The sequence below is a fragment of the Shewanella schlegeliana genome (assembly GCF_016765635.1).
GTDB classification, from domain to species: Bacteria; Pseudomonadota; Gammaproteobacteria; order Enterobacterales; family Shewanellaceae; genus Shewanella; species Shewanella schlegeliana.
In genome coordinates, this window is the sequence record NZ_JAESVD010000014.1 from 1 (window position 1) to 56466 (window position 56466).

General features: G+C 47.1%; 58 protein-coding genes, 1 rRNA gene and 1 pseudogene (1 of these 60 only partly in view). 16 read left to right on the forward strand and 44 right to left on the reverse strand.

Annotated elements, in window-relative coordinates; genetic code table 11:
- Positions 1-16: 16 nt before the first annotated feature.
- Positions 17-132: ribosomal RNA gene (rrf, locus tag JMA39_RS19065) — 5S ribosomal RNA — on the forward strand.
- Between the two features lie 841 nt (positions 133-973).
- Here rrf and JMA39_RS19070 read toward each other — a convergent pair.
- From JMA39_RS19070 to JMA39_RS19120, 11 genes are all read right to left on the reverse strand, one after another.
- Positions 974-1258, reverse strand: a complete 285-nt coding sequence (locus tag JMA39_RS19070) for a hypothetical protein (protein ID WP_202723473.1) — start codon at positions 1256-1258, stop codon at positions 974-976.
- 45 nt (positions 1259-1303) lie between these two features.
- Positions 1304-1744, reverse strand: coding sequence for a hypothetical protein (locus JMA39_RS19075; protein WP_202723474.1), 441 nt, complete (start codon positions 1742-1744; stop codon positions 1304-1306).
- Entirely contained in the window at positions 1729-2742 is a 1014-nt protein-coding gene (locus JMA39_RS19080; protein WP_202723475.1) for a flagellar motor protein MotB, read from the reverse strand. The genes JMA39_RS19075 and JMA39_RS19080 overlap by 16 nt, the downstream gene beginning before the upstream one ends.
- Positions 2742-3599 (reverse strand): flagellar motor stator protein MotA, encoded by an 858-nt coding sequence (motA, locus tag JMA39_RS19085; protein WP_202723476.1) that lies wholly within the window; start codon positions 3597-3599, stop codon positions 2742-2744. Before motA ends, JMA39_RS19080 begins: the two co-directional genes overlap by 1 nt.
- Before the next feature lie 14 nt (positions 3600-3613).
- Positions 3614-4336 (reverse strand): RNA polymerase sigma factor FliA, encoded by a 723-nt coding sequence (locus tag JMA39_RS19090; RefSeq protein WP_202723477.1) that lies wholly within the window; start codon positions 4334-4336, stop codon positions 3614-3616.
- 11 nt (positions 4337-4347) lie between these two features.
- On the reverse strand, positions 4348-4803 hold the full coding sequence (locus tag JMA39_RS19095; protein ID WP_202723478.1) for a flagellar basal body-associated FliL family protein: 456 nt from the start codon (positions 4801-4803) through the stop codon (positions 4348-4350).
- Between the two features lie 14 nt (positions 4804-4817).
- Entirely contained in the window at positions 4818-5966 is a 1149-nt protein-coding gene (locus JMA39_RS19100; protein WP_202723479.1) for a flagellar hook-length control protein FliK, read from the reverse strand.
- Positions 5959-6285 (reverse strand): hypothetical protein, encoded by a 327-nt coding sequence (locus JMA39_RS19105; protein WP_202723480.1) that lies wholly within the window; start codon positions 6283-6285, stop codon positions 5959-5961. The genes JMA39_RS19100 and JMA39_RS19105 overlap by 8 nt, the downstream gene beginning before the upstream one ends.
- Positions 6254-6634: a flagellar export chaperone FliS gene (fliS, locus tag JMA39_RS19110; RefSeq protein WP_202723481.1), complete on the reverse strand. Its 381-nt coding sequence runs from the start codon at positions 6632-6634 to the stop codon at positions 6254-6256. The genes JMA39_RS19105 and fliS overlap by 32 nt, the downstream gene beginning before the upstream one ends.
- Before the next feature lie 15 nt (positions 6635-6649).
- Positions 6650-8032 carry a flagellar filament capping protein FliD gene (gene fliD, locus JMA39_RS19115; RefSeq protein ID WP_202723482.1) on the reverse strand — a complete coding sequence of 461 codons (1383 nt, stop codon included), beginning with the start codon at positions 8030-8032 and terminating at the stop codon, positions 6650-6652.
- A 292-nt stretch (positions 8033-8324) separates the two neighbouring features.
- Positions 8325-9134, reverse strand: coding sequence for a flagellin N-terminal helical domain-containing protein (locus JMA39_RS19120; protein ID WP_202723483.1), 810 nt, complete (start codon positions 9132-9134; stop codon positions 8325-8327).
- Between the two features lie 244 nt (positions 9135-9378).
- On the opposite strand from JMA39_RS19120, the gene fliB reads away from it, so the two are divergent.
- Positions 9379-10554 (forward strand): flagellin lysine-N-methylase, encoded by a 1176-nt coding sequence (gene fliB / locus JMA39_RS19125; RefSeq protein ID WP_202723484.1) that lies wholly within the window; start codon positions 9379-9381, stop codon positions 10552-10554.
- A 64-nt stretch (positions 10555-10618) separates the two neighbouring features.
- Here the strand turns inward: fliB and JMA39_RS19130 are convergent, their stop codons facing one another.
- From JMA39_RS19130 to JMA39_RS19185, 12 genes are all read right to left on the reverse strand, one after another.
- Positions 10619-11653, reverse strand: a complete 1035-nt coding sequence (locus JMA39_RS19130) for a hypothetical protein (RefSeq protein ID WP_202723485.1) — start codon at positions 11651-11653, stop codon at positions 10619-10621.
- 35 nt (positions 11654-11688) lie between these two features.
- On the reverse strand, positions 11689-12606 hold the full coding sequence (gene flgL, locus JMA39_RS19135; protein ID WP_202723486.1) for a flagellar hook-associated protein FlgL: 918 nt from the start codon (positions 12604-12606) through the stop codon (positions 11689-11691).
- A gap of 10 nt (positions 12607-12616) precedes the next feature.
- Positions 12617-13990, reverse strand: coding sequence for a flagellar hook-associated protein FlgK (flgK, locus tag JMA39_RS19140; protein WP_202723487.1), 1374 nt, complete (start codon positions 13988-13990; stop codon positions 12617-12619).
- A gap of 61 nt (positions 13991-14051) precedes the next feature.
- The gene (locus JMA39_RS19145) at positions 14052-14465 is read right to left on the reverse strand and encodes a rod-binding protein (RefSeq protein ID WP_202723488.1); all 414 of its coding nucleotides are present in this window, start codon (positions 14463-14465) and stop codon (positions 14052-14054) included.
- Positions 14465-15595: a flagellar basal body P-ring protein FlgI gene (locus tag JMA39_RS19150; protein ID WP_202723489.1), complete on the reverse strand. Its 1131-nt coding sequence runs from the start codon at positions 15593-15595 to the stop codon at positions 14465-14467. The genes JMA39_RS19145 and JMA39_RS19150 overlap by 1 nt, the downstream gene beginning before the upstream one ends.
- A gap of 37 nt (positions 15596-15632) precedes the next feature.
- Positions 15633-16307, reverse strand: a complete 675-nt coding sequence (gene flgH / locus JMA39_RS19155; RefSeq protein WP_202723490.1) for a flagellar basal body L-ring protein FlgH — start codon at positions 16305-16307, stop codon at positions 15633-15635.
- 65 nt (positions 16308-16372) lie between these two features.
- A complete protein-coding gene (flgG, locus tag JMA39_RS19160) occupies positions 16373-17158 on the reverse strand; it encodes a flagellar basal-body rod protein FlgG (RefSeq protein ID WP_202723491.1) in 786 nt (261 codons plus the stop codon).
- 38 nt (positions 17159-17196) lie between these two features.
- Entirely contained in the window at positions 17197-17931 is a 735-nt protein-coding gene (locus tag JMA39_RS19165; protein ID WP_202723492.1) for a flagellar basal body rod protein FlgF, read from the reverse strand.
- A gap of 9 nt (positions 17932-17940) precedes the next feature.
- Complete coding sequence (gene flgE, locus JMA39_RS19170) at positions 17941-19149, reverse strand: flagellar hook protein FlgE (protein WP_202723493.1); 1209 nt, start codon at positions 19147-19149, stop codon at positions 17941-17943.
- Positions 19150-19171: 22 nt separating this feature from the next.
- Entirely contained in the window at positions 19172-19834 is a 663-nt protein-coding gene (locus JMA39_RS19175) for a flagellar hook capping FlgD N-terminal domain-containing protein (RefSeq protein WP_202723494.1), read from the reverse strand.
- The gene (flgC, locus tag JMA39_RS19180) at positions 19834-20253 is read right to left on the reverse strand and encodes a flagellar basal body rod protein FlgC (protein ID WP_202723495.1); all 420 of its coding nucleotides are present in this window, start codon (positions 20251-20253) and stop codon (positions 19834-19836) included. Before flgC ends, JMA39_RS19175 begins: the two co-directional genes overlap by 1 nt.
- A gap of 5 nt (positions 20254-20258) precedes the next feature.
- Positions 20259-20609 carry a flagellar basal body rod protein FlgB gene (locus JMA39_RS19185; RefSeq protein ID WP_202723496.1) on the reverse strand — a complete coding sequence of 117 codons (351 nt, stop codon included), beginning with the start codon at positions 20607-20609 and terminating at the stop codon, positions 20259-20261.
- A gap of 84 nt (positions 20610-20693) precedes the next feature.
- Here JMA39_RS19185 and flgA point away from each other — a divergent pair, with 84 nt between their 5' ends.
- The 3 genes from flgA to flgN all read left to right on the forward strand — a co-directional run bounded on the left by flgA (position 20694) and on the right by flgN (position 22304).
- The gene (gene flgA, locus JMA39_RS19190; RefSeq protein WP_202723497.1) at positions 20694-21440 is read left to right on the forward strand and encodes a flagellar basal body P-ring formation chaperone FlgA; all 747 of its coding nucleotides are present in this window, start codon (positions 20694-20696) and stop codon (positions 21438-21440) included.
- 134 nt (positions 21441-21574) lie between these two features.
- Complete coding sequence (gene flgM / locus JMA39_RS19195) at positions 21575-21862, forward strand: flagellar biosynthesis anti-sigma factor FlgM (RefSeq protein WP_202723498.1); 288 nt, start codon at positions 21575-21577, stop codon at positions 21860-21862.
- A complete protein-coding gene (flgN, locus tag JMA39_RS19200; protein ID WP_202723499.1) occupies positions 21855-22304 on the forward strand; it encodes a flagellar protein FlgN in 450 nt (149 codons plus the stop codon). The genes flgM and flgN overlap by 8 nt, the downstream gene beginning before the upstream one ends.
- Here flgN and JMA39_RS19205 read toward each other — a convergent pair.
- From JMA39_RS19205 to JMA39_RS19240, 8 genes and pseudogenes are all read right to left on the reverse strand, one after another.
- Complete coding sequence (locus JMA39_RS19205; protein WP_202723500.1) at positions 22301-22723, reverse strand: hypothetical protein; 423 nt, start codon at positions 22721-22723, stop codon at positions 22301-22303. The two genes, flgN and JMA39_RS19205, sit on opposite strands and share 4 nt — an antisense overlap.
- A gap of 54 nt (positions 22724-22777) precedes the next feature.
- A complete protein-coding gene (locus JMA39_RS19210) occupies positions 22778-24112 on the reverse strand; it encodes a FliI/YscN family ATPase (protein WP_202723501.1) in 1335 nt (444 codons plus the stop codon).
- Complete coding sequence (gene fliH / locus JMA39_RS19215; RefSeq protein WP_202723502.1) at positions 24102-24854, reverse strand: flagellar assembly protein FliH; 753 nt, start codon at positions 24852-24854, stop codon at positions 24102-24104. The genes JMA39_RS19210 and fliH overlap by 11 nt, the downstream gene beginning before the upstream one ends.
- Positions 24854-25840, reverse strand: a complete 987-nt coding sequence (locus JMA39_RS19220; protein WP_237732937.1) for a flagellar motor switch protein FliG — start codon at positions 25838-25840, stop codon at positions 24854-24856. Before JMA39_RS19220 ends, fliH begins: the two co-directional genes overlap by 1 nt.
- Positions 25841-25912: 72 nt before the next feature.
- On the reverse strand, positions 25913-27628 hold the full coding sequence (gene fliF, locus JMA39_RS19225; RefSeq protein ID WP_202723504.1) for a flagellar basal-body MS-ring/collar protein FliF: 1716 nt from the start codon (positions 27626-27628) through the stop codon (positions 25913-25915).
- A gap of 77 nt (positions 27629-27705) precedes the next feature.
- Positions 27706-28041 (reverse strand): flagellar hook-basal body complex protein FliE, encoded by a 336-nt coding sequence (gene fliE, locus JMA39_RS19230; protein WP_202723505.1) that lies wholly within the window; start codon positions 28039-28041, stop codon positions 27706-27708.
- A gap of 29 nt (positions 28042-28070) precedes the next feature.
- A pseudogene (locus tag JMA39_RS19235) lies at positions 28071-29375 on the reverse strand (sigma-54 interaction domain-containing protein).
- Complete coding sequence (locus JMA39_RS19240; RefSeq protein ID WP_202723506.1) at positions 29372-30277, reverse strand: MotY family protein; 906 nt, start codon at positions 30275-30277, stop codon at positions 29372-29374. The pseudogene JMA39_RS19235 and the gene JMA39_RS19240 overlap by 4 nt, the downstream one beginning before the upstream one ends.
- A 540-nt stretch (positions 30278-30817) precedes the next feature.
- On the opposite strand from JMA39_RS19240, the gene JMA39_RS19245 reads away from it, so the two are divergent.
- From JMA39_RS19245 to flhA, 8 genes are read left to right on the forward strand one after another with little or no spacing between them, the layout of a single operon-like run.
- Positions 30818-31699: a FliM/FliN family flagellar motor switch protein gene (locus tag JMA39_RS19245; protein ID WP_202723507.1), complete on the forward strand. Its 882-nt coding sequence runs from the start codon at positions 30818-30820 to the stop codon at positions 31697-31699.
- Positions 31692-32048, forward strand: a complete 357-nt coding sequence (fliN, locus tag JMA39_RS19250) for a flagellar motor switch protein FliN (RefSeq protein ID WP_202723508.1) — start codon at positions 31692-31694, stop codon at positions 32046-32048. Before JMA39_RS19245 ends, fliN begins: the two co-directional genes overlap by 8 nt.
- 2 nt (positions 32049-32050) lie before the next feature.
- Positions 32051-32779 (forward strand): flagellar type III secretion system pore protein FliP, encoded by a 729-nt coding sequence (gene fliP / locus JMA39_RS19255; protein ID WP_202723509.1) that lies wholly within the window; start codon positions 32051-32053, stop codon positions 32777-32779.
- On the forward strand, positions 32772-32957 hold the full coding sequence (locus tag JMA39_RS19260; protein WP_202723510.1) for a hypothetical protein: 186 nt from the start codon (positions 32772-32774) through the stop codon (positions 32955-32957). The genes fliP and JMA39_RS19260 overlap by 8 nt, the downstream gene beginning before the upstream one ends.
- 3 nt (positions 32958-32960) lie before the next feature.
- A complete protein-coding gene (gene fliQ / locus JMA39_RS19265; protein ID WP_202723511.1) occupies positions 32961-33230 on the forward strand; it encodes a flagellar biosynthesis protein FliQ in 270 nt (89 codons plus the stop codon).
- Positions 33231-33241: 11 nt separating this feature from the next.
- Positions 33242-34021 carry a flagellar biosynthetic protein FliR gene (fliR, locus tag JMA39_RS19270; RefSeq protein WP_237732933.1) on the forward strand — a complete coding sequence of 260 codons (780 nt, stop codon included), beginning with the start codon at positions 33242-33244 and terminating at the stop codon, positions 34019-34021.
- On the forward strand, positions 34018-35151 hold the full coding sequence (gene flhB, locus JMA39_RS19275; RefSeq protein WP_202723512.1) for a flagellar biosynthesis protein FlhB: 1134 nt from the start codon (positions 34018-34020) through the stop codon (positions 35149-35151). The genes fliR and flhB overlap by 4 nt, the downstream gene beginning before the upstream one ends.
- A 15-nt stretch (positions 35152-35166) precedes the next feature.
- On the forward strand, positions 35167-37248 hold the full coding sequence (gene flhA, locus JMA39_RS19280) for a flagellar biosynthesis protein FlhA (RefSeq protein ID WP_202723514.1): 2082 nt from the start codon (positions 35167-35169) through the stop codon (positions 37246-37248).
- A gap of 53 nt (positions 37249-37301) precedes the next feature.
- Here the strand turns inward: flhA and JMA39_RS19285 are convergent, their stop codons facing one another.
- From JMA39_RS19285 to JMA39_RS19315, 7 genes are all read right to left on the reverse strand, one after another.
- The gene (locus JMA39_RS19285; RefSeq protein ID WP_202723515.1) at positions 37302-38273 is read right to left on the reverse strand and encodes an alpha/beta fold hydrolase; all 972 of its coding nucleotides are present in this window, start codon (positions 38271-38273) and stop codon (positions 37302-37304) included.
- Between the two features lie 143 nt (positions 38274-38416).
- Positions 38417-40204, reverse strand: a complete 1788-nt coding sequence (locus JMA39_RS19290; protein WP_202723516.1) for a DUF885 domain-containing protein — start codon at positions 40202-40204, stop codon at positions 38417-38419.
- Between the two features lie 187 nt (positions 40205-40391).
- Positions 40392-41768: an oxygen-independent coproporphyrinogen III oxidase gene (hemN, locus tag JMA39_RS19295; RefSeq protein ID WP_202723517.1), complete on the reverse strand. Its 1377-nt coding sequence runs from the start codon at positions 41766-41768 to the stop codon at positions 40392-40394.
- Between the two features lie 251 nt (positions 41769-42019).
- On the reverse strand, positions 42020-42487 hold the full coding sequence (locus tag JMA39_RS19300) for a DUF2489 domain-containing protein (protein WP_202723518.1): 468 nt from the start codon (positions 42485-42487) through the stop codon (positions 42020-42022).
- An 88-nt stretch (positions 42488-42575) separates the two neighbouring features.
- Positions 42576-43112: a Der GTPase-activating protein YihI gene (yihI, locus tag JMA39_RS19305; RefSeq protein WP_202723519.1), complete on the reverse strand. Its 537-nt coding sequence runs from the start codon at positions 43110-43112 to the stop codon at positions 42576-42578.
- A gap of 47 nt (positions 43113-43159) precedes the next feature.
- Entirely contained in the window at positions 43160-43834 is a 675-nt protein-coding gene (locus JMA39_RS19310) for a methyltransferase domain-containing protein (protein WP_202723520.1), read from the reverse strand.
- Positions 43835-44657: 823 nt separating this feature from the next.
- Positions 44658-45278: a c-type cytochrome gene (locus tag JMA39_RS19315; RefSeq protein ID WP_202723521.1), complete on the reverse strand. Its 621-nt coding sequence runs from the start codon at positions 45276-45278 to the stop codon at positions 44658-44660.
- Between the two features lie 169 nt (positions 45279-45447).
- On the opposite strand from JMA39_RS19315, the gene yihA reads away from it, so the two are divergent.
- Positions 45448-46125 carry a ribosome biogenesis GTP-binding protein YihA/YsxC gene (yihA, locus tag JMA39_RS19320; protein WP_202723522.1) on the forward strand — a complete coding sequence of 226 codons (678 nt, stop codon included), beginning with the start codon at positions 45448-45450 and terminating at the stop codon, positions 46123-46125.
- Positions 46126-46797: 672 nt separating this feature from the next.
- On the opposite strand, the gene polA is transcribed toward yihA, so the two are convergent.
- The gene (polA, locus tag JMA39_RS19325; protein WP_202723523.1) at positions 46798-49554 is read right to left on the reverse strand and encodes a DNA polymerase I; all 2757 of its coding nucleotides are present in this window, start codon (positions 49552-49554) and stop codon (positions 46798-46800) included.
- Between the two features lie 387 nt (positions 49555-49941).
- Between polA and elbB the strand changes: the two genes are divergently transcribed.
- Positions 49942-50595, forward strand: a complete 654-nt coding sequence (elbB, locus tag JMA39_RS19330; protein ID WP_202723524.1) for an isoprenoid biosynthesis glyoxalase ElbB — start codon at positions 49942-49944, stop codon at positions 50593-50595.
- 115 nt (positions 50596-50710) lie between these two features.
- Here elbB and glpG read toward each other — a convergent pair whose 3' ends face one another.
- The 5 genes from glpG to JMA39_RS19355 all read right to left on the reverse strand — a co-directional run bounded on the left by glpG (position 50711) and on the right by JMA39_RS19355 (position 55282).
- Positions 50711-51550, reverse strand: a complete 840-nt coding sequence (gene glpG / locus JMA39_RS19335) for a rhomboid family intramembrane serine protease GlpG (protein WP_202723525.1) — start codon at positions 51548-51550, stop codon at positions 50711-50713.
- Between the two features lie 102 nt (positions 51551-51652).
- The gene (gene glpE / locus JMA39_RS19340) at positions 51653-51961 is read right to left on the reverse strand and encodes a thiosulfate sulfurtransferase GlpE (protein ID WP_202723526.1); all 309 of its coding nucleotides are present in this window, start codon (positions 51959-51961) and stop codon (positions 51653-51655) included.
- Between the two features lie 125 nt (positions 51962-52086).
- The gene (gene tdh / locus JMA39_RS19345) at positions 52087-53112 is read right to left on the reverse strand and encodes an L-threonine 3-dehydrogenase (protein WP_202723527.1); all 1026 of its coding nucleotides are present in this window, start codon (positions 53110-53112) and stop codon (positions 52087-52089) included.
- Between the two features lie 85 nt (positions 53113-53197).
- The gene (locus JMA39_RS19350) at positions 53198-54394 is read right to left on the reverse strand and encodes a glycine C-acetyltransferase (RefSeq protein WP_202723528.1); all 1197 of its coding nucleotides are present in this window, start codon (positions 54392-54394) and stop codon (positions 53198-53200) included.
- Positions 54395-54640: 246 nt separating this feature from the next.
- Entirely contained in the window at positions 54641-55282 is a 642-nt protein-coding gene (locus JMA39_RS19355; protein ID WP_202723529.1) for a TetR/AcrR family transcriptional regulator, read from the reverse strand.
- A gap of 175 nt (positions 55283-55457) precedes the next feature.
- Between JMA39_RS19355 and waaA the strand changes: the two genes are divergently transcribed.
- On the forward strand, positions 55458-56466 hold the 5' portion of the coding sequence (gene waaA / locus JMA39_RS19360; RefSeq protein ID WP_202723530.1) for a lipid IV(A) 3-deoxy-D-manno-octulosonic acid transferase. The gene runs 257 nt beyond the window's last position; the window shows 1009 of its 1266 coding nt (coding positions 1-1009); its start codon is at positions 55458-55460; its stop codon lies beyond the right edge, outside the window.

Genomic DNA, 56466 nt, shown 5'->3' on the forward strand with positions numbered 1-56466 from the left:
AAATTTACCAAATTTGTCTGGAAACCATAGAGCTGTGGTCCCACCTGAATCCATTCCGAACTCAGAAGTGAAACACAGTATCGCCGATGGTAGTGTGGGGTCTCCCCATGTGAGAGTAGGTCATTTCCAGGCGCTAAATACACGAAAAAGCCCTAGCAGAAAACGCTAGGGCTTTTTTCGTATATGCGCTCCGCGAAAAGAACTACTCCCGACGTCGCCCCGCCGCTGAGCGGGGTCCCCAGCTTCGTAACGAGTTACTCGCGCTACAAAGCCCTTGAATGCGTTGCATCCAGAGCAGGGCTTCTTCGCCCCCATGTGTTCGCTGCGCGAACCGAGGGCGATTATAGCTCCAGCATAATCGACACATCCGCCATCTGATGTTTAGTATTAACAAATGCCTTTGTGACATGGTCAATGATGTTCCTGACATCATTATGACATTTACCATATCCCTATGGGGCAGATGCCGAGGAAAGGCCTCGGCGGTCGCCAGCCGCTGAGCATGGCCAGAAATTGCGTCTATGCATTTTTGGCATTCGCACTTTGATACCTCCTTGCACAAAAGCCAGCTCGACATCCTTGTCTCTCGTTTGAGAGCATATGGCTTTCGCCATTCTCAGCATCTATCTGCCTTGCTCTCCTGTCTCGTAACAAATTACTCGCGCTACAAAGCTCTTGAATGCATTGCATCCAAAGCAGGGCTTATTAGTCTTCATGTGTTCGTTGCGCGACACAAGGGCGACTCTCTAGAGCTAATCTTACTTTTGCAATCTGTCGCGTATAAGCAAGCTTGCGCATTCAATTAGAGCGTGGTTAATGTTGTTGGTTTTAACTCTGCATCGAAAGAGGGGGGATATTTAGGATAGTCGTTGCTTGAAATCAGTTGCTGAGATAAATGTAAGCTTTACATGGTGATCTATCGGTTGCTATAGCCCGTTATACAGGCAACGGGCTAGGCAATGACGGCGGGGCGCTAAAAGAAAAAGAAGTAGGCGATAAGAACAAATGACAATAAGGCCCCGATGATGACTGGATAGATCTGATATCCATCTTCTGCTCTTCGTGCGCGTCTAAAGCATAGGTTAACTAGGATTAGGTTAAATACAGCTACCATTACAGAAGTAATTGCTCCGTGCTGAAATGACATATTTTTGATCTCGACAATAAGGTAGATCAAAGCAATCCAGTCAAATATTATTAGGTATAGAAAGAGCTTTTGTAAGGCATCGGGCCCTTTTCGCTCGTATGAAGCAGGCATTGTGATCTCCTTGTTTGTCACTGAATACCTAGATTGTATAAACCACTAAACCTGTGGTGACCGACTCAAGTTGTAGATTTTATTGGTGATGTAACCTATCTGTCTTTCGTCTCGTTCTGTCCATCTTGCGCCGATAAAGTTAAGTTTGTGATTAATTTTCGCAACGCGCATAACCTGAATCTGAAAGTATTCTTCTCCTAAGCATATAAAGATGGTCTGCTTGGGTTGTAAGTTACAGCGGCTAATTAATCCTACCCCTCCCAAACCAATATCTTTAATGTTGGCTATGCCGATGTTTTTACTCATTAAACAGTATTTTTTTACTAGTGAAACGGTTACACCATCGCAGGCAAAACGAATATCTTGATGGTTGCTTTCCCTCAGGCTAAACCTTGTATGTTGCCGGCCTTCTTCCTGCTCTTTCTGAGTTTTAGGCTGTTTATCAGCAGGGATAAATTCAGCCTGGATTATTATTGGGTCGTCCATTGCTGTGGATATCTTGTTCGCGGTTGGTTTGCCTCGGCAACTCGCTTTGCCTGTTGTAGCTCATCACTTGGGGCGGGTTGCTCTGACGGCAGTCCCATCATTTGACGCAACTGTTCTTCAGCCTCTGACGTCATGACCAATACTTCTATGCGTCGGTTTGCCGCAGCAGCAGGGTCGTTAATGATATAAGGTGCTTGGTCAGCCATCCCTGTTACCTGAATAACTTGGCTGCGTCTAAGTCCGCCATACTCGAGTACTCTTCTGGCGAGCAGGGCGCGTTTGCTTGACAGTTCCCAGTTGGTGAATACCTTGCCTGCGTACTGGCTAGAGTCAGTATGTCCTGAGATAGTGATCTTATTCTCCACTTTACTTAGAAGTGGCCCTAGAGCCATTAACAGATCTTCGAAGTAAGGCTTCATCTCTGAGCTTCCACGAGTAAACATAAATTGATGTATATTATCGTGCATTAAGATCCGCACACCTTGAGGGACAACTTGTAGCTCCACGTTGGCCCCCATGCTGACATCTTTAATGACCTGATCGATTTCTCTGGCGAGGAATTCAAGTTGAGCCTGAGTTTCAAACTTGCCTGGCACTAAAGAATTTAACTCAGGACCTTTGCCTGCCTTGGCATTTTCATCACCATTTGGAATACGGTTATGCATAGCCGGGCCACTGCGATCGGCTCCAGTGGATGTTGCTGGTAACACCGCCTGCTGAACCCCGATACTGGCCTCAAAGTCTACCATTGAGGGCGCACTGCTGAGATCAAATGGATTGATAGAACCTGTGGCATACAGATCACCTCTGAGGTATTGCACTATCATGGCTCGCTCTTGCTGATCGGCTATCTGCATGATCCAGAGCACCATAAATAGTGCCATCATGGCCAAGGTAAAGTCGGCGAATGCTACTTTCCAGGCGCCACCATGGGCGGCTTTGGCTTTAGAACGCTTCTTACGACGAACGATGATGGCTTGATCGGGTCTGGCTGCCATTAGCTTTTCTGCTCCACCATCCAACGCTCAAGTTCGATAAATGTTGGACGGTTTTCACTCTGGATCTGTTTGCGACCGGCATCGATGGCAAGCATTGGCGGCTTACCTTTTGCAAAAGCTGCTAGCATAGCTGCGACACAACGCATCTGGGCTGATTTACGCTCAACTAAGTGCTCTAGGGCCTTCGATAAAGGGTCAAATATGCAGTAACAAGCGAAGATACCGATAAAGGTACCGACTAAGGCGGCGGCAACTTTGACGCCAATCATAGTGATTGGGCCATCGATGTTCGACATGGTAATAATGATCCCCATTACTGCCGCAAGAATACCGAAGCCCGGCATAGCTTCGGCGACTTTATTCAGTGCGTGTGAGGGGCGCATTCTATCTTCGTCGATACGATGGATCTCCTCCTCTAGCATATGCTCTAAGTCATGAGCCGACATCTTGCCGATAGATTGCAGTCTTAGGTTATCTATCAGGAAGTTAAGCACATTTGGGTGCTCTAGTACCGCAGGGTACATGAGGAAGAGTGAGCTTTCTCTAGGCTTCTCTATATGGTCGTCTAGTACTCGCAGTCCCTGAGACTGAATCTGCGCCATTAACATGCCCATTAAACCAAAGAGCTGTGGATAGAGTTCAGGGTCTTCCTGTTCAACTTTGACCAACTCTCTGAGTTGTTCATACATCTCAAGTAAAACAGGTTTAGGGTTCGCGATAATAAGTGCCCCTACACCTGCACCAAAAATGATTAGGATTTCGGCTGGCTGCCAGAGGGAGATCAATGCTCCTCCTGCCCACACGTATCCACCAAATACCGACAAGAGAATTATCACTAGCCCTAACAGTTTGCTCATACTACCTCACCTGCTTACCGTTCCCATTGTTGATAGATATTCTGAAGCTGTTTAACTGCTTGTTTATGCAGCTGACAAATACGAGTTTCAGTTAACCCCAAGGTTGCGGCAATTTCTTTTAAATTGAGTTCATGTTGATAGTAAAGCGACAGGATCAGCTGTTCTCTTTTGTTTAATTTTGAAATAGCCTGAAATAAACATTCTTTTGCTGAAAATTGCTCCAACACATCATTCTTATCGACAAAATGACCGCCTTCGCTTATGAGTTCATCTAAGCTGCGCATCGACTCAGATTGGGAGGCAAATAGCCGCTCTCGGTACTCGGTCTCACTCAAGCCCATTGCCTCAGCAACCTCTTTATCTGTTGGTTCTCTCTCTAATAGCCGAGTTAGCTGCCTAACGGTATCGTTAAGTTCGTGGGCCTGCTGCCTTACTGGGCGAGGCCGCCAATCTTGACGCCGCAGCTCATCAAGAATAGCGCCACGAATACGCTGGCCTGCGAATGAGATAAAGCCATTATCGTATTCCCCGGGGTAACGTCTCGCTGCTTCGAGTAGCGCCATCATGCCTATCTGTTCCATATCTTCAATAGCGAGAACGGAGCCACAGTGACTTCTAAGCTGTGATACTGAACGCTTAACTAAAGGCAGATACTGCACCATCACCTGACTCTCGGATTGACGGTTCATCACGCTATCTTCAGAAACTTCTTGGTAGGCAGATTGTGCTGCATTCATAGCATAGGCCTTTATTGAATAACCATACGAGTAAACAGCACATCATCTAATTCGATAGCAAAATCATTCTCGGCTAATACTGTGGATAGTAAGCCGTGAGCTTCTTTTTGCAGGGATTCGAATTGCTGCGCGTTATTGAGCTCATTGAAGTGCTTATGGGAAAACATCTTCATTAGAGAGTTTTTAATAACAGGGTCGGCCTGTTTAATTGTGCTTTCTACATTCTGAGAGCGGCTTTTTAGTGCTAGCTCTAGCAGAAGGTAATGGGGGTATTCATCACCGGGTATGGAGATGACAAATTTGTCGAGAGGGTAAAACTGGGCAGATTTTACTTCGGCTTCTTTAGCTTCAAAGGGGCCACCGATAAGCTTTGGCGACTGCCAACCGACCCAGAAAATACCTGCTGTCCAAGAGACAACCAGAAGGGCGGTGATAATCCGTTTGCTGTTACTTTTAGTTGATGACATGAATAACTCCTAAATTACGCGAGTAGATCGACCTGATCTTGTTGGGGGATATCAGCAGAGGCGAGTGATTCATGGAGACTTGCTGATGCTATAGCCGATTGAGAACTGCCCTGATGCTTTTGTTGCTGCGGCTCGCCTTGGTTGATGTCGACATCAATTTGGCCACCATGATCCATTGCTAATTCGGCTCGCAATCTATCTAGCCCCATCAATAGTGCGTCTCTTACCGATGAGTTAGCTGCGTGCATCTGGATATGTAGGCGATCGCCATCTAGGCGCACATTAAGCTCAATTTTTCCAAGTTCTGGAGGGTCGAGTCTTAGCTCTGCCTGTTTTATCTGTTGGTCTATTTGGAATCTAAGCTGCTCCCTCAGCGGCGAAAGCATCTCATGGCTCTGCTGTGGCAATGGAGCTGACTGTGAAACAGAAACGGGTCCCCACTGAGCAACACTGCTTTGAGTACGAGAGCTAGTTGCTAAAATCTGGTTTACCGAATCGATGGCGCTGCTGGTTCCGTTTTCAACCATGTTTGCTGAGAGCGTGGTTGAAAAAGGGTTGGTTGTGCCTTGAAAGGGGTTAAAACCTGCAAAGCTATCAGGCTTCATTGCACCTGATATTAATGGAAAGCTGCCGTTGGTCGCAGCCGTGTTGCCTATCTCTGTTCCCTGCGACGTGATCATGTTCAAGGGCAAGCTCTGTGCTCGAGTATCGAGAGTTTGTACTTGAGTGCTCGTAGCTTGTGTGGCCAATTGAGATTGATTTAAAGCTTGCTGGCTAAGCGATAAAAATGCTGGGGTTTGGCTACGCCCTTCTGTTGTTTGGTAAGTGGTGGCAGCAACTTGTGGCTCGATCGCCAATTGTGAGTTGCTATGGCGTGTCAGCTGAAGCGTTGCGGTCAGTGACTGATTAAGTGGCTGAGTCTCCCCTCTCGTTGAAAGATCCGCCATCGTGTGTGGTAGTCGTTCAGTGGAGGCTTGATGTGGTTGTATCAGTGAAAAAGGAGCCAGCGCCTGAGCGTACTGCTCAAACGAGTCATGTTCAGCTAGGTCGCAGTTAACGCAGTTCACAGTCCCTTGGTTACTTGCTTCTTTTATTGGAGTCGATGTGGCTGAGTTTGTCGCCGCTGAGGTGACTGATGTACTTGGCAATACTGGGCTAGTCATTATCTACTCCGCCACTGACACAGGTTAGTTGATAGGCGGCTAGGCCATCTTGTTGCTGTTTAAACTGTGTCATCTCTTGCTTAAGCTGGTCTTTAGATTGATGTAACTGCTGCAACACTTGCTGATGAGTACGGGCTAAAGATTGGCGCGCAAGCAACTGCGAGCGGGAATTTGGTTTTCCCGCTCTTTTAAGGGCATTGGTCATTTTTTGGTTTACTAAAACCAACTTTTCCCAATTTTGAGCTTGGGCGTGAAATCGCAGCGCTTTTTCAAACTGCTGCCACTGCTCAATTGAGATTTGCCCAACCGGCTCTGACATCGGTAATTACCTTAGTGATGGGTTCTAGGGCGGCAACGCTATTTTCAACGCTTGCGGTTACCAGTTGTCGACTGCAATAGTCATAAAGGCGGTTTAGGCCTGCCGCGACTTCGCCGCCATTTTCAATATCGAGCATGGAGTCGAGTCCATGGACGATATTGAGGCACTTATTGATACTCTGGCCTTTATCTTCATAGCTGCGGCGCTGCATAAAACCTGCAGCGCGTTGGATCTCCTCTAATAGGCCGTCAAGCAACATGCGCACCATCTCATGAGGGTTTGCTGCTGCGGCTCTCGCGTCTAGAGAGGTTTGCTTATAAGCATTAAAGGGATCGTGCTCGTTCAACATTTTTTTGTTGTTTCCTTAATAAAACAGTGCGCTAGCTGAGTTTAATTGGCTGATGGTTGCTTCCATTGCGGTAAATTGAGCTAGGTAAATTTGATACCTCTGTTCCATCTGTCTGTCGTGATTGTCCATGCTGGTTTCGACTCGCTCGATCTGTTTCTCCAAGTTCTCTTGCTTAAGATCCATAGAGCCTTGGAACTTGGTGAAAGGGTCGATGAGAGTATCGAGCCTGTCGATATAACTGCCAGAGTCGGTAAACATGGCTTGTATCGCATCAGGGTCATCTTTGAGGGCTTTGGTTAGCTTATCCTGGTCGATATCGAGTTTGCCGTCTCGGCCCATCTCAACGCCGATATCCGATAGGCGCATACCGTTTGGCGCTGTATCGAAGATGGCATCACGCATATTTTGTTGCAGCATTCGAATGCTCGAATCACCCTTGAGTACGCCTAGCTGATCTTCTGTGATGGAAGAGTTGAAGTCGTCATCTTTATCATCTTTATCTTCATCGCTGTCATCTTTATCGTCATTTTCGTTATTGATATCGTCTAACTCTTCGCTGCCCATAGAGCGAGTGAGCTTATTTATCTCGTCCATCAAGTTATTGAAGATATCGACGAAGTCTTCAACGGCCTGTTCGCTGGCATCGGTATCTGATGCGATCTTAATACTGCTGCTTTCACCCACCGCATGGACTTTGTTGAGTTCGATAGAGACGCCATCGATGACATTGGCTAAGTTATTGCTGCTACTGGTGATATCGATGCCGTTGAGATTAACCTTGGCATCTTGTGCTGCGCGTCGCTCAGTCATGCCCCAATCGGCACCATTCATACTGACACTAATATTATTTTCTGCACCCGTAGCCGTAGATGAGAGCATTAGCTCAACCTGACCGCCAGTTCGTACAAGAGAAGCTTGTACGCCTGGATTGTCGGAATGCTCGTTGATCATGCCTGTGAGCTCTTTGACTGTGGCAGTCCCACTAGGGTTTAGTACCGACATATCAAGGCTAATGCTGTCAGCAGGATCTGAGCCAAGTTGGATCTCAATAACGCCGCTGGTGGGCAGCAGACTGTCTTCACTGCCGAAGCTCTTAGTTAATTGGTGCGCCTGAGCTAGTTGCTCGATATACAGGTCGTAGTTGCCCGTTGGTGCACCGCTCTCGACCATGATCGAGGCATTATCATCGCTGATTGAAGAGGTTTTGCCTTCGAAGGCGTCGCCATTAATCTTTTCAAGATTGCTGGTCATCTTATCTAGACTACGTTCAAGGATCTTATAGGCATCAAGTTGTGCCTCATATTTGGTCATATTGCTTTCAAATATCTGATCTTTGCCCATACGTTCTGCGACGATAAGTTGTTCGGCGAATGAGGCGCCACCCATACCTGAAATCATTTGATCCTCCAATCTTGCTGTTATGCAAATGGCAATCTTCATGCCAAAAGTTAAGTGTATGTTTTATGGTGTTTTTGCTTGTTTTAGGATGTGCGATGAGTTAATTGATTTTCCGTTAGTCGCAGGGGAAGGGAAGTATTGCTTCCGCTTGAGACTTGGGGGTTATGTTCGCTACAACCACGTAATTAGTAAGGCGACCTCAAGCTAGGGCCACTGAAGTATTGAGGGGAATTTGTTGTCAAAAAAAGGGCCCGAAGGCCCTTGATAGAAAGTTGGGAGAATGGGGGGAAGATTAACCCAATAGACCCATAACCAAACCAGTGTTTTGGTTTGAAGAAGACAGGATGTTAGTACCTGCTTGAACTAGTAGCTGGTTCTTAGTCATCGCAGCTGTTTCTACTGCGAAATCTGTATCCATGATGCGGCCAGCAGCGGCTTTAGTATTTTCGGTAACGTTAGTTAGGTTAGACGCTGTGTGGCCTAAGCGGTTGATACTCGCACCTAGGTTAGAACGCTCTGCACCAACGGTATCAATAATCTTATCAACGTTGTCGATTTCAGCTACAGCAGCTGCTTGGTCTGCTAGACCACCGACGAATAGCGCTTTAACATCAGCAACTTTTGTCGTTACGGTTAGTTTTTCAGCTGAAGATGCGCCGATCTGGAAGTCTACCGCACCATCTAATTCAGTAAATAGCTTGTTACCACTGTATTCTGTGCTATCGATGATACGGATCGCTTCTTTGTTAAGCTCTTTATATTCAGCATCTAGCGCTTTCATGTCTTCTGCCGAGTTCACGCCGTTAGCTGCTTGTGTCGCTAATTCTTTTTGACGAGTTGCGATGTTGTTTAGTTCATCTAATGCGCCATCGGCAGTTTGTAGCATAGAAGTCGCGTCAGATACGTTACGGCCAGCTGTTTCCATACCAGTTACGTTAGCGTTTAGGCGAGTCGCAATCTGTAGACCTGCAGCATCGTCAGATGCACTGTTGATACGAAGACCTGTAGATAGACGCTCCATAGCGTTGCTAAGTAGGTCATTATTTTTAGTGACAGCATTTTGAGCGATGTTAGACGCGTTGTTAGTCATTACAGATAACATAGGATATTCCTTTAGGTTTTACTGATTGTTTGGTTTCTATAATCTTAAAACGACACGCGAATTGAAAACTGAAAACAATGGATGAATTAATTTATTGCGCCAGCCTTAAAGTATTGATTTTAATGTGTTAAATATTTTATTTTTTATTGTCGAATTACAAAAAAAGCTTTAGTTAATAGGTGATGGGGTCGCTTTAATAGCTATATCTAGGCTTAACCAAAACTTGATTACAAAGAGAGCGAGAATGAAGTATTCACTCATTAGACCCAGTTTCGTCACCAACTTCAGCTGCATTGGCGGGGAGTGTGAAGATAGTTGCTGTTACGGTTGGAATATCCATATTGATAAGCAAAGCTATAAAAAAACCTTGGCACATAGCGAGCTTAAGGTCTTGGCTAAAACGGCATTGAAGAAGGTCAAAAAGAGTGAGCAGGTTTGGGCTCAAGCGGTTTTGAATGAAGAGGGGGCTTGTGGCTTTTTAGATGAGAATAAACTTTGTCAAATTCATGCCAAGGCTGGGGAAGCGTTACTGAGTAATACTTGCAAGACATATCCCAGAATGGCGCATATGAGAGGAGGGGATCGTTATGACAGTTTGTCGCTATCTTGCCCTGAAGCGGCGAGAAATATTCTGCTTAGGCCCGATGCATTTCGTGTTGAACGCACGACACTCACCCACCATCGCACCTTTAAGGCAACACCAGTTTGGGCACAGAAGGCATATGACTACTCTATTCAGCTACTCCTAAAGCCAGAGCAACCTTTGGAGCATGGTCTTACCGCAATTGGTATTTTGATGAAAACAACCGAGCGTGTTGCTAATGGTGAACTTGAAAGTAGTGCCATCGACAATATGTTTCAGCAGCTGATTATTTTAAGTGATAACGGCCAGCTCAAGCAGCATTTTGAGGGCTTTAATCAAGATACAGATGCACACCAAATGCATGCGTTTACCTCAATTCAATTATGGCTAAATACCAATAAAGTAAGACGAGGGCGGAGTCGGTTTGAACTAATCAATCAAGCTATCTGTGCCATGGCTGATGAAGAGAAAAGCATTAGTATGAGCAAGATTAATCGGGCTTGGAAAGAGGTGGCAGTGCCAGCACTGCAGGACCAGCAAGAGTTATTTAGCCGTTATTTGCTTTATTACTTTTACCAGATGAACTTCCCTCTAGTCGATAAACTCACTCCATCGCAGGCCTTTAGAGTGATGCTGTTGGATTTCTTTATGCTACGTTGCTATTTAGCCGTGATAGCCGCTAAAAATGAGGGTTTATCTGAGCATGACATCATCATGTGTTTTCAGGTGTATCACACCAATCGGCAGCATAAGGCAAACTATAGCCAGTATGCTATCAACCTTTTGGATGAAGCTAAATTTGATGACTTAGCCTCAATACTCACCCTGCTGTCGTAACGGTATAGATGTCACTATTGGGTTTGTGGGGCCATATATTTCTAGCCCCCAAACCACTCAATTCTTAAGAGAGTAGGGCCGATACTTGTGGACGGCTCAGATTTGCCTGCGCCATTAGCGAGGTCACTTGCAGACTAAAAGGTGAGGACTGCATTAAGCTGGCCACTTGAGTCAAAGTCGACTCCAACTCTAATGTTGTGTCTTTGCGCTGGTTTACTCTGTGTAATTGCTGTTGAAGCTGCTGCTTGCTGTTACTTAACTCTTGTAACTGCGACTCGACCTTGTGACGTGTCTTGGCTATTTTAGCCATAGTCTGTTTGAGATCCGCAGGACTATTGAAGCGCCATTCTCTGGGATCTTGCCAGTTGAGCTCTTCGCTGACCTTGATGGTTCTGACATCCCCCGCAGGCAATCTTTGACCTTGTCCGATCATCAATAGCCCTGCTTGCACTTGCTGCCATTGCTGTTTACTGCTCTTGAAGATGACTCGGCCTTCATTGCTGCGAAGTACCTGCATATCCAGCGGCTTAAGCGCACTGTTGAGTCTACTTACTAGCTCTGCAGGTTGTGCATTTGCGGGTAATAATACTCTTACTGACTCACTGCCTAGCTGCATATTGATCAGTTCATCGCGTGGTTTTGCTGCGGCTAAATCTACAGATTTCAAGCTGAAACTGTACTTGGCTGCGGGTCTTTGGCTAGATATTAGGTTGAGCTGATGATCGATCAGAGGCTTACCATGATAGCTGACCTCCAGTTGCGCCAGTTTTTGCTGGATCTGCAGACTGCGATTCATCTGCTCACTATCGAGGCTAGAAGAGTCTAGCTTAGATGAAAGTGATTGTTGGCTTTGGCCTTGCAACTGCTTAAGCAGGTTCTGTACTTGCTGCAGACCTTGCTCTGCCACTTGAGACGCACTGATCTTGTGCTGTCCCTGTGTGACCTTAGCCCAGCGGTTATAGCTCTCTAATCTATGGCTTGGAATGCTAGCAACATTGGCCTTAGTTTGTTCTCTTAGCGGTTGTTTTATGCCAATGCTCGGCGCAACCGTCTGGCTGCGCTGTTGAACATTGAGTGAGTCTGAAATCCCGTTGAGCATTAACTTCTCTTAAGCTGATTAGATCAAGGTTGAACTTATATGTGGTTGAACAGGGATAGTTGTGACACCTGCACAAATGTCTGTTGAGTCACTTTAAGCGTGGTTAGCTTTAAGTTGTACTCTGCAGTGGCCTGAGCATAGTCTAAACCCTCAGTTTCACCTATCACTTCTTTATTAAAAAGAACGCGTTCTTCATGGGAAGCCTGCACCAAGCTTAAGGTGTTTTGCTTGCCACCTATATCGGTGATCGCCGAGCTAATACTGGTAAGGGTGTCATCTAAACTGGTTTGCATCTCTTCGGCGGCTTGGCTAAATGCAGGATCGCCTGGAGCCAGTGTTGGGTCTTCGAGCGTTGCAATAAAGTCTTTAGTTTGATTGAGGATATCAGCACTGCCGTTAGAGAAAATAAAGTCTGCTGCGGTACTGTTAGCCGTCATCCAAGATGAGCCGGAGGTTTGCACTTCACGAGTGTTAGTATCGCCTTGGTAGACATAGTTACCATCGGCATCTTTTCCGATAGGAGCAGTATCGGTTTTGTTACCAGAGAAAAGGTAGTTACCGGATTCATCTTTAGCGTTGAGGGTATCTGCAAACGCCTCTAATAGCTCATTCATCTCGGCAGCATAAGCCGCTCTGTCTTCAGGTGATAAGCTGCCATTATTGGCCGATACGGTAATTTCACGCATACGACCTTGCAGCTCGACCATGCTCGACATATAGGTTTCTGAGCGGCTAAAGCTAGTGCTTAACGATTCGGTATTTTTTATATACTGGTTGGTAGCGGCCATGTCCCGCTCATTGCCAATGACCCTTACCGAGCCGATAGGATCGTCAGATGGGCGCAGTATTGATGTGCCTGTAGACATCATCTCATTGAGCCTGGCTATATCGGCAGTGGAGTTCTGCAGACTCTGTAAATTATTGCTGTAGAGATTAAGCATACTTACACGCATGAAGAGCTCCTTAAATCGTGTTTAAAATAGTTTGAAATAGCTGATCTGCAGTTGAGATAACCTTGGCATTTGCCTGATAAGACTGCTGGTAGATGATGAGGTTAACCCCCTCTTCATCCATGTTGACGCCACTGGTGCTTGCCCACTGTTTTTGGGCCTCCAGTTGTAGGTTTTCAGCTGTATCTTTAGTCATCTGTGCTTGGCGAGAGGCCGAGCCGAGTTCACCAATCTTACTGGCGAATGCATCACCCATGGTGGCATCGACTCCCATAGAGCTAAAGGTGAAGCTCTTGTTGGCGATATCCACGAGTTCTACCAAGTTACTGTTATCACCTGGGGTACCATCCTTACCAAACGCGAGCATGTCAGCGTTAAATCCTGAGGTCAGTTTTAGGCTGCCTGCTGGGTTAGTTGGGTCATAGGTAAACAGATCTTGTGTTGGCGTATTGCCATTTAAGTCGGTGCCGCCAGCTAGCACAGCATTGAACTCATCGGCCATGGTCATGGCGAGTTCGTCGATAAACGCCATTGAGTCGACTAAGCTGTTGTCGCGATAGTCGATCAGCGCACCTAAACTGCCGCCAGCACTTTCATCTAGCGGAAAGCTCGATTGACCAAACTGAATGCTGGTCTGGCTAAACTTAGGGTTGGCTGGATCTGGTGTCACTTGAATCTTAGATGCAATAGTGCCCGACAGCAGGGGTTGCCCTTGAGCTAAAGAGATGTTGATCATCCCCGTCGAGTCTTCAACGACATTGACGTCGACAATTTGTGACAAGTCATCGATCGCGGCGTCTCGTGCATCGAGTAGCGCTAAAGGTACGTTACCATTGGCGTTAGCTTTTTGAATATCGGCATTAAAGCTGGCGATAGTTTCTAATTGGCTGTTGATCTCTTTAGCCGAGGCATTGATTTGGCCTTCGACTTGAGTCACCTGAGAGTTTAAGCCTTCGCTGATTGAGTTAAAGCGTTGGGTTAAGGCCTTAGCTTCGTTGAGCACTCCTTGGCGATGGGCAATCTCGTTAGGTTGCTCCATGGCCGAGTTCAGTGACGCAAACAGGAGATCGAGTCCAGCCGAGATGCTGTTACCTTCAGAGCCAAAAATCTGCTCCACTTGGCCAAAATAGCTAGATTGAGTCTTAGCAAACCCTAGATTGCTGGTGGTATTCCATAGCTGAGCAACTTCGTATTGATCCGATATACGGCGTACGCCGTCGACCATCACGCCAGAGCCACTGCCGTAGATACCATTACCCACAGAGCTAAGCATCACTTGTTGACGAGAATATCCCGGCACCATGGCGTTGGTGACGTTATTGGAAGTGGCGGTCAGGGCTGCCATGCTGGCGTTAAGCCCGGACATACCTATGTTGAGCATGCTCATCTTGAATCCTTATCTCTAGCGTTTTAAATGACGGCGAAGATTAATCAGCACCGCAGCCTATTTAGGTTTGCGGCTTGGTAATAAAGGGCAATATCAAGGCAGGTTGCATCGCAACGGTATTGGCATTGCCATTAGTTTGATTATTAGAGGCGACCGTCTCCGGCTCAGACTTAAGTCCTGCCGATAATTGTTTGGTCATCACCTCGGCAAGCCCGGTGCTCTGCATCTGGCTTAGACGCCCCGCAAGTTCAGCATCGTGCCAGTCACGGTACATGCCATCGTTTTGCGATGACAGCGGGCTGTCTTTATCTGCCATCACATCAGAGGCGCTACGCATCTGCTTTAAAACGGTTTGCAGAAACTGAGCTTCAAACTGTTGGCTAACAAGTTTCAGTGCGCCTTGCTCGCCGTTAGATTTAATCAGCTCTCCTGCATCGAGTTGGTTGAGATAACTGTGGTTATTGTCGAGTTTCATTAGATCACCACCAATTCAGCTTCAAGGGCACCGGCTTCATTTAGTGCTTGTAAAATCGCCATCAGATCCATCGGCGATGCGCCTAGGCTATTAACTGCACGGACGATGTCATTAAGGGCGATACCTTCGGGCCAGACAAACATATGACCGTTGCCTTCATCGATATTGACTTGACTGTCGGTGGTGACAACCGTTTCGCCCTGCGCTTGGCCCAAGTAAGCCCCATTAGGTTGGCTAACAAACTCCTGCTCTACGATAGTCACCGTGAGGTTGCCATGGCTGACAGCTGCCTTACGGACCACGACATCGCCGCCCATCACTACGGTACCGGTGCGACTGTTAAACACCACTCGTGGGGATTTGCGCCCTTGTTCAATTTGCAGCTCTTCGAGCATAGACATGAAGGTCACGCGTTCGCGATTAGAGCTTGGCGCACGAACGATGACTTTAGCGCTGCTGTCCGCTTGTGCGACATCTGGGCCGAATAGTTCATTGACCGCGCGTTCGATATTGCGAGCCGTCTTAAAGCTCGGGTCGATAAGGTTCAGTACGATATTTTTATTTTCATTAAAGTTACTGTGCATCTGCGCTTCTAACAGCGCACCATTAGGAATATTACCCACGGTCGGCACGTTAATGGTGACCGAAGTGCCGTTACGACCTTGAGCCGACACTCCACCAACCACCAAATTACCTTGGGCAACGGCATAGATCTCACCATCGACGGCACGCATTGGGGTCATTAAAAGGGTACCGCCACGTAGGCTCTTAGCATCACCGAGTGATGACACGGTAATATCCAAGGTTTGTCCTGGGCTAGCCAGAGGTGGCACGGTAGCGTGGACCGCAACCGCGGCGACGTTCTTCAGTTTCGGATCTGTCTTGTCATCAATCTGCACGCCAAACTGTTTTAGCATGTTGACGATAGACTGGCTGGTAAAGCGCACCTGAGTACGGTCACCCGTGCCATCTAGGCCGACAACTAAGCCGTAACCCACCAGTTGGTTATCACGGATCCCTTGTACATCGACAATATCCATCAGATAGCGATGCTGAGGCTGCGCCTGAACGGGAAGTAGAGGCGATAGGCCTAGCAACATACTGACCATAAAGATGGCTATTTTTTTCATTCACACAATCCTGACTTTTGAATACTCAAATTGATGATCACAACGGGAACCAAGGGCTATTGAAGTAGCGAGCGGCCCAGCCCATACGGTTACTATCAGAGATGGCTCCTTGGCCTCCATAGATTATTCGTGCATCGGCGATACGCTGTGACGAGATGGTGTTGTCATTACCAATATCGTCGGCACGGATAAGACCTAGTAGGCGAAGGTACTCATCACCTTGGTTTAGGCGTAACCATTTTTCACCGCGGATCAGCAGGGCGCCATTTGGCAAAACCTTAGCCACAGTTACAGTGATAGACCCCGATAGTTGGTTCTGTTGGGTACTTGAACCTGTGCCGTTAAAGGAGCGTCCCATATTTGCTTCGCCGCTGCCGCTGATACTGCTAGAACCGTTGGTACCTTGGCCATCAATCGACATGCCGCTGACCTTGTTGGTCTTAGTATCGGCACGTTTACTCGAATAGGTTTTTTCGTCTAGCGCTACCGTGAGAATGTCGCCTTCGCGAAATGCGCGCTTATCCTTAAACAGGGTGAGCATAAAGCCTGGACGATAGACACTGCCGTTCTCGGCCGTCGGTAGGCTGTAGTCAATTTCTGGTGGCGCCCACTCAGGCTTACCTGGTGCAGTGTCTGGTTCAGGTATATGTGCGACACAGCCAGACAGTAGTAAGGTTAAACCTATGCCAAAGCCAATCCATAGTGATTGCATGTCGGAGCCCTTTTCGCGTTTTGTTGGTTGATAAGCCATGGTGGAGCCAGTCGATAAAGCGCTGCTTACAGCGCTTGGTTTAGGAACTTAAGCATGTCGTCAGAAGCCGATACGACCTTGGCGTTCATCTCGTAAGCGCGCTGAGTCGAGATCATCTCGACCATCTCCTCAACCACGTTGACGTTGGCACCTTCAAGCGCGCCTTGACGAATTTGCCCCAGCGCTTGATCGCCTGCGATACCTTCTACTGCTGCGCCCGATGCGCCCGTTTCACGATAGAGGTTGTTACCGCGCGCCTCGAGTCCGGCTGGATTGGTAAAGTTAACTAGGGTGATCTGTCCTAGCTCTTGAGCATCTGCCTGGCCAGCCATCTGCGCCGATACGATACCGTCGGTAGCGATGGTGACATTGAGCGCCTCTTCAGGGATCTCTATGTTTGGCACCAACGGTAAGCCTTGAGAGGTCACCATTAGGCCCTCACTATTGCGATAGAACTGTCCATCACGGGAGTAGCTTAACTCGCCGTTGGCTTCTTCAATTTGGAAAAACCCCTGTCCTTCGATAGCCATGTCCAACTGTTGGTTGGTGGTGAGCATATCGCCAGGGGTGAATACCTTTTGTGTACCGACAACACGGGTACCCGTACCGAGTTGCAGGCCTGATGGTAGCTCATTTTGTTCGTCGACTTGACCGCCAGGTTGGCGCTGTACTTGATAGAACAGGTCGTTAAAGGCGACACGGTCGCGCTTAAAGCCCGTGGTGTTAACGTTTGCCAAGTTGTTGGCAATGGTGGTCATCTTAGTATCTTGGGCGGTTAAGCCGGTCTTACTGACCCATAAAGCTGATTGCATCTGTGTTTCCTTTAAAGTCTAGGCTTTAAAAAATTAGTCTAAGCGTCACGTAACAGGCGGTTGCCTGCTTCGGCGAGTTTTTCGGCGCTCTTCATCAGTTTGACCTGCACCTCAAACTGACGACTTAAATCCATGGCGGCGATTAGCTCGCCTACGGCCTGCACGTTGCTGGCCTCAAGAAAGCCGCTGCTCACGCTGACTTGCTCGCTGGCAGGCAATGGCTGGCGGTCTGCGGGATAAAGCAAACCGTCTAAGCCTTTGGTTAAGGTATTGATCTCTGGGTTAACCAGCTTGAGCTGGCCAACCTCTTCGATAATGCCGCCTTCATCGGCAATGATGCTGAGTCTGCCGTCATCACCAACGAACAGTTCGCGATATTCGGGTAATACGATAGGGCCATCAATACCGGCAACGGGGCGACCATCTAAGGTCAACTGGCCATCGGCATCAGGCTGTATTGCGCCAGAGCGGGTATAGCCTTCGCCTTCGGCAGTCATCACCGCGAACAAGCCTGTATCATTGATAGCTAGATCTAAGGTTCTACCCGTTGGATTCATCGCACCGGTTTGCTGGCTAAAGCCACTGCTTTGGGTCTGAGCCAGTACACGTGTCTGCAAGCTATTGCCCATCGGATTAACCACCATGGCATTAACTCGCTCTAGATCCGCCTTAAAGCCTGTGGTGTCGGCGTTGGCTAGGTTGTTGGCGCGGATTGCTTGCGCCTCCATCACCCTTGCAGCCCCTTTGGCGGCGGTATATATCATTCTATCCATGAGTCAGCCTTAGATAGCGTTGAGCAAGGCTTGCTGCATGGTAGAGTTGGTATCTAACACCTTAGCATTAGACTGATAATTACGCTGAGCCGTCATCAGGTTAACCATCTCGGCGGTCTGATCGACGTTTGAGCCCTCAAGATAGCCGCCTGCAATCGAGCCTAGGGTGCCTGTCGTTGGCGTGCCGATAATGGGTTGGCCCGCAGCATTGGTTGCCGCCCAAGCGTTGTTGCTCACTGGCTCTAAACCGTTAGGGTTATTGAAGTCTGCCAGTACCACTTGACCTTGTAGCTGCTCTTGGCCATTGGTGTAGGTGCCATAAAGCATGCCACTATCATCTAAACGTATACCGTTAAGCTCACCTGAGGTGTAACCGTTTTGGCTCAGGCTTGAGTTGTTATAGTCAGAGGCGTACTGGGTGCTCTTGTCGTAGCTTAGCGCTAGGCTCATGTTTGATGCGCCGCCAACAATATTGGGATCGGTAATATCTAAGGTGAGGTCTTGTCCGGCTGTTAGCATGCCATCAGAGTCGAAGTTGAGCTGGTGGCCGCCAGCAGGAGTCACGTCGGTGTCGCCCATCATGTAGTGTACCGACCAAGTATTGTCTGAGGTCTTAACGTAATACTGAGTGAGAGCATGCTCCTTACCTAAAGAGTCGTAAGCGGTCACAGTGCTTGATGAGTGATAGGTTGACGCATCATCAGGGTCAAACGGATTAGCAGCTGGATCGATAACTTCTACTCGAGCATCTAAGTTAGAGACGAGGCCGATTGTTGTTGTTGCTTTAGCGGGTAGGGCGCCGGCTTGTACCTGCAGGTCGGTCACATTGCCCGTTTGTAAGTTGCCCGCCGCGCTAACCGAGTAACCCTGTAATCGGTTACCTACAGAGTCTGTGATAAAACCATCGGCATTTTGGTTGAACATACCGGCTCTGGCGTACGTAGTATTGCCATCTTGGCCGCTCAACATAAAGAAGCCTTCACCTTGAATGCCCATATCTAACTGACGACCGGTATAAGTTAAACTACCGCCAGCAGAGAAGTTTTGACTGGTGTTCATCACGTTCACACCGCCAGCTTGGCCGCCGTTGTAGATGGCAGAAAACTCACTGCGGCCACTGCGAAATCCTACTGTTGAAGAGTTAGCAATGTTATTACTGATAGTGTTTAGATCTTGTGTGGTTGCTTGTAGGCCACTTAACGCAATATTGAAAGACATGAATTAATCCTTTGCTAACCTGTTATGAAACTTCAGAAATTTCAAGCACTGAAATAGTGCCTAGACCATTACCTAGCTCAGCCATCATCATTCCTGATGCGCTGATAAAATGTATTTTTTCGATTTCAGCTTTGACGAAGGTATCGGCTGTTTTGGTGACTTCACCTGCGGTGGTGTTTGCCACTATGCTGTAGTCGCCCGCAGGCAGTCCCAACGCTTCAGGGTCGATAGTGAAGCCAGTATCCCCCGCTTCTTGTGGACCCATCTCTAAGCTGTGGACGACATCGCCATTATCATCGACGATGTCGATACTTAAATTCTCAACTGAGCTGCCTAGGTAAACCTTGCCATCGATAGGTGTATCTTCGATGCTAAATTCAGAAGCTGGCACCATGGCATCTTTACCTACTAACTGTGCTGACTGAACGATGCCGAGGTTCTCCATGATCACCATCTGTGTCGACTGGTTGGCACGCATCTGCTCTAAGCTTTCGACCTGAGAGAACTGGGCTAACTGGCTGACATACTCTGTACCATCAATCGGATTGGTTGGATCTTGGTTCTGAATTTGCGCAATCATCAAGGTCATAAATTCGTTCTTGATAGAAGCCGCATCGTTACCCGGAGAGTTAACTACGCTGTTGCCACTGGTATTATTGGTGTTGCTAGTACTGGTTACGTTCATTACTTAGTTCCTAACTGCAGTAAACCCTGCTGCATCGAACGTGCACGGTTCATGATTTCAACATTGGTCTCGAATGAGCGACTGGCCGCCATCATGTCAGCCATCTCCTCAACGGTATTGACGTTGGAGTAGGCCACATAGCCTTGCTCATCGGCATAAGGATGATCGGGCTCATAGCGCAGATCCAGCGGTGCATCAGATTGCACTATCGCAGATACTTCAACGTGGGCACCTGCGACTTGCCCCTCTTGTGTCTGCTTGTAAATAGTTGAGAATACTGGCTTTAACGCTCGAAACGCTTCGTCTGGGTTTTCTGCTGCCGCACCCGCGTTGGCTAAGTTACTGGCAACCGTATTGAGTCTAATGGTTTGGGCGTTCATGCCCGCTCCAGCAATTTGGTAAATTTCTGCAAATGACATAGGGGTTATTTACCTTCGATAGCAGTGCGTAAACCTGAGATCTTCATGTTGAGGAAGGTCAGGCTGGTTTGATAATCCATGGCGTTTTGTGAGTATCTGGCTTGCTCTTTGCCTAGCTCAACCGTGTTTTGATCTGCCGATGTTTGATAAGGCACACGATAGCTAGCCTGATAGTTACGGTCGGGAGACATGCCTGCATTGATCTGCAACATCACAGATTTGAAGTCGAGATCTCTCGCCTTATAGCCGGGGGTTTCTGCATTGGCTAAGTTACCAGCCAGCATCTTGCTGCGCTCGACCCTAAAATCTAATGTGTGCGGATGAATACCTAATGCGGCATCAAGGTTGATAGCCATTACGACTCCTAGTATGGTATGTCCAATTTAATTGCCGCTTGACTATTCAATTAGTGTGCCAATAATCTTAATTGAGGTTTTTCAATGGTTTACTTGTTTTTGTGGCGCAAGATCGGAACCTGTGTTTCCTGCTTCCTCATCGCCACTTCCTGTTTACTTCCGCAGCTGAGTCTGGCGCAGGATTCGATGACAACGGTTGAGCAGATTGATAGCGAATTCACTCAATTACTGACTAAGGAGTTGGAGCAGTGGCGTCAGCAAGCCGCTTTGTCTCAGCTGGATGTTAAGGCAGAGATTAAGGTGCCATCGGGGGCGAAAAGGCTAGCGCTTTGCCCTGTGGCAGTGAGCATAGATGCAGGCTCTGGGATCCCATTAGGCAATGTGCAACGCAAGGTGAGCTGTGGGGCATTAGGCTGGAGCCTCTTCGTTCGAGCCAAGGTTAGTGTGAGCGTTAAAATTCCTGTGGCTAATCGAGTCCTCAAGCGCGGCGAGCATATCTTGGCAGCGGATATCGACTGGAAAGTGATAAAACTGGGGGCATCGGATCGAGACTTAGTCACTGCTCTCGATGAGATAGTAGGTCGTCAAGTGGTGCGTAAGGTACGCCGCTATCAACCAATTAGAGCTGTACAGTTGAGTTCGCCTCAATGGGTGAATATTGGTGACCGAGTCATTATCGAGGCTCGCAGCAATGGCTTCTATGCCAATATGTCGGGAGAAGCCCTCGAAGGCGGCGGCGAGGGCAAAGGGATCCGAGTGAGGAACCTTAGCTCTGGCAAAGTGATCATTGCCTATCCAATCGCGAAGGGGCGGGTGGCGACGCAGTTTTAACGGTAGATCATGGCGAACCTGCCAATATAGCTGCTGAATCTGAGCACTTCTTTTGCCAAATAAATGGCGTTAATTTCAGTTGTGTAGTCTTTCTGTCGCTCTAGTTATATATAGGCATATTTGAGGCAGCCATTATGGAAATAAACAAAATAAACAGTACGATAAATGCTGAAATGGGCACCAGCAAGAGTAAGACGCATAGTGCCGTTCAGCCTTTAGATACTCCCGTTGCTACGGCGGTAAAACCTCAGCAAGAGGTCAGTGAAGACTGTCGATTGATTGAGTATAGCCAGCAGCGATTAGAGCAGTTGCCGGACTTTGAACTGGCGAAAGTCGCGGAAATTCGCCAGTCGCTGATCGATGGGAGTTTTGATCTCGATCTAGAGAAGTTAACCGATGCCATGGTGCAGCAACATGGCTGAGGCAGTTAGCAAGCGTGAGTTAGTGCAGAGCTTAGTGCGCGGGATCCGTCAGGATATTGAGGGCTATAAGCAACTTAAAAGCTTGTTGAAGCGTCAGCGAGAGTTGATGCAACGTCGTGATAACGGCGGCCTTAAACACCATAACGAACACCAATCGAGTCTGTGTGACAGCTTAATGCACAAGGCTGGCGAGCGCCGCAGAATGTTGCAAGCGCTCGGTTTTGCTGGTGATGCCAGTGGCATGGATGCGTTAATTGCTAGGCTTCCGCAATCATCGGCGAGCCAAGTCTCTATTTTATGGCAAAACTTGTTGCTGTTGGTGAAAGAGAGCCAACAGGTTAATGAAGCCAATGGTAAGCTGCTGGTGGCACAGCAAGAGGTGATAAGTCAGCTGCTTAATCGAGGTGGTGATAGCCATGTCGATTATGGTGAAATGCGTTAGCCTCGACCTGCTGTCGCGTAGCGCGCGGCTAGATCATCTAACTGTTTTTGCTCCTGCTTCTGCTGTAACTGATGTTGCTGCTCTAGTCTTTCTCGATATAACCACTGTATACCTTGCTGGCGACCCAACTGCTTATGCCACAGTTGATGCATTCTCTGCTGCTCCTGTTGTAGCAGCAGTTGTTTGCGAGTCAGTTGCTTTATCATCGGCTCGATAACTTGGATCATCTGCGCGCTATTTTGCAACATCATTGCCGTGGCGTTGGTGAGGTTTATCTGGGTGTAATCGGTCACCATCTGCCCAAGCTGGTGCTTTTGCTGCTCTATGGTATCTATCTTACTCTGGGCGGCATTACGCTGCTGCCCAAGCTGGCTAAGCTTCTTCTCTTCTTGCTGACATAACCTGAGTAATTGCTTCATCTTATATTTCCCGTAGGGACAAGCTAAATAGTGACTTTGTCTGGCTTTTTATTGCTATCGTGCAGATAGGTTAAATCCCATCTGGCTGACCAGCTGCTCTAGGGCGCTGAGGCTTTGCTTGAGGTCGGCTTGTGTGTGAGTCGCCTGACGTAAGAAAGCCGCCATCTGTGGATAGCTGCTCACCGCCATATCCATTTCTGCATCATGACCAGCTTGATAGCCGCCTAGCGGTAATAGTTCTTTGACCTCGTTATAACGGCTATTGAGGTGACGGAACCATTGCCCCTGTTTTAGGCTGCTTTCGCTGGCTACTTGTGTTGCGAGACGACTGACAGAGGCACCAATATCGATGGCTGGAAAGTGCCCCTGCTCGGCTAGCTTACGGTTAAGCACAATATGACCATCGAGAATCGCCCTTGCCGAGTCGGCAATCGGATCTTGCTGGTCATCACCCTCGGTTAATACGGTATAAAAGGCGGTGAGGGTACCAGTTGGGTGTTGGCTGTTACCAGCCATCTCCACCAGGCTAGGCAGTTGGGCGAACGCCGAAGGCGGGTAGCCTTTAGTGGCTGGAGGCTCACCTAAACTCAAGGCGATTTCCCGTTGAGCCTGAGCATAGCGAGTCAACGAGTCCACCAGGAGCAATACTTGCTTACCTTGGTCACGATAGGCCGCAGCAATATGATGGCATAGGCGCATGGCGCGCATACGCATTAAAGGCGTGGTGTCGGCTGGCGCGGCGACAACCACGGCGCGTTTACGTCCCTCTTCACCTAAGGACTCTTCGATAAACTCTCTGACCTCTCGGCCACGTTCACCAATGAGTCCAACGACTACCACGTCGGCTTCGGTAAAGCGGGTCATCATGCCAAGTAACACACTCTTACCCACGCCTGAGCCCGCGAATAGGCCGAGACGTTGACCACGGCCGACGGGGAGCAGGGCATTGATGGCGCGAATTCCCACATCTAATGGCTCACGGATCGGCTTACGTAATAGTGGGTTAGTACTTTTAAACTGCAGCGGCACATGGGGAATATGTTTGATACTGCCGAGATCGTCTAATGGTTGGCCTAAGCCGTCGAGTACGCGCCCGAGTAGGCCGAGTCCCGTCGGTATTTGACAGCGCCCTTCGATGGGCATCACTCGCGCACCGGGCATTAAACCGTTGGTCGGCTCGATTGGCATCAGGCAAAGGGTGTCTTTGTAGAAGCCGACGACTTCGGCTTCGACTAAATGGTTATCACGGCACTCAACATAACAACGATCGCCGGTGCCCAATTGACAGCCCACGGCCTCAAGCAGTAGGCCGTTAACGCGAGTTAAGCGACCATAGACTTGGGCAACAGGGATTTTCGGCCAATCCAAGATATCGGCATTAAGCTTCAACGTCTACCTCATTTGTCACGCTGCCTGCCTGTGATGAGTCCTGCAGATGAGCTTCAACTTGAGCCATACAGCGGTTGAGGCGAGTCTCGACCGATGCATCGGCGTCGGAGGTTTCACTAACAATTCTGCAGCCGCCAGCACTGATGCTAGCATCAGCCACTAAGGTCCATGAGTGGATCTTATCGGCCGCTAACTCTTTAAGCTTGTCTACTGCACTCGGTTCTAGGTGGATCTTAACTTGAGTCGGGTCGTCTGGCAGAGCGGCCAAGGTCTCTTCGATTAAGTTTAAGATCTGCTGTGGTTGTAGAGTCAGCTCGCAGCGAATAACTTGTAACGACACCCGTCGAACTAGATCGAGGATCAGCGACTGCTGCTGCAAAATCTGCTGATTGTGCCCCTCTTCGAGCAGTGACTTCAGTGCACCCAAGGGGGCAATAATGCTATTGAGCTGCTCGTCGATATTGTCTTTGCCTTTCAGTTGGCCCTCGATACGACCCTGATTAAAGCCGGCGGCATAGCCCGATTGACGACCTTCCTCTTCGCCGGAGCTAAATCCAGCTTGGTGGCCTTTCTGCACACCTTCATCGTACCCCTTGTCGAAGGCTTGCTGGAAATCTTGCCAGTTAGAGCCCTCGGAGTTGTCATCGGTTTTTGGCGCGACGAGTGGTGAGAAGCGGTGGCGGCGAGGGTGTTGACCGACAAGGCGCCAGCGCGGATCGGTATTATTGAGTCGTTGGCTCATTATTCTACTACCTGCTCTTCAAATAACTGCAGTTCAATTTCACCGTCATCCATCATCTGCTTAGCCAGCTCCATTATCTCTTTACGGGCGGCAATCGCTTGGCTCAATGGTACAGTGCCTATCGCTTCAACCTGAGTTTCAATTGCCGAAGACATACGTTTGGGTAGTGCACCGAGCAGTGTCATCTTAAGTTCGTTATCGATACCTTTTAATGCCAGTGCTAATACATCGGCTGGTACGGCTGCCATGATATCTCGTAGCGTCTCAGGCTTTTGTCGGCCTAGGATGATGAAGTCGAACATATTGTCCGCTATGTTATTGGCTAGCTGCTTATCATGCAGTTTTAGCATCTCCATCAGCTGCTCTCTGTCGCCTTCGAAGCGATTGAGGATGTCGGCCACTTGGCGGACACCACTGATCTGAGTGTGACTTTTCTCCATCGCAATCAGCATGCAACGCTCGACGAGCTGCTTGAGTTCATCGACCACTTCACGGTCTAAATCCCCTAACTGAGCGATGCGCACTAACACTTCATCTTGCCCGCTAGCGGGTAGGCTATGTAGTACCTGAGCGGCACTCTCCGGTGGCAGTAAGCCTAATAGTACGGCTTGCAGCTGGCTGTGTTCGTTGGCGATCTCGCGAGCGAGTAGTTGAGGGTCGACCCACTCGAGTCGCTTAACGAGGATTTTGATCTCATCACCATAGATGCTGTCGATTAGGCTCTTGGCTACTCTGTCACCCAATGCAAGATCTAAGGTTTTTTGTAAATAGGTGCGTGAAGCGCGGGCGATCCCCGATTGCTCTTGGTAGCGCTTGAAGAATCGTCCAAGTACAGCCTCAGCCTCATGTTGGGTGATGCTAGATAGACGCGCCATCTTGTGGCTGAGGTGCTGCACATCGTTGCGATCTAAATGAGCCATCACCTGAGCAGCGCCTTTTTCTCCCATGCTAAGCAGTAGCATGGCAGCTTGCTCTAGGTTGTCCATCTTGATTGTGAGTTCATTGTTATTCACGGTTTGGGTTACCTATCTATATAACGCTAAATGCATTTGGGTTCATTAGGCTTGATGAGCGTTCTGTTCACTCTCACGGTCACTTATCCAGTGGGAGATTACCTCGGCGACTCGTGCCGGTTCTTGGTTAGCAAGCAAACTTAAGTGCTCCATCTGAACCGTTAGCGGCGAACCCGGAGCCGGTAGGCTTAGGTTGCTGCTCCAGCTGTTATCTGTGGTGGCATTTTCCACTGCTAGGATGTTATCCACCTGCTGCTGGGCTGAGTCATTAAGTGCTGCGGCTGCTTCTGGCGGCGGCATTAATGGCGTGTTATTGGTCGAGTCGCTGTCCTTAATGTTGTACTCAACGGTGCGAGTTAGGTGCTGCACTAGAGGGCGCAGTACAAAGAAGATCATGCCCAGACCTAAAATGGCACCGATAAAGTAGCGCAGATAGGCTTGATAGCTTTCACCCTGCCACCAAGGTAGTGGCTCGAACTCGACCACTTTTACTGGGGCGAAGTTAAAGCTGCTGATACTGAATTGGTCGCCACGTGCCGCGCTATAACCTATAGCGTCCTGCACCATGTTACTCATCTGGTCGAGTTGCGGCTGAGTCCAGCCGCTTTCGCCTGCCGCTTGGCTATTGAGTAGCACTGAAATAGACAGGTTTTCTAGCTGCATCTGCTGATAGCGGGTGTGGGTGACTGAACGACCCACCTCAAATTTGCGGCTCTCTTGCTGATTAAGGTTGGTGCTGCTGTTATTTGCGGCTGGCTCTGCCGTCGGTGGCTGGTTGCTTAATGCTCCTGGGATCCCAAGTGCCATATCACCACTGGTTTGATTGGTGCTCTGCTTCTCTTGACTGATGACGGTTTGTGGATCCACTGATTCGCGAGTCTCTTCCACCTGATTAAAGTTAACCATAGCGGCGACTTGCACCTGGAAGTTGTCTCTACCTAGGATGGGAAGCAACATGGTTGATGCGCGGCTAATAAGGCTTTGCTCTAACTCTTGGGTGTACTTAATCTGCTTATCACGTGACTGACTCATATCTTGGCTGGCATTGATCTCAGAGCTTAGGTGATTCCCCTCTTGGTCGACAATCTGCACTCGCTCTGGTGTCATTCCTGTCACGCTACCCGCGACTAAGTTGGCGATAGAGGTGATCTGCTGCGGTTGCAGATGCTGGCCAGCGTAAAGATCCAGCATTACAGAGGCGGAAGGCAACTCTGGTTGTTGACGGATAAATAGGGTTTTCTTCGGGATGGCCAAATGTACTCGCGCGGTTCTTACCGCTTTCAGCGCCATGATGGTGCGTGACAGTTCACCCTCTAAGCTATAGCGGTACTTAGCTTGCTCCATAAATTGGCTGGTACCAATGGTGGATGCATCTAGAGACTCCATACCTGAAGGTACTTTGGCTTTAACGCCGCGAGCGGCAAGCAACATGCGTGCATTGCCTAGCTTATCTTCTGGAACAAGCACTAAACCAGAGGTTGGGTCGAGGCGATAGCTGATACCTTCTGCTTCAAGCACCTCAATGATGTGCGATGTATCGACGTTTTCTTGGTTACCATATAAAGGGCTATAACCTTGGCCTGTACTCCATAGCATCAACACGATTACACAAGCTGCGACAATCGCGAGAATGGCGAGCGTCGCCGCATGTCGGTCTCCTCGACTGAACTGCTGCCATTTCTGCTTCAACGAGTTTAGACGTTCATTGTTGCCATTTACATCTGTCATGGCAGGGCTGGTTTGAGTCAATGTGGTTGACATGCTTTTAGTTATCCTTGCTCAAAAAGGCTGGTTAAGTTTTTGGGCGTTATTGCAATAGTTATAGACAGTTGTAGGGGTTAGATCGGCATCTTCATGACATCGTCGAATGCTTGTACAAGTCGGTTACGGATCTGCAGCATGGCTGAAAATGCGAGGCTGGCTTTTTGCGAAGCAACCATGGCGCCAACGAGATCATCACTCTGGCCACTGTCGACGGCACTCACCAAGGCCGATGACGCATTTTGGTCGGCGTTGATAGAGGCGACTTTATGCTTCATTAACTCGGTGAATGAAGCTGGTTGTACGCCAAAATCCTTAGGATTTGGGCCGACTTTAATTCCGCCTTTGGCCATCTCAGAATGAATACTGAGTTGCTGCATCATAGCGCTGGCATTGATGTTGGCATTTGACATATCTGTTCCTTATTTATTGTGAAAGCCGACTATGCAGCGTGACCCGATTGCGACAGGATCTGCTCAATATCTATGCCTTCTTCACGCATCTGTACCAGCTTGTATCTGAGGGCTCTGGTCGTCATGCCGAGAGCTTGGGCGGTATTGTTACGATGACCGTTATGACGTTTAAGAGTGTCGATGATGTACTGGAATTCAGCTTGACGTTTCGATGCTTTAAGCCCCAATTCACTCTGCTCGACCAGCGCGCTACCATCTTGATTCACTAGACCCAATTATTCGGCCTGTAGTGCTTGGCCGCGGCGCATCACTAAGGCTCGTTGAATGGTATTTTCTAGCTCACGCACGTTACCTGGCCAGTCATGGCTCAAGAGTAGGTTGCGAGCCTGTTCGCTGAAGTAGCACTGCTGATTGGCGGCTAGGATCTTATAGCGTTGCAAGAAATGCTCGGCGATAGGCAAGATGTCCTCTTTTCGCTGACGTAGAGGTAAGATCTTGATCGGCAACACATCTAAGCGATAGAAAAGGTCTTCTCTAAACTCACCGTCTTGTACCGCTTGGCGCAGATCTTTGTTGGTGGCTGCAATCACGCGGATATCCAGCGCGATAGACTTGTGTCCGCCTAAGCGTTCAACTTCTCGCTCCTGCAGTACACGTAGCAGTTTTGCCTGCAGTAGTTGTGGCATCTCTCCGATCTCATCGAGCAGCAGGGTTCCACCGTTGGCGAGTTCAAACTTACCGGGTTGATCGGTTGTGGCTCCAGTAAAAGCGCCTTTAACATGACCGAATAGAATCGACTCTAAAATACTTTCGGGAATGGCGGCGCAGTTAATCGCGATAAAAGGCTGCTCTGCACGATTCGAGTGACGGTGAATATAGCGTGCCAGAGGCTCTTTCCCTGTGCCGCTTTCACCCGTAAGGAGCACGGTTGCTTCTGTGTTGGCGGCGCGGTGTGCCAGCATTAGCAGCTGGCGACTAACGGGGGCTGCACAAATCAATTCGTTATTGGGAAGCTCTAAGCGACGCAGTCTCTGTAGCAGCGAGCATAGCTGCTCTTCATCGATCGGCAGTAATAGATAATCTTGAACACCGCACTGCATTGCGACACTGGCGAGTTCTGTCTGCTCGGGATCGAGTAGGGCGACTTGATGCTTACCTGGATATTGGCGAAGTTGTGCGGCAACGTCTTGGCTAGCGCTGCGAGACAGGTTGATTAGGCTAAGCCAAGGCGCGTTATCCTCGTTCTGCCAGATAGTAAAGCCTTGTTGAGACAGCTTATCTAGACTCGATTGCGGTAGTTCAGCATCGACGAACCTTAAACTTGCGTGATTCATTTGCTTGCTCCTAAAGCCGAAGCCGTAGAGGAGTGAGTTGCTGATTTTACTAAGCGCAAAGTGACTCGACGATTTAGCTCTCTCCCCTCAGTGTTATTATTGCTGGCTACCGGAGTGCGAGTGCCGTGATGTCGCGTCTGGATCATCTTTGGAGATACCCCAAGCTCTATTAGCCTTGAAAGCACCTCGTCGGCACGTTCTTTACTGAGTACCAAGTTTGCTAAATGATCCCCCGATGCATCGGCATGACCATCGATCAGTACTTCTACAATGCTGGGGTCGGCTTGAATATAGCGATACACAGCTTGTAAATCTTGTTCGTGAGTGGCACTTATCAGGCTTGAATTAGGCTTGAACATCAGCTCTAGGCGACGAACGTAGGTGAAAGGTTTAGGTAACAGTTTTTGACGGCAGATCCTAAATTGATTGGCTACTGCGCGGGTGGAAACCGGGCTGGCGTTAATTAGGTATTGACTGTTATCTGTGGTGGTCACTGCGACTTGCCAAGTGTGCCCCTGTTCAAGTGCTTCTAAAAATGAGGCGGTATTTTGTAGGCTTATCGCCTGTGAGCCAAACCAGTTTAGTGATGTGGTTGCGATAGGTTGGCGAGTCGCATCTTGCCAAGCTGCAGAGATTACGGAGGCTTGGCTTTGAGTATTATTTAAATTAAGCCAATCAGCTTTAAGGCTCAGCACCAGAGGTTCTCCTGGATTCGCGCTGAGTTGTAATGTGCCGAAACTCTGTACTCTATGGGTAATTTCACAGCCAAACTCATCTCCTGAAAAGTGCCATTGGGCTTTTTCAAAGGGAGTTTGATACTTAACTGGAGTCGCCAGTGCGCTATTTGTGATGTTTGTACAAATAAAAAATAAACAGATTAATATATAAACTGACAGTTTCAATTGTTCATAACCCTTAAATGTAGAGACTGGAACTTTATTACTTTAGTTTTGATTTTTAAGGTTGCCAATTAAACACGTAATATTAAAACATGTAAAACTTTTTATTTTTATTTTATGTATTCATCAAGTTTTTAAAACTTATTCTAAAGTTAAGTGTATTTATCTTTTATGTGATGTAAGCTTGCGGCTATTAATTTTAGGGCTTCACTTGTTCACTTTTAATACTGACGGATACGATTCGGGTTAAAGTTTAAATTGCATTCACCCCCTAAGTTGTTGTTTTGTATGTTTTTTAAATTATTTTCAATAAAACCAAAAAATAAATTAAAGTTTTTTTAAATATTGTCGCTTTATAACTGGTTTCTTTTTTCTATCAGTAGCGTTTATTTGTTTTATGGTTTTATCTTAGTTTGAATAATGTTTTTGGTAATTTGTGTTACACGGCTTGTTTATTTAGTCATTATTTTGTCGCCTGTCATTTAAATAGCTTTTTTAAAATTAACGTCGATTATTTGACGAACTTTTGTTGTGAGATTTAGGATGAAAACTACTGCTAAAGCCAATCTAATTAAATCTAGCCAAGGGATAGAAGTTCGGCCTGTTGTCTTGATAAAAGAGAAGTTGGCTCGAAGCCGACTATTGATGCAATTAGAATCATGCCAGCGGCCAATGATAGATGCTGTTAATGAGTTATTGACGCCAATTACTCGTCAAGGACACTTTGCTCTGTCAAAAGTATCGCTGACGGCGAAGACTCAGCCTGTAATCCCTCAACTACATCATGCCTGGTTTTTACTGAGTTATAACCGTGTTGAGTTAGGCTGGTGGCGAATCGATAAATGTACTTTAGACCAACTCGCCAGCGGTTATTACGGTAGTTGTTCCAGTGCGTTGCAATCCCCCTTAAGAGCACCGAGCCTGTCGGAGTTTCGTCTGGTTAAACGCTTGATGATGGCGGTGATTAAAACATTCCCAATCACCTATATCGATGAAGACAAATTGGAGCTGGAACTGGTGATGAACAGCGCACCTATCAAGGCTCCAGTTTGTTGTGAGCTGAGTTTTCCTACGGCTCACAGCGGTCCAGCTCTCTGCTTTTATATGGCGGAACATCTATTAGAACTGATGGCTGAGCAGCCTAGCCAATATCAAGCCGATCCCGCGCTAGCAGAGAAGTTAGCTAGTCGACTGAAACAGATCCCACTTAGAACGTTATTGGAGCTTGGGCATCAGAGCATGCCAGTTACCTCGCTTCAGAGCTTGGTAGTCGGTGATATTTTACCGATGAACCTACATTCTCGCTGTCCCGTTACCGTAGGAAAGCGTCCACTTTTTTACGCCACAGTTCATACCCATGAGGGACAGATGGTGGCCAAATTGACTCAAGAAGCCTTTCAAATGGAGGAAAAATCCAATGGCTGAACATAACATTTTGCAAGATGAAGATTTTCTATTAGATGACGAATTTTTTGCTGAAGAGCCAATCAGTGCACCTAAGCTTCAGTCTAAGCCTGTAAAGGATATGTCGTTTTTCCATCAGCTTCCGGTACATGTGACCCTAGAGTTAGCCAGCGTTGAGATGTCATTGGGTGAGTTGGCGCAGATGGGTGAGGGCGATGTGGTCGCACTGGACCGTATGGTCGGTGAGCCTCTTGATATCCGCGTTAATGGCGCACTGCTTGGTCGCGGAGAAGTGGTTGAGGTTAATGGTCGCTATGGTGTGCGCTTACTCGAAGTGGAAGCTACCAGCTTAACTGGAGCCGTTGATTAATTATGTGGCGAGTGTTGCTGGTGCTACTGCTGAGCGTTTCATCGACGGCTTATGCGGGTGATGGTTTAACGCTATTTTCTCTGGCCGATGGTGATAAAACTCAGGCGGTGAACGTTAAGCTGGAAATCTTGGCATTGATGACGGTGCTCAGTTTTCTACCTGCTTTACTCATGATGTTGACCAGCTTCACTCGGGTGATAGTGGTATTGGCTATTTTGCGTCAAGCCTTAGGTTTGCAGCAGAGCCCACCTAATAAAGTATTGATAGGCATCGCCTTGGTGATGACTATTTTCATTATGCGCCCTGTCGGACAGGCAATCTATGATGATGCCTTTTTACCCTACGACATGGGGCAGATAGAGTTAACGGAAGCCGTTGCTAGAGCTGAGGTGCCGCTACGCAAATTTATGCTGGCGCAGACGCGAGAGACGGATCTGGAACAGATGCTCAAGATTGCCGATGAGCCGATCACCTTAACCGCCGATGAGATCCCATTCTTTGTGCTGATGCCAGCCTTCGTGCTGAGCGAGTTAAAGACTGCATTTCAGATCGGCTTCCTGCTTTTCCTGCCTTTTTTGGTGATCGATCTAGTGGTCGCAAGTGTATTGATGTCAATGGGTATGATGATGCTGTCGCCGCTGATTATCTCTTTGCCGTTTAAGTTGATGGTGTTTGTATTGGTTGATGGTTGGTCAATGACGGTGAGTACCTTGGTGGCCAGTTATGGTTAGTCGAACAAAAGATCAATCGTTTGTAAGGCAGGAGAGTGCTTTGATGGTGAAAAGCCAAAGCGATGAGTTATCCGTTTCTGATCTGATTTACTTTTTTCTTGGACTGTTAATGACGGCGCTAGTGATCCCCAATGACTGGCCTGCTGTTATCTCATTGCTTACGGGTGGAAGAGCTTAGCCTATGGACGTCAATGAACTTACCTCTATGTTTTCCGAGGCTATTTTCCTAGTGGTCGCCATGGTTGGAGTCTTGGTGGTTCCCGGACTATTGGTCGGTCTACTGATCGCGGTATTTCAGGCGGCAACTCAGGTGAACGAACAGACCTTGAGTTTTTTACCCCGACTCATCTTAACCTTGTTGATGGTGGTTTTTGCTGGTGAATGGTTACTGCAGCAGATCGGCGACTTTTTTAATCGCTTGTTTATGAATATCCCCCATATTATTGGTTGAGGATCACTAGCTTGTTATCGCTTACCTCAGTCCAAATCAGCACCTTTATCGGCACCTTCTGGTGGCCCTTTTGTCGTATCATGGGGGCATTTATGGTGATGCCTTTCTTGGGTAACAACTATATTCCTGCCACCGTACGTATTCTGTTGGCCATCAGCATATCGGCTCTGATTGCGCCGATACTGCCTCCATTTCCCGAAGTCGATGCTATCTCATTTCATGCGCTGATCTTGGCTGTAGAGCAATTACTGATTGGTTTCATGTTGGCACTCTTCCTGTCGATAATGATCCATGTGATGACCATGTTCGGTGCCATGATGTCGATGCAGATGGGCTTGTCGATGGCTGTGATGAATGACCCCTCTAGTGGTGGCGCTAACCCATTGTTAGGTTTATGGTTTATGCTCTATGGCACCTTGCTGTTTCTGGCTTTAGATGGTCACTTGGTTGCGATTGGGATCTTGGTGGACAGCTTTAGGTTATGGCCCATAGGAATGGGAATATTTGATCTACCCTTGATGGGACTTATCGGCCGACTATCGTGGATTTTTGCGGCCTCTTTTATGCTGGCCTTGCCTGCTATTCTCGCCATGCTCGTGGTTAACATCACCTTCGGTGTATTGAGTCGCTCGGCACCATCGTTAAACGTGTTCGCCTTGGGTTTTCCGATGTCGATGTTGATGGGTCTACTGTGTGTGTTCTTCTCTTTTAGTGGTTTGCCGGCTCGATATAGCGACCTCTGTTTAGATGCCTTAAATGCTATGTATCAGTTTATCGGTGGTACGACGTGAGTAATAAGGATTCGGGGCAGAGTAAAACCGAAAAAGCGACACCGCAGAAATTAAAGAAGGCTAGGGAGCAGGGGCAGGTTCCGCGCTCGAAAGATCTCGTCTCCTCGGCACTGATTATCGGCAGCTCCCTGTTGCTGACGACGATGGCGGATTGGATCTCCGCTAAAGTGGCGGCGCTGACCCGAGCCAATATGCTATTTACCAAGGCTCAGCTCGACGAACCGGGAATGATGACTCGCCATCTGGCGCAGTCTCTACTAGAAGTGCTGAATATTCTGGGGCCTCTCATTATAACGGTCGCCTTGATTGCCATGATCGCTGGTGCGATGCCAGGCGGTCCGGTATTTAACTTTAAAAATGCTGGCTTCAAATACAGCCGAATCGACCCGATCGCGGGACTCGGCAGAATGGTGTCTGTTAAGTCGCTAGTTGAGTTGATTAAATCGATTCTTAAGATTGTGTTGTTAGTTGGCATCATGCTGGTTTTTTTACAGAAAAATTTCCAAGCATTGATGGCGATTAGTCAGCTACCAATCGATGAAGCCGTTATGCGGGGCATCGATATGCTGAGCCTAGCAATGCTTTATCTGGGTTTGGGCTTGCTGCTGATCACTTTTATCGATGTACCTTACCAGTATTGGCATCATCACAAAGAGCTGAGAATGTCGCTGCAAGAGGTGAAGGACGAGCATAAGCAGCAGGATGGTAAGCCTGAAGTGAAGGCAAGAATTCGCCAAATGCAGCAACGTATTAGCCGATCACGTGCCGATATATCTGTACCTAAGGCCGATGTGCTACTGGTTAACCCTAGCCATTATGCGGTGGCACTTAAATATGACATGAACAAGGCCGACGCCCCCTACGTGATAGCTAAGGGCACCGATGAGTTGGCGCTCTATATGCGTGATATAGCAAAGCGAAATGATGTGGAGGTGCTAGAGCTGCCACCACTGACGCGCGCTATCTACTATTCGACTCAGGTGGAGCAGCAGATCCCCTCAGGGCTGTTTGTCGCTATCGCCCATGTGCTCACCTATGTGATGCAGCTGAGAGCGGCTCGACAAGGGCAGCAGGCTAAGCCTGATCCCTTGCCCCATTTTTATATTCCTAAAAGTTTACAACATGATTAAAGGTTATTTGCATTAATGAACTGGTTTAAGCGTACTTTTGCCGGTAGCCCTGGCTATATCGGCATTCCAATCATGCTACTCGCCGTTTTGGCTATGGTTATCTTGCCACTGCCGCCATGGTTATTAGATATCTTGTTCACCTTTAACATCGTGCTAGCCGTGATGGTGTTATTGGTCGGGGTATCGATCCGTAGACCACTGGAGTTTTCGGTATTCCCAACCGTACTGCTACTGGCTACCCTGCTGCGTTTAACTCTGAACGTGGCCTCGACCCGTGTGGTACTTATCGAAGGCCACGAAGGGGGAGACGCCGCAGGTAAGGTGATCCAAGCCTTTGGTGAGGTGGTGATCGGCGGTAACTATGTTGTCGGTGCGGTGATCTTCCTTATTTTGATGATCATTAACTTTGTGGTGATCACTAAAGGTGGCGAGCGAATTTCCGAGGTATCGGCACGTTTTACCCTAGATGCACTGCCCGGTAAGCAGATGGCTATCGACGCCGACTTAAATGCCGGAGTGTTGACCCAAGATCAGGCCAGAGACAGGCGGCAAGAGGTTGCGCGTGAAGCTGATTTCTATGGTTCTATGGATGGTGCCTCTAAGTTTGTCCGTGGTGATGCAATTGCCAGTATCCTGATCTTAGCCATCAACATGTTGGGTGGTTTGGCAATCGGTATCTTCATGCATGACTTGAGTGCTGGCGAAGCATTTAAGACTTATGCCTTGCTGACTATTGGTGACGGTCTAGTTGCACAGATCCCCTCGTTATTGCTTGCGACTGCGGCGGCGATTATCGTCACACGAGTCTCCGATGCTGAAGAGATGCCTGAGCAGTTGCGTCAGCAGCTACTGGCTAATCCAAAAACCTTAATTACCTCGGCAGCGGTGATGCTGATCTTAGGCATAGTGCCGGGAATGCCGACATTTGTATTCTTGTCATTCGCGGCTCTATTGGCTTTTGTGGCATGGAAGCAGAGCCAGACTCAGCCTAAGGTGACCGAGTCTAAGGTTGAGGAGCTAAGGGAGAGTAGCTTTAGCGAACCTTCGGCGCCAAGCTGGGATGCATTGCCTTACACGGATCTTATCGAGGTGCGTTTGGGTTACCGTTTAGTGCATCTGGTTGAGCGCAGTAAAGGTGCTGAGCTGCAAAAGCGATTAACGGGTATTCGTCGAACCTTGTCTGAGCAGGCGGGATTCTTGCTGTCTGAAGTTAGGGTGCGCGATAACCTATCCTTGGCACCGAATGCCTACCAGATTAACTTAATGGGCAATCCTGTGGTGACTGCCGAGCTGGAGCCGGATCGTCTGATGGCGATTAAGAGTGGCCCAGTCTTTGGTGATATCGATGGGGTGATCACTAAAGAGCCTGCCTATCAGATGGATGCTATCTGGATTGAGCAAGACCACAAAGCCAAAGCGCTGAACTTGGGCTATTCGGTGGTGGATAACGCTACGGTTATCGCAACTCATGTGAGTAAGCTTATCCGTGAGTCACTGCCGGATATGCTGCAACATGATGATGTGTTGGCTTTGAGTGATCGCCTCGCCAAGCAGAGTCCTAAGCTGGCCGAGTCACTCAATAGCGCATTAACCCCAATCCTACAGCTAAAGGTATATCGTTTACTGCTGAAGGAGCAGGTGTCGCTTAAGGATATTCGTACCATTGCCACCACCTTGCTCGATTGCAGTGAAAACAGTAAAGATCCTGTGCTACTCGCTGCCGATGTGCGTTGTGCGCTGCGTAACTCTATCTTGCACTCTATCGTTGGAGCCGATCCTAAGCTTAATGTGATGACCTTGGCGCCTGAACTGGAGCAAACTTTGATGTCGGCATTGAACCAGTCTCAACAGCAGGGCAAAGGCTCGCTCGATAGCTTCCCTGTCGATCCGCAACTGTTGGCGCAATTACAGCAACGTATGCCACAGCTGCTGGCACAAGCAAAGGAGCATGGTCATAGTCCGCTGTTGTTGGTTTCGCCGCAGCTACGACCGATATTGGCGCGCTATGCCTTGGCGTTTGCCCGCGGTCTGCATGTACTGTCTTACAATGAGATCCCCGAGACGCGGGAGCTGATGGTGGCGGGGCAGTTAGGTTAATCGAAAATATAAAGGGATAGCTAAGCTATCCCTTTTTATTGCTCGCTAGCCGATTAGTTTGCTTTTAAGAAGTCGCATAATGCGTTGAGTGCAAGATTGCGAGGCTTATCGCGCTCCATAAATATCTCATGACGAGCGTAAGGGATTTTTATCAACTTACACAGGCCGTTTACGGCGCGATTTTGTGCGGAATTATCGACGATAGTATCCTCTTCGGCCTGCAAGATAAGTAGTGGGAGCTTACTATTTCTAGCGGCATCAATCGCTTGTTCGGCGGCATTAATGGACTCGACTAACCAATGGTTGGTCGGCGAACCTAGCTGTAGCTCTGGATGCTGGCGGTAGAGTTCGCGATAATCATCGTAGCGTAATTTACAGTGGGTGAGGTCATTCTTATCGAACGGTTCGGCATGGTAATCTTTGCCGCCTAAAATATAGTTAGGCCGTTTAGCGTTATCGAGCAATGAAGCTAGTCCTCGGATAAACGCCTTGGGTAGTGGTAGCTTGATACCATACATAGGCGCAGAGAAAGCTGCGGCCTTAAAGGTTGCTGGGTACTGGCTGAGATAAAGCGTCCCGATTGCTCCCCCCATAGAATGCCCAACCAAGTAGTAATTCTCGTGGGACTGTGGTTTCACAACCTTAGTGACAAATTCGGCGAAATCGTCGACATATCGCTGGAACTTGTCGATATATCCCTGGTGAGGATTGGCGGTTGTGCGCGCCGATAAACCTTGACCACGATGGTCGATAGCAAACAGGCTGTAGCCTTGCTGGTAAAGATCGAACATCAGCTCCTTATATTTCAGATAGGACTCTACTCGACCACTGCTGATAACTATGGTGCCGATACTCTCTGGATGAGTGATACGGGCGTAGGCTAAGGTGATGTCGTCACGAGTCTTAAAGCTCGATTGCGTCACTTGCTGCCAGAAGACTTTTTGCTCAGGACTATTAAGGTGATGTTCTGATGAAAAGCTGGTTGTGGTTTGATTTGGCATATAGGTTTCGCTAGCTATCGACATAAACAGTATCTATTCGATTATCGGTTTGGTTAGCTGCAGTGTAGCAAACTTGTTCAGCCTGACTCTAGCCTTAAAAAGAGCCCATTAAAAAGGCCGCTAATGCGGCCTTTTTTTTATCCGGTATGAGGATGCTGTGGCATTGATTAGATAGCGGCTTTTTGCTCGATAATAAAATCGTTTATCTGCTGCTCTAGCACTGACATAGGTACAGAGCCGTTGGCCAATATGGCGTCATGGAAGGCGCGAATATCGAAGTGCTCTCCGAGCTCGGCTTCTGCTTGAGCACGTAAACGCTTAATCGTTAGTTCACCAATCTTGTATGACAAGGCTTGTCCTGGCCAGTTAATGTAACGATCTATCTCTGTGTTGACGTTATGCATCGACAGTGCGGTATTGCTGGCCATAAAGTCGATTGCCTGTTGACGTGACCAACCTTTAGCGTGCATCCCCGTATCGACCACTAGACGTGCTGCGCGCCACATCTCATAGGTCAAACGACCAAAGTTACTATAAGGGTCTTGATAGAAGCCAGCTTCTAGGCCGAGATACTCAGAGTAGAGCCCCCAACCTTCGCCAAATGCCGAGATATAGCTGTAGCGACGGAAGTTAGGCAGGTTCGTTAGTTCCTGATTTAAGGAGATCTGCAGGTGATGACCGGGTACGGCTTCATGTAGGGTCAGTGCTTCCATCTCGTACAGTGGACGCTTATCCAGCGCGTAAGTGTTAACCCAGTAATAACCTGCTTCATCATCGCGACTCGAGCCTGAGTAACGACCCGTTGTGTATTTAGGCGCGATTTCGGCAGGTACAGGCTCAATACCGTAGGGCTGGCGCGGTAGCTTGCCAAAATACTTAGGCAGCATGGCATCGGCCTTCTTGGCGATATAGGCCGCTTCCTTAAGTAGCTCCTCTGCAGTCTTTGGGTAGAACTGAGGATCGGTTCTTAAAAAATGTAGAAACTCGGCGAAGCTACCTTCGAACTCCACCTCTTCGATGATCTGCTGCATTTCGGCGCGAATACGCTTAACTTCCTGTAAGCCCAGTTGATGAACTTCGTCAGAGGTCATATCTAAAGTGGTGTAGTAACGTACGCGGTTCTCGTAGAAGGCTTCGCCATCAGGAAGGTCGTAGGTTGCGATGCTTATCCGAGTGTTTGGAATATATTCAGTGGTGATGAAATCGAAAAAAGCTTGATACTGGGGCAGCACAGTATCTTGTACTAAGGCGAGGCCTTGCTCTGTCAATTGCGCCTTCTCTGCGTCACTGAAGTGGGCTGGATACTGAGTGAATGGCTTGAAATAACCACTCTCTTCTACAGGAACGATAAAGGCGGTGATGCTGGTCTCAAACCCATTGAGTGTGGCCTTGGCGGGAGTGATGCCTGCCGCTAGACCTTGCTTTAACCAGTAGGTTTGTTGATTGAAGTATTCCGGTAGCGCTTGTAACTGCTTGAGGTAGTTTTGGTAGTCCTCAACTCTGGCAAAGCGCCCCTTGGAAATTGAGGCGATATAGGCGTGAAAGCCCCCTTCTGCAGAGATAGGCATGTAGTGATCTTTATAGTGGTACTGATCGACATCATTTTGCAGCTGGTCGCGCAAGATCTGGGCGTTAATCGCATCCTCTTTATTTAAGCTGGTGGTGTCGATCTGTTGTAACTGTTCGAGTAGCTGTAGTTTGCGTTGATTTAGTGCTTCTAGTGCCGTTGGCGACAGGTCTTGCAGCTTGCCCGCGGCCGTCTTATCACCGAGTGAATAGGCAAATCCTGGGCTGGAATCGAGGGATACTTGCCATGCGGCATCGATAAGTGATTGCAGTTGAGTATTCCCTGCAACTTGCTCGGTGGTGACACCTGGTTGTGGCATCGTTGTAGGCGCAGTTTGGCAGGCACTTAGGCCTAAAACTAGCACAGAGGGAAGTAGGTACTTATACATGAATTGTCCATTATTGTTTTAATTATGCTGGTGATTATGCCGTTACAAACAGCAAAGGTCACGGATGAAAATTAAACGAAATGTGACAAAAGGTTAAACGCTAAAAAGGAGCTTGCTGGTGGATGCTAATTAACGAGCAACAAAAAACCGGCCTTAGCCGGTTTTTGTAGCGTCTAATCAAGTTCGATTAGATAACGCGAGAGAACTGCTGTTGTCTTGCTTTCTCACGGTAGTAAACATCGAAACAGATACAGATGTTGCGGATCAACAGGCGGCCTGTCGGGCTGATAGTGATCTTACGGTCTGTAATGTCGACTAGCTTATCATCGATGAAGGTTTGCAGTAGTTTCAAATCTTCTGCGAAGTACTCTTCGAAGTTGATGTTTAGCTTCTCTTCGATCTTCGCCATATCTAGGTCGAAATGGCAGATAAGCTGCTTGATTACCACACGGCGAATTTCGTCGTCACGGTTTAAGCTACAACCTTTCCAAAGTGCGTGGCCATTGGCATCGATTGATTCGTAGTATGGGCGAATGTCTTTCTGGTTCTGGGCGTAGCAATCGCCAATCTGGCTGATTGATGACACACCTAGACCTAGTAGATCACACTCTTCTTGAGTGGTGTAACCTTGGAAGTTACGGTGCAGACGACCTTCGTTCTGTAGGATAGAAAGCTCATCATCTGGCTTAGCAAAGTGGTCCATACCAATATACTGGTAACCCGCACCCGTAAGGGTCTCGATAGTTTGGTGCAACATATCAAGCTTTTGCTGTGGTGACGCTAGGTCTTCATCTTTAATCTTACGCTGGGCTGCAAAACGAGATGGCAGGTGAGCGTAGTTAAATACCGATAGACGGTCTGGATTCAGATCCAGAACGCGCTGCATGGTTTCTGCAAAAGTCTCTGGTGTCTGGTGTGGCAAGCCGTAGATAAGATCGATGTTAGTCGAAACAAAGCCTAGTTCTTTAGCACGCGCCATTAGGTCGAAGATAAACTGCTCGTCTTGCTCGCGGTTTACTGCAACTTGAACCTTCTTATTGAAGTCTTGAACACCGATTGAGATACGGTTAAAGCCCGCTTCTTTTAGGGTGTCTAGCATTGAAAGCTCGATTTCACGAGGATCGACTTCAATTGAGTATTCGCCTACTTCAGCAACGTTAAAGTTAGCTTTAACCAGTGCTGATAGAGTAAGAATTTGCTCAGGAGTTAGGAATGTCGGCGTACCGCCACCCCAGTGAATTTGGGTTACTAGGTAGTCTTTAAACAGCGGTGCACGCTTTACGATTTCAGCTGCTAAGTACTCGATGTACTGATCGGCTTTATGGTGGTGACGAGTGATAACTTTATTGCAGCCACAGTAGTAACAAAGCTTGGCGCAGAAAGGAATATGGATATAAAGAGAAAGTTTGTCACTCTTGCTGTTCTTGATAGAGGTCAGCAATTTTTCCTCGGTAAACGAGTCATCGAACTCCAAGGCCGTCGGATAAGAAGTATAACGTGGACCGCTATAATTGTACTTTTCGATCATTGACTGATCCCAACTAATTGGGGTGGGCTGCTTCAAGGCGTGTCCTCCGGCGTATAGTTTAGCAACATGTGAAGTATGCATGGTTATTTGTTGAATAACCTTGATCCATGTTGTAAAAATTTAATGTGGGTAGCAAAGTGTGACTGAATATCGCTGAAAATGAGGTGTATGTCTGTGGTCTTGGGAAAATTTTGTGCACAGACTCACCCTATATGAGCAAAATATGTCATATCTGCGATTGTTATAACGTTCTATTAAAACTCAATTATTTAGCTCGCATCAGTTTATTAGTGTAGTGAGCCCTGTTTTAGTTCACTCAGGCGCTTGGCTTCTTCTAATATTTTGGCTTCAAGCTCACTTTCTGAGCGCATACGAGCGAAGTCGAGTTTCATGCGCGCTTGTTTCTCAAGTGATTTACGCTCGTCTTTAATCGGGTGATCTTTAATGACTTCAAAATGCTCAAAAGTGGCTGGGTAGTGATTAGCGACTAGCTCTGAAATCCCCACTAACTGTGATAGTTTCACTATGCGCATCACGCCTTCTGATAGCTCACAGCGTTCTTCTACCATTGCATTGGCTATATAACGAATATTGTCGAGCAGTTCATTCGCCTTAGCCTTGGCCGCATCGGCTTGTTCTTGTTTAAGCTTGGCTTTGAGTTGTGCTTGTTTACGCACTTGGATAAGCAGATAGCCTGCATAGGCTGCAAGTGCAACGATGATAATGATGGCGAGAACAATAAAGGTTGTAGTCATGCATAACCCTTGCGGTAAGTGAGGATAGGGCGATTATGGATAAAAATATGGCATCAATAAAGATGCCATAGGGTTTTACACATAAGAGTTAATCTTTGTGTTGATAGTCTTTTAGCAGATCGGCGCCAGACTCAAACTTATCAAATAGGTCGTCATCGCTAATGGCTTTTCTGCTCTGTGGCTCATCGTCTTCTTCATCGGTGATGCCCAGTTTTTCCATCAGTGCTTCAATCTGGTTGAGCTGTTTGTCTAACCACTTCTGATCTTCGCTGTTGAGGTTTTTACCCTCTTCTAGCATATCTAATAGGCCGTTAAGTCTTGGGTCTTCCTCAAGCTTTAACAACTTCTGCTCATCGGTCAGTTTTGGACCTTTAGGCTTCTTCTCTACCTTAGTTTCGGTATTGATATGCAGTTGAACAGGCTTTTTACTGCCGTGACGTGGGTCAGCGCTCTTAGCCTTACCACCGTTAGCCTGGCTTTCAATCATCGAAGCGTTATGACGGCTTCCCGCTTTGTTGCCAGCAACTTGTTTTTTGCCTGAAAGAACTCGCTCTTTCTTCTTGGTTCTTGGGGCTAATTTTGGAGCATTTTCGTTGCTCTTACGCGTTTTCTTACTACGGGACATGATCGCTTATCTCGATAACTTAAATGACTCTACTTGTTGAAAAGCGCTTAGGCTCCTGCAACAACTGAAGTTTGGTCGCGTGTTATATCAGATTCTGATGGTTTTTGCACCAGAATGAGATCGTTTGCTGCAAATAATAGCTTAAAACCGACTTTGTTTGCTAGAAACTCAAAAGTCTGCCGCTGGTAAAAGCTGACATGGGTGAGATTATTTTTATGATGCCATTTATTAAATGCACTGAGCTCGCTGAGTAGCGGGGTACAGATTGCAATCCAGCCACCGGGTTTAATTAATTCGCAGAGTAGTGCCCATTCTTTGTAGGGGAATCGAAAGTGCTCGAATACTCGATAGCAGCAGATAAAGTCATATTCTTGCTTAAGCTGACTGCTCCATGGCGCAATGCTTGGGTCGTACTGATTAAGCTGATGCCCTCTGGCAGTAACTTTTTGCAGAGTGTCGGCGTCGAGTGTACGGCCAAAGTTAAGCCCGAGCAGTGGTGTTTTCCCGTCTTCACACTGTGTTATGAGGTCCAACATAAATCGCGATAAGGCTTTGTGTTTATTTCCTGCGAGGCGATATTTTTGAAGCTCTGCACTAGGGGGGAGGTGGGCGTTGGCATCTGCAAAAACCAATTGGCATAGCTGGCAGTGATATAAGCAGCGTTTCTTATCTGCATAAAATCGAGCTGTTTTATCGCTATGACAAAGGGGGCATCTGCGCATATATCTAATTTAAACCAACAGGTTAGTAAGACTTCTTTGAGTATAAATGAACTTTGCACGGTGAGAAATAAAAAAAGGCGACAGATTAATCTGTCGCCTATATAAAGTGTCAATCGACACCAATTCTGATTTCAAGTATCCATACTTGCTATGTGACTATCCCGGTCAATATCCGTCTTGTTTTTTTGTCAGCTTTCCATGCATGTCTTTTAGTTTATGGTCTTCCAGACACTTTATTTTTAGACCAGTCGTCTTCCCGACAACAGTTTCCGTAGATGGTCTCTAAAGACACATCACAATTTTTATTCGTCCATCCAATGACGCCTAAGTAACCATCCATGTATATTTTTTTAAGTATCTTCCAGTGATAACAAGCTTCCCGCAAGTGCATCCTAAGCATCAGCTTCCTATGCTGTGTCTGTATCCTACAAACACTTTCCTATTGGTAGATGTTTCTCTGAATGTAAGGGTCAATGCTAAATAGCGTTTTGGCCTTCCTAACCAAATCCTTACTAATATTCTTGCGACCTGGACTTCAAATTGAAATCTCAACTCTTATTATTTTTAGTGAGTGGTCTCAATATTATTATTATTTTTTGTTACTTTATTCTTATATCTTAAATGCATAGATACCGAAATCTGAAAGTTATTATTAAATAATTTTTATACTAATACTAACAGTTGGGTTCATCTCGGTACGTGGCTTATTTAAACCTAGAACTGTGATCTCTGTCAAGAGGGTTTTGCCTGAAGTTTACGTAAACGTAAATGAGATGATATAGAAAAGGACGGTGAATCCGTCCTTTTAAGTTATTGCTAATGTTTACTTAAGGCTTGATATATATTTAGATAATGCATCAATGTCGGTAGCATTTAATTTTTTCGCGACGTCTTGCATCATGCCATTTAAGTCGTTGTTACGATTTGTATCGTGAAACTTATTTAGCTGGATCTTGATATAATTTGCATGTTGACCGTTGATTGCCGGGAAGCCTGCAAGCTCGGTTCCTTTACCTTCTGGACCATGACAAGCGATACAGGCTGTGATGCCACGTGCTGAGTCACCAGTAGTATAAAGTTGTGCACCAAGAGCCGGTACATCTTTAACTTCGATATCTTTATTTGTTTGGCTAGCATAAAATGCAGCGAGGTCAGCGATGTCTTGATCGCTAAGGGCTATAGCCATACCACCCATGATCGGGTCCATACGACCTTCTTTTCCGCCTGTTTGTGCTGCACTGCGGAAATCATGTAACTGTTTTTCTAGATATGTAGAGTGTTGACCTGCAAGTTTTGGATACATGTCTATCATGCTGTTGCCGTCAACACCGTGACATGCAGAACATACAATGGCTTTAGTTTTTCCGGCTTCGGCATTTCCTTCGGCCATAGCAGGTGAAGAGATTGTGGCTAAAACAGACAGCGCAAGAGCTAACTTTTTCATGGCGTTCCAACTTCTTATTAAAATATTTGTCTTGAGCTTACTAGGAAGACCCGCAAGCGTGATAAAATGTATTTTATGTGATCGGGGTAATATTTTACACGAAATTGTGAAAATGTAAGCAACTCTTCGATATTTATAAAGGTTTGTTAGTAAAGTTTTGGAGTTAATTGTGAGTGAATCTCGTATCGATTTCCGTAAAGCGGAGTTTTTAATTAGTGCACCTGATATTGCACACTTGAATGAATATCTCCCTGGCGATGTTGGGGTTGAAATCGCATTTGCGGGCCGTTCTAATGCGGGTAAGTCGAGTGCTTTGAACTTACTAACGGAGCAGAAGATTGCTCGAACCAGTAAAACGCCTGGGCGTACTCAGTTAATTAACGTTTTCAGGTTGGACAAACATCGTCGTCTGGTGGATCTACCTGGCTATGGTTTTGCTCAGGTTCCTTTAGCGCTAAAGCTTAAGTGGCAAGAGTCACTGGGTGAGTACCTGCTTAAGCGCGATTGTTTGAGCGGTGTTGTTGTACTAATGGATATCCGTCATCCACTTAAAGATCTCGATATGCAGATGATCGAGTGGGCTGTTGAGAGCCATATTCCTGTTTTAGCACTATTAACCAAAGCAGATAAGCTTGGTCAAAGTGCCAGAATGAAGATGGTGAATGAGGTTCGTAAGAAATTAAGCCATTTTGAAGACGGAGTTAAAGTTGAGCCGTTCTCTTCATTAAAAGGTATAGGAAAAGGCAAAGTGCTGGGTATTTTAGATAGTTGGTGTAAGCCTGAATGGCTTATGGCTCAACTTGAAGCCGAAGCGATAGCCGCTCAGTCAGAGTCTGGTGAAGAGTAACTCTTTACGTCAGTTCTTATTGATAGATAACGCTCCTTTAAAGGGGCGTTTTTTTTGGCATTTTTTAGGAAAGATAAGGGATTAGGCAAAAAAAAACCGACGGAATAAACCATCGGCATAAATTAGCTCTTTTGGGGAGAAGCTAAATTCAACAAGACTCAAGTTCAATCAAACTATGTTGATATCGCTCAATGAACACAGCATAACTCGAATTTTGCTCGATTTAAAGTAATTACTCTAAATTTTATTTCAGACGAAAAAAAGCCCCAGCAAATTAGATTTGCTGGGGCGCCATAATTTGGCCATTCACTATAAAATAGCGAACGTAAAAAAAAGGTCTGAAAGATAGAACATCTTAACCTCTGTACCCTACGCAGAGAATATTACTCCATTAAACGCTATATGAAAAACTGTTTTTGTAAAAAACGTACAATAATGTGATGCATATCTCAATGTTTGTGCAATAAAAATACAGAGAATGATCGCAAAATTTCATTTAAATAAATAAGTATCAATTATTTATCTAAATTTTCTTGTGCTATTAACTTTTTAGCCAATTGAACGGTGGTTGCGAAAATGAGAAGGATATAGGAACGATGAGGCGAGTAGGGAAGAAAACAACTGGCAGAGTGTTCCGCCAGTCATTGTTCAATACAAATTAGAATATACGAGTTAGTGCGCTTGTTCCCAGTTATCACCAATGCCGGCTTCGGCTAATAGTTCAACATCGAGTTTGGCTGCTGCAGCCATTAGCTCACACACTTTAGCTTGCAGGCTATCGGCTCTGGTCTCATCGACTTCAAATACCAATTCATCGTGTACCTGCATGATCATGGTGATTTCGCCCTGAGTTTCAGTGTCGATCCACTCAGCAATATTGATCATCGCCTTCTTAATGATATCGGCGGCGGTGCCTTGCATCGGCGCGTTGATCGCTGCGCGTTCGGCGGCTTGTCTACGCATGGCGTTTCTATCTTTAATCGCAGGCAGATAGAGGCGACGACCAAATAGTGTCGATACGTAGCCAAGATCGGCAGCGATAGCACGTGTCTCTTCCATATACGTTAATACGCCAGGATAGCGCTTAAAGTAGGTATCGATATAGCTTTGTGCTTCGGCTCTTGGGATATCAAGCTGCTTGGCTAAACCAAATGCCGACATGCCATAAATCAGACCAAAGTTTACGGCTTTAGCACGGCGACGTTGATCTGAGGTGACTTCACTGAAGTCGACATCGAACACTTCCGCGGCCGTTGCCTTATGGATATCTTTACCTTCGGCAAACGCTTTGAGTAAGCCCGCATCTTGTGACAGGTGAGCCATGATCCTAAGTTCAATCTGCGAGTAATCGGCAGCGAGAATTTTCTTACCCGCTGGGGCAATAAACGCGTGACGAATCCGACGTCCCTCTTCGGTGCGGATAGGAATATTCTGCAGGTTTGGTTCACTTGATGACAAACGACCCGTTGCTGCATTAGCCTGATGATAGCTGGTGTGTACTCGGCCTGTTTGAGCGTTAACCATCAGGGGGAGTTTATCTGTGTAGGTGCTCTTTAGCTTAGCTAGGCTACGGTGCTCTAAGATAATTTTAGGCAGTGGGTAATCTAGTGCTAGTTCAACCAGTACCTCTTCGGCAGTTGATGGCGCGCCTTTAGGAGTCTTCTTGATGACAGGGTAACCCAGCTTTTCGAAGAATAGTGCCTGCAACTGTTTTGGTGAGCTTAAGTTAAACGCTTCACCTGCAATTTCATGTGCCTTTTGTTCTAGTTCATCAATCTTGCGAGCGAGCTCTTCACTTTGCTGTCCTAGCAACATGCTATCGATCAATACACCTTGGCGTTCGATATCTGACAAAATTTTAACCAGTGGTAGCTCGATATCAGTGAAAACACTAGCGAGTTCTGACTGTTTTTCTAGTCTTGACCAAAGGTGTTGATGCAGACGCAGAGTAATATCGGCATCTTCTGCAGCATAGGGGGCCGCTGTATCGAGTGGGATTTGATTAAAGGTCAGTTGTTTTACGCCCTTACCTGCAATCTCCTCGAAACCGATGTTCTTATGGCCAAGATATTTTAGTGCTAAGTCGTCCATGTTGTGCTTAGAGGCGACCGAGTTGAATACGTAAGACTCAAGCATGGTATCGAACTGTACGCCGCGCAGCGCAATGCCTGCGTTAGCAAAGATACTGATGTCGTACTTTAGGTTTTGGCCAACTTTTTTAACGCTTTCATCTTCAAGTAGCGGTTGTAACTTTTCAAATACAACATCTCTATCTAACTGCTCAGGTGCATCGACGCAATCATGCCCGAGCGGTAGATAAGCAGCCTTACCCGCTTCAACGGCGAAAGAGATGCCAACTAACTTGGCTTCCATATAGTTGAGGCTAGTGGTTTCGGTATCGATGGCAATAAGCTCGGCAGCTTTTAATTTTTCAATCCAGCTGTCCAGTTGATCCAGAGTCAGAATAGTATCGTACTCGACTTCTATATCAAGCTTGGCTGCTGGCGCATCATCTTCTGACTCTGCGGCAGTGGCTTTGTCGCCCTTATTATCGAGAACCTCTGCTAGCCAGCGCTTAAATTCCATCTCGCCATAACACTTAATGAGCTCGTCTTTGTCTGCTGGTGTAATCGACAGTTGGTGCCAATCTTGATCAAGCTCTACATCAAGCTTGATGGTCGCTAACTCATAACTGAGCTTAAGCATATCGGCATGTTCAACAATCTTGGCTGGCATGGTTTTAGATCCACGGAAACCAAGCTCAGGCATCTTTTCTGGTGCGGCAAGGATCTGCTCGACACCGCCCACGCCTGTTAGCATGGCTAGCGCCGTTTTTTCACCTACGCCAGGTAAGCCTGGAATATTATCGGCTTTATCGCCTTGTAGCGCTAATAGGTCGATAATCAACTCGGGGCCAACACCAAACTTTTCGGTAACCTCTGTAGGCCCCATGATGGTGTTGGTCATGGTATTGATTAAGGTGATATTGTCATCGACCAATTGCGCCATATCTTTATCACCGGTGCTGATCAATACCGAGCGCCCCTCTTTGCTGGCTTGGGTAGCAATGGTACCGATGACATCGTCGGCCTCTACACCTGGAATACAAACTAGGGGGAGACCAAGTGCTTTAATGATTCTGTGTAGAGGCTCAATTTGCGTGCGCAGATCATCAGGCATAGGTGGTCGCTGTGCCTTATATTCCGAATACATCTCGTTACGGAAGGTTTTACCTTTTGCGTCAAAAACCACAGCCATCTGCGATGGCTTATATTGGTTTAACAGGCTACGAAGCATGTTGATAACGCCATAAACGGCACCAGTGGCCTCTCCCTTAGAGTTTGTTAGGTGAGGTGGAGCATAGTAGGCGCGGTAAAGGTATGAAGAACCATCCACAAGAATTAAAGGGTTGTCGGTAATTTTAGGCATAGTTAAGTATTTATGTATCGGAGTTCGATGATGGCGCTAGCATGCCATATTAGGGCAATTTCAGCCACGTAAAAATAAAACCCAGCCTGTGGATAACTCTGTGAATGAAATAGAGTAACTCGATCTTGACTAAAAAATGCAATAAAACAGGGGTAGCCTAAGTTATTGATAATTGGCTAGTTAAATTAAATGTGTGAAGTGGGTTTTATTTCAGCTATTTAAACTAAATATGTGGACTTTTTATTTTTATGCGTATTTAAAGTCCATTTTCTGATTAAATATTGCTCGCCTGATAAAGTGTTGACCTAACTTAGCACGATAAATAATCTGATCAAGCTGTTTATTACAATTTTGTTAAAACAATATGATATATAAAGGGGCTTTTTAATGAAAAAAATAGCGGTACTTTTAAGTGGTAGTGGTGTTTATGATGGCTCGGAGATCCATGAGTCTGTTTTAGCTCTATTAGAGATTACTCGAGCTGGTGCAAGTTACCAATGTTTTGCCCCGAATATTCCACAGTTCCATGTGGTTAATCACTTAACTGGTGAAGTACAGGAGAGCGAAACGCGCAATGTCTTGGTTGAATCTGCAAGGATAGCCCGTGGCGACATTAAGGCGGTAGATGAACTTGAAATTGCGGAGTTTGATGCGCTAGTGATCCCGGGAGGTTTCGGTGCGGCTAAGAATCTATGTGATTTTGCTATCGCCGGTGCCGAGCATGTCGTCGAGCCGAGTGTTAAGCAGTTTATTTTGCAGTTTAGTACGGCTCGCAAACCTGTTGGCTTTATCTGTATTTCACCTGTGATGATCCCTCAGCTTTATCCTCTAGGCATTAGCGGTACCATAGGTAGCGATGCGGGCACCGCCGCAGCGTTTGAGCTGCAAGGCGGGCAACATAAGGCTGCGCTCGTGGATGAGATCGTGGTCGATGAAGAGCATAAGGTGGTCAGTACACCCGCTTATATGTTGGCAGGAGATATCCTAGAGGCTCACTCTGGGATCAGCAAGTTGGTTGCGAAAGTACTAGAGATGGCTTAATGCTTTAGCATTAAAGAGTCTATAGGCGTTAGCCCGCTATTTGCGGGCTAATGATTGTGGAGCTAGCAAACCTTTGCTATTACAAAGGCTGAATAGCGCTATCGAATCGAGAAATTTAAATCTTACGAGTCTTACTGTCGACAAAGCCTTGGATCACACCGACCAGTAGGCCACCTAAGTGGGCACCGTTAGCGATAGAGAGACCAAACATATCGGTGAAACCAAAGACCAACCATAACAGCATAAAACCGATATATGCTGGCGGCAGGCCAATACCTGATTCGGGTCGTCTAACCCCCATCACCCATGTATAGCCAACAACGGCATAAACTACTCCAGATAGGCCACCAAAGCCTGGTCCTGCCATATAGTACTGCAAGATATTTGGCAGTGTGCCGCCCACGATTAATAGAATAAATAGTGGGGTGAAACCAAGCTTATTTTCAATCTTTCCGCCTAGGTACCACCACCAAAGCAGGTTAAAGATGATATGCATGGCAGAGAAGTGCAGCAGGCTGGGGGTAAATATACGCCAAAACTCACTAAGTGTGGCGGAGGGGGTAGCGCCAAAAAATGATAGCTGATCGAAAATAGGATTAGCATAACCTAGATTCATTGCGCCATAGATGATTACGCAGGTAAAAAAGACCAGCAAGGTTAATGGGCCTGCACCGGTAATAAATTGGCTGACGAGTTGCAGACTCGGGTTACCGTAATCAAGCTTGGTGTGTGTGTCGCCGTTCTCCCATGACGCTGCGAGATACTTTTCATCGTAGGGATTGTGAATAAAGGCTTGGAATTCGCGCTGGGCGCGGTCGAAATGCTTCTGATCATGGATCATCAGTGCCACACCTTGTTCGGTCGGCATCAGCTCACAATCGATATGCAGCCCCTTAAGGTAGTCAATGAGAGCCTGTGCTGCTCGGCTATTTGGAAGCCTGCCAATCTCAATCATTCAATTACCCTCGTGCTAGTGTGAGGTAGTTAATGAGAGCCTGTGCTGCTTGGCTGTTTGGAAGCCTGCCAATCTCAATCATTCAGTTACCCTCGTGCTAGTTTATAGATGTGCTAGATGCCAAGCACTGTAACCGCCATCTAAACTGAAGACTTCATCGAAGCCCTGCTCATTAAGATAGGTCGCTGCGCTTTGACTACTTATCCCATGATAGCAAACGACAACAATCGGTAGATCCATATCCGCATCGGCAATATAGTGCGCTAGATTTTCATTGTTGAGATTAAAGGCGCCATCGATATGACCCGTTTCATAGCTAGCTGCATCTCTTATATCGACAATCTGCAATTCTGGTGATGTTTGCTGCATCTGCATGAGTTGGCTTACGCTTAGGTGTTGAAACGTTGACATAATAATCCTGATTTCATGATGTAGTGACTAATAGTGTAGTGACAAATCGTGCCGTGATAAAAGGGCTGTAATACGATAAGTGTATTACAGCCACTATTAGAGATTAAGCTTTAGAAAGTTAAAGTCTAATCCCAGTTCAGGATAACTTTACCAGATTGGCCTGAGCGCATCGCGTCGAAACCTTGCTGGAACTCATCGATACTGTAGTGATGAGTGATGATTGGAGAGATATCTAGGCCTGATTGAATAAGGCTGGCCATCTTGTACCAAGTCTCGAACATCTCGCGACCATAGATCCCTTTGATGATCAGTCCTTTAAATATCACCTTGCTCCAGTCGATAGCCATATCACCACCAGGAATACCTAGCATGGCGATCTTACCACCGTGATTCATGGTCTCAAGCATAGAGTGGAATGCCGAAGGCACACCAGACATCTCTAAGCCCACATCGAAGCCCTCTGTCATGCCAAGTTCCTGCATTACATCTTCTAACTTCTCTTTGGCAACGTTAACAGCACGGGTTGCGCCCATCTTCTGTGCTAACTCTAGACGGTATTCGTTCACGTCGGTGATCACCACGTGGCGTGCGCCAACGTGACGGCATACTGCTGCGGCCATGATCCCGATAGGACCCGCGCCTGTGATCAATACGTCTTCACCGACGAGATCGAACGATAGTGCGGTGTGAACGGCATTACCGAATGGATCGAAGATAGAGGCCAAGTCATCGGAAATATCATCAGGAATTTTAAAGGCGTTAAATGCAGGAATTACCAAGTATTCGGCAAAAGCACCTTCACGGTTTACACCCACTCCTGAGGTGTTTCGGCATAGGTGGGTACGGCCGCCACGACAGTTACGGCAGTGGCCGCAAGTGATATGACCTTCGCCAGAGACGCGGTCGCCAATAGTGAAACCACGCACTTCTTGGCCCATACCGACGACTTCACCTACATATTCATGACCAACAACCATAGGTACAGGAATGGTGTTTTGTGACCATTCATCCCAGTTGTAGATATGAACATCGGTGCCACAGATGGCAGTCTTACGGATTTTAATCAGTAGATCGTTATGGCCCACTTCTGGCTTAGGTGCGTCAACCATCCAGATGCCTTCTTCAGGCTTTAATTTGCTGAGTGCTTTCATTTTATAACCTATTACAGGCCGACTTTTGCGGCTTGCTGAATATCATTCGATAAGGGCTACATACGTAGCCCTTGTTGGTTTAGCTTTAGCCGATGATACCCATCTCTTTCGCGATACGGGTAAAGGCTTCAATCGCTTTATCGATCTGCTCTTTGCTGTGCGCTGCAGACATTTGAGTACGAATACGTGCCTGACCTTTTGGTACCACAGGGAAAGAGAAACCGATAACGTAGATGTTTTCAGTTAATAGTCGATTAGCAAAATCGCCAGCCAGCTTTGCATCGCCAATCATCACAGGAATGATTGCATGGTCCGCGCCGCCAAGGGTGAAGCCCGCTGCAGACATCTTTTCACGGAAGTAACGGCTATTTTCCCAAACTGCTTCACGTAGTGCCTGGCCAGACTTAAGCATCTCAAGCACATGGATAGATGCCGTCACAATTGATGGCGCCAATGAATTTGAGAATAGGTAAGGGCGAGAGCGCTGACGCAACCAGTCAATCACCTCTTTCTTGCCTGAAGTGAAGCCTCCCGATGCACCACCAAGCGCCTTACCCAGGGTACCAGTGATGATGTCGACGCGATCCATCACTTCACAGTATTCGTGAGTACCGCGACCTTCTTGACCAACAAAGCCAACGGCGTGAGAGTCATCGACCATCACTAGCGCGTCGTACTTGTCGGCAAGATCACATACACCCTTTAGGTTAGCGATAACACCATCCATCGAGAACACACCATCGGTGGCGATCATGATATTACGTGCGCCCGCTTCTTTAGCGGCGATAAGCTGTGCTTCAAGGTCTGCCATGTCGTTGTTAGCGTAACGGAAGCGTTTTGCTTTACATAGACGTACGCCATCGATGATCGATGCATGGTTTAATGCGTCAGAGATGATCGCATCTTCGGCGCTTAATAAAGTTTCAAATAGACCTGCGTTAGCATCGAAGCATGAAGAGTAAAGAATAGTGTCTTCCATGCCTAAGAATTCGCTAAGACTCGCTTCTAGTTGCTTATGGATATCTTGGGTACCACAGATAAAGCGCACCGATGCCATGCCAAAACCATGTGCATCAAGACCCGCCTGAGCGGCTTTAATCAGCTCTGGGTGGTTGGCTAAACCTAGGTAGTTGTTGGCACAAAAATTAATAACTTGGTCGCCATTCACTTCAATAGCGGTTTGCTGAGGAGAAACGATTACCCGTTCACTTTTATACAGGCCTTCGGCTTTTACATCGTCAAGCTGTTGATTTATTTGGTCGTAGAATGAGGTCTTAGACACCTTTATTCTCCTTAATTAGCATTATTTTGAGTATTGGAGTGCTGGCATTTTAACCCTAATCTGCGCGGCTCTACAGCCTTTTTTTAGGACTAAAGTTGGGATTATTTAGATTAGGGAATGGCAAAAGTTTACATTAGCTAAACTAATGATTAACTTTCGGAGACTTTTACTGGAAATTAAAGAATAGCTGTAGCAAAGAGGATTGAGGTTAGCGCATGAAAACATGTTCATGCGCTAGATAAACCTTTAGATCATTTTTGAACGGTAGTGCTCTTCAAGTCGCAAAAAGGTGGCTTGTGAACTTGGCGTGGCATAAGACTTAAATAGCATGATTACTCGCAACAAGCCTTCATATAGCGACTCTTTAGTGATTGAGCCAATATTTGACTGAGTTTGCGTGAGCTTATAACTGATCCAAAAGCTAACTAACATTTTTATGGTATCGGCTAGAGGCTTGAGATCTTCGGGGTTAATTGCAAGGAAGCCATCTTGATTTAGTTTTTCTAGTACACCCGTTGAGCGTGCCAGTACGTCTTGCTGGGCCTTCAGATAACGATTTTTTAAGGTTTCGTCACGGCTGAGAATATCGGCAAGGTTGGCATACATAAAGCGGAACTGCCAAAGGGTATAAAACATCGCATCGAAATAGCCAACCAATAAGTCTACATCAACCTCTTTATCGACATAAGGCTGGAAGCCTGACTCTAAGTGCTGCTCATAGAGGCTAAAGATCGAGCGGATAATGTCTTCTTTATTACGGAAGTGATAGTAGAGGTTGCCGGGGCTGATATTTAGGTGGGCGGCGATATGATTGGTTGTGATTGCTCTTTCGCCATGTTCATTGAATAACTCTAAACTGGCTTGTACGATTTTGTCACGGGTCTTCATATTCATCCTAAATGATAATATCCGGTATAATTAACTCGGCATGCAATTGACCGCTAATAGCCTCTATTTAAGCCAATCCAGTTTGAATCACACATGTGTAATTACGTTAAGGTTTAACTATCATGTTAGCATTAACGCAATTGTTCAAGTAAAACGCAAGAAAGTAGCAAATTTCATGAATCGTAGCCTCTATTCAATAGCTTTATATTTAATTAGTCCTCTATTGCTGGTGTATCTTGCGATGCGCGCCTTTAAAAGCAAGGATTACCGTGGCCGCTGGAACGAGCGGTTCGCTCTTAAGTCATTAAGGCAAACTGATCTCTTGGTGCATTCGGTTTCGATGGGCGAGACTTTAGCGGCTATTCCCTTGATTAAACAGCTCCAGCAACAGCACCCTGAGCTGAGCATTACTATCACCACGACTAGCCCAACGGGGTCAGCTGAGGTGGTTCGCGCATTTGGCGTGAGTGTGCAACACTGTTACTTACCCTTCGATCTCGCTTTGTGTGCTAAGCGATTCGTTAATCAAGTCTCACCTAAGTGCTGCATCATTATGGAAACCGAGCTGTGGCCGAATCTAATCCATTACCTTAAACAAGCGGGGACGCAGGTCTTATTAGCCAATGCGCGTTTATCGCAAAAGTCGGCAGATTCATACCGTAAGTATCACAAACTAACCGTGCCTATGCTTAATCAGCTCGACGGTATTGCAGTGCAGTCACAGCAGGCTGCAGAGCGCTTTATTGCCTTAGGTGTTGCGCCAGAACGAATCACGGTTTGTGGTAGCTTAAAGTTTGATATCAGTATTGATGAGCAGCTAATTGATACTGCTAAAAACCTGAAAGAGCTGTGGCACGCAACGGATAAACCGGTTTGGGTGGCTGGCTCGGTGCATCCGGGAGAGTTTGATGCGTTAATTGAAGCACATCAACAACTGCTAGCGAAATACCCTAATGCCTTGATGGTGATGGTACCGCGTCACCCAGAGCAATTTGATGCAGCGGCGCAAGCAATTAGGTCCGCAGGGTTAACGCTTGCAAGGCGAAGCAAAGAGGAACCTGTATTGCCTGAAACTCAGGTTTTGTTGGGCGACACCATGGGAGAGCTGTTGACCTTTTATGGCGCTGCCGACCAAGCTTTTGTTGGGGGATCAATAATCGTGCATGGTGGCCATAACCCTCTAG

Excerpts from the sequence above, each read along its gene's own strand:
- JMA39_RS19120 (WP_202723483.1), bottom strand. The coding sequence starts at position 9,134 with ATGTTATCTGTAATGACTAACAACGCGTCTAACATCGCTCAAAATGCT.
- fliF (WP_202723504.1), bottom strand. The coding sequence starts at position 27,628 with ATGTCAACCACATTGACTCAAACCAGCCCTGCCATGACAGATGTAAAT.
- glpE (WP_202723526.1), bottom strand. The coding sequence starts at position 51,961 with ATGTCAACGTTTCAACACCTAAGCGTAAGCCAACTCATGCAGATGCAG.
- JMA39_RS19260 (WP_202723510.1), top strand. The coding sequence starts at position 32,772 with ATGGTTAGTCGAACAAAAGATCAATCGTTTGTAAGGCAGGAGAGTGCT.
- JMA39_RS19220 (WP_237732937.1), bottom strand. The coding sequence starts at position 25,840 with ATGGACAACCTAGAGCAAGCTGCCATGCTACTGCTTAGCATGGGAGAA.
- JMA39_RS19245 (WP_202723507.1), top strand. The coding sequence starts at position 30,818 with ATGAAAACTACTGCTAAAGCCAATCTAATTAAATCTAGCCAAGGGATA.
- flgK (WP_202723487.1), bottom strand. The coding sequence starts at position 13,990 with ATGAGCATGCTCAACATAGGTATGTCCGGGCTTAACGCCAGCATGGCA.
- flgH (WP_202723490.1), bottom strand. The coding sequence starts at position 16,307 with ATGCAATCACTATGGATTGGCTTTGGCATAGGTTTAACCTTACTACTG.
- flgL (WP_202723486.1), bottom strand. The coding sequence starts at position 12,606 with ATGCGTGTAAGTATGCTTAATCTCTACAGCAATAATTTACAGAGTCTG.
- polA (WP_202723523.1), bottom strand. The coding sequence starts at position 49,554 with ATGCCTAAAATTACCGACAACCCTTTAATTCTTGTGGATGGTTCTTCA.
- yihI (WP_202723519.1), bottom strand. The coding sequence starts at position 43,112 with ATGTCCCGTAGTAAGAAAACGCGTAAGAGCAACGAAAATGCTCCAAAA.
- JMA39_RS19165 (WP_202723492.1), bottom strand. The coding sequence starts at position 17,931 with ATGGATAGAATGATATATACCGCCGCCAAAGGGGCTGCAAGGGTGATG.
- JMA39_RS19205 (WP_202723500.1), bottom strand. The coding sequence starts at position 22,723 with ATGAAGCAATTACTCAGGTTATGTCAGCAAGAAGAGAAGAAGCTTAGC.
- glpG (WP_202723525.1), bottom strand. The coding sequence starts at position 51,550 with ATGATTGAGATTGGCAGGCTTCCAAATAGCCGAGCAGCACAGGCTCTC.
- flgA (WP_202723497.1), top strand. The coding sequence starts at position 20,694 with ATGGTTTACTTGTTTTTGTGGCGCAAGATCGGAACCTGTGTTTCCTGC.
- flgG (WP_202723491.1), bottom strand. The coding sequence starts at position 17,158 with ATGCAATCAGCTTTATGGGTCAGTAAGACCGGCTTAACCGCCCAAGAT.
- JMA39_RS19145 (WP_202723488.1), bottom strand. The coding sequence starts at position 14,465 with ATGAAACTCGACAATAACCACAGTTATCTCAACCAACTCGATGCAGGA.
- JMA39_RS19285 (WP_202723515.1), bottom strand. The coding sequence starts at position 38,273 with ATGTCGATAGCTAGCGAAACCTATATGCCAAATCAAACCACAACCAGC.
- JMA39_RS19290 (WP_202723516.1), bottom strand. The coding sequence starts at position 40,204 with ATGTATAAGTACCTACTTCCCTCTGTGCTAGTTTTAGGCCTAAGTGCC.
- fliP (WP_202723509.1), top strand. The coding sequence starts at position 32,051 with ATGTGGCGAGTGTTGCTGGTGCTACTGCTGAGCGTTTCATCGACGGCT.
- flgM (WP_202723498.1), top strand. The coding sequence starts at position 21,575 with ATGGAAATAAACAAAATAAACAGTACGATAAATGCTGAAATGGGCACC.
- JMA39_RS19095 (WP_202723478.1), bottom strand. The coding sequence starts at position 4,803 with ATGTCATCAACTAAAAGTAACAGCAAACGGATTATCACCGCCCTTCTG.
- JMA39_RS19105 (WP_202723480.1), bottom strand. The coding sequence starts at position 6,285 with ATGTCAGAGCCGGTTGGGCAAATCTCAATTGAGCAGTGGCAGCAGTTT.
- JMA39_RS19130 (WP_202723485.1), bottom strand. The coding sequence starts at position 11,653 with ATGCTCAACGGGATTTCAGACTCACTCAATGTTCAACAGCGCAGCCAG.
- JMA39_RS19080 (WP_202723475.1), bottom strand. The coding sequence starts at position 2,742 with ATGGCAGCCAGACCCGATCAAGCCATCATCGTTCGTCGTAAGAAGCGT.
- fliS (WP_202723481.1), bottom strand. The coding sequence starts at position 6,634 with ATGTTGAACGAGCACGATCCCTTTAATGCTTATAAGCAAACCTCTCTA.
- JMA39_RS19150 (WP_202723489.1), bottom strand. The coding sequence starts at position 15,595 with ATGAAAAAAATAGCCATCTTTATGGTCAGTATGTTGCTAGGCCTATCG.
- JMA39_RS19355 (WP_202723529.1), bottom strand. The coding sequence starts at position 55,282 with ATGAAGACCCGTGACAAAATCGTACAAGCCAGTTTAGAGTTATTCAAT.
- JMA39_RS19090 (WP_202723477.1), bottom strand. The coding sequence starts at position 4,336 with ATGAATGCAGCACAATCTGCCTACCAAGAAGTTTCTGAAGATAGCGTG.
- flgE (WP_202723493.1), bottom strand. The coding sequence starts at position 19,149 with ATGTCTTTCAATATTGCGTTAAGTGGCCTACAAGCAACCACACAAGAT.
- JMA39_RS19175 (WP_202723494.1), bottom strand. The coding sequence starts at position 19,834 with ATGAACGTAACCAGTACTAGCAACACCAATAATACCAGTGGCAACAGC.
- flgN (WP_202723499.1), top strand. The coding sequence starts at position 21,855 with ATGGCTGAGGCAGTTAGCAAGCGTGAGTTAGTGCAGAGCTTAGTGCGC.
- fliQ (WP_202723511.1), top strand. The coding sequence starts at position 32,961 with ATGGACGTCAATGAACTTACCTCTATGTTTTCCGAGGCTATTTTCCTA.
- motA (WP_202723476.1), bottom strand. The coding sequence starts at position 3,599 with ATGAGCAAACTGTTAGGGCTAGTGATAATTCTCTTGTCGGTATTTGGT.
- JMA39_RS19315 (WP_202723521.1), bottom strand. The coding sequence starts at position 45,278 with ATGAAAAAGTTAGCTCTTGCGCTGTCTGTTTTAGCCACAATCTCTTCA.
- fliE (WP_202723505.1), bottom strand. The coding sequence starts at position 28,041 with ATGTCAAATGCCAACATCAATGCCAGCGCTATGATGCAGCAACTCAGT.
- JMA39_RS19100 (WP_202723479.1), bottom strand. The coding sequence starts at position 5,966 with ATGACTAGCCCAGTATTGCCAAGTACATCAGTCACCTCAGCGGCGACA.
- JMA39_RS19075 (WP_202723474.1), bottom strand. The coding sequence starts at position 1,744 with ATGGACGACCCAATAATAATCCAGGCTGAATTTATCCCTGCTGATAAA.
- JMA39_RS19300 (WP_202723518.1), bottom strand. The coding sequence starts at position 42,487 with ATGACTACAACCTTTATTGTTCTCGCCATCATTATCATCGTTGCACTT.
- fliB (WP_202723484.1), top strand. The coding sequence starts at position 9,379 with ATGAAGTATTCACTCATTAGACCCAGTTTCGTCACCAACTTCAGCTGC.
- elbB (WP_202723524.1), top strand. The coding sequence starts at position 49,942 with ATGAAAAAAATAGCGGTACTTTTAAGTGGTAGTGGTGTTTATGATGGC.
- fliH (WP_202723502.1), bottom strand. The coding sequence starts at position 24,854 with ATGAGCCAACGACTCAATAATACCGATCCGCGCTGGCGCCTTGTCGGT.
- flhA (WP_202723514.1), top strand. The coding sequence starts at position 35,167 with ATGAACTGGTTTAAGCGTACTTTTGCCGGTAGCCCTGGCTATATCGGC.
- fliN (WP_202723508.1), top strand. The coding sequence starts at position 31,692 with ATGGCTGAACATAACATTTTGCAAGATGAAGATTTTCTATTAGATGAC.
- JMA39_RS19310 (WP_202723520.1), bottom strand. The coding sequence starts at position 43,834 with ATGCGCAGATGCCCCCTTTGTCATAGCGATAAAACAGCTCGATTTTAT.
- flgC (WP_202723495.1), bottom strand. The coding sequence starts at position 20,253 with ATGTCATTTGCAGAAATTTACCAAATTGCTGGAGCGGGCATGAACGCC.
- JMA39_RS19070 (WP_202723473.1), bottom strand. The coding sequence starts at position 1,258 with ATGCCTGCTTCATACGAGCGAAAAGGGCCCGATGCCTTACAAAAGCTC.
- fliD (WP_202723482.1), bottom strand. The coding sequence starts at position 8,032 with ATGATTTCAGGTATGGGTGGCGCCTCATTCGCCGAACAACTTATCGTC.
- tdh (WP_202723527.1), bottom strand. The coding sequence starts at position 53,112 with ATGAAAGCACTCAGCAAATTAAAGCCTGAAGAAGGCATCTGGATGGTT.
- JMA39_RS19185 (WP_202723496.1), bottom strand. The coding sequence starts at position 20,609 with ATGGCTATCAACCTTGATGCCGCATTAGGTATTCATCCGCACACATTA.